Source organism: Candidatus Scalindua japonica (assembly GCF_002443295.1).
Lineage (GTDB): Bacteria > Planctomycetota > Brocadiia > Brocadiales > Scalinduaceae > Scalindua > Scalindua japonica.
The window spans coordinates 230,686-288,356 of record NZ_BAOS01000013.1; the positions used below are offsets into that span (position 1 = coordinate 230,686).

The 57,671-nt window shown below is 37.7% G+C and carries 51 protein-coding genes (1 of these 51 running past the window's edge); 27 read left to right on the forward strand and 24 right to left on the reverse strand.

Annotation, left to right across the window (positions count from 1 at the left end; translation table 11 throughout):
• Positions 1–459: 459 nt before the first annotated feature.
• Positions 460–1,530, forward strand: a complete 1,071-nt coding sequence (locus SCALIN_RS08525) for a DUF1573 domain-containing protein (RefSeq protein WP_133111775.1) — start codon at positions 460–462, stop codon at positions 1,528–1,530.
• 107 nt (positions 1,531–1,637) lie between these two features.
• Here SCALIN_RS08525 and SCALIN_RS08530 read toward each other — a convergent pair whose 3' ends face one another.
• The 5 genes from SCALIN_RS08530 to SCALIN_RS08550 all read right to left on the reverse strand — a co-directional run bounded on the left by SCALIN_RS08530 (position 1,638) and on the right by SCALIN_RS08550 (position 8,862).
• Entirely contained in the window at positions 1,638–2,243 is a 606-nt protein-coding gene (locus SCALIN_RS08530) for an Lcl C-terminal domain-containing protein (protein ID WP_096894079.1), read from the reverse strand.
• Positions 2,240–3,226, reverse strand: a complete 987-nt coding sequence (locus tag SCALIN_RS08535) for a hypothetical protein (protein ID WP_096894080.1) — start codon at positions 3,224–3,226, stop codon at positions 2,240–2,242. The genes SCALIN_RS08530 and SCALIN_RS08535 overlap by 4 nt, the downstream gene beginning before the upstream one ends.
• 267 nt (positions 3,227–3,493) lie before the next feature.
• Positions 3,494–4,294 (reverse strand): PDZ domain-containing protein, encoded by an 801-nt coding sequence (locus SCALIN_RS08540; protein WP_096894081.1) that lies wholly within the window; start codon positions 4,292–4,294, stop codon positions 3,494–3,496.
• 6 nt (positions 4,295–4,300) lie between these two features.
• Positions 4,301–6,946, reverse strand: coding sequence for a VWA domain-containing protein (locus tag SCALIN_RS08545; protein ID WP_096894082.1), 2,646 nt, complete (start codon positions 6,944–6,946; stop codon positions 4,301–4,303).
• Positions 6,943–8,862, reverse strand: coding sequence for a vWA domain-containing protein (locus tag SCALIN_RS08550; protein WP_096894083.1), 1,920 nt, complete (start codon positions 8,860–8,862; stop codon positions 6,943–6,945). The genes SCALIN_RS08545 and SCALIN_RS08550 overlap by 4 nt, the downstream gene beginning before the upstream one ends.
• 1,050 nt (positions 8,863–9,912) lie before the next feature.
• On the opposite strand from SCALIN_RS08550, the gene SCALIN_RS08555 reads away from it, so the two are divergent.
• Together SCALIN_RS08555 and SCALIN_RS08560 are read left to right on the forward strand one after the other, a co-directional pair.
• Positions 9,913–13,473 carry an AsmA-like C-terminal region-containing protein gene (locus SCALIN_RS08555; protein ID WP_133111777.1) on the forward strand — a complete coding sequence of 1,187 codons (3,561 nt, stop codon included), beginning with the start codon at positions 9,913–9,915 and terminating at the stop codon, positions 13,471–13,473.
• A gap of 19 nt (positions 13,474–13,492) precedes the next feature.
• Positions 13,493–13,888, forward strand: a complete 396-nt coding sequence (locus SCALIN_RS08560; protein ID WP_096894085.1) for a hypothetical protein — start codon at positions 13,493–13,495, stop codon at positions 13,886–13,888.
• 100 nt (positions 13,889–13,988) lie between these two features.
• Here the strand turns inward: SCALIN_RS08560 and SCALIN_RS22085 are convergent, their stop codons facing one another.
• From SCALIN_RS22085 to SCALIN_RS23875, 3 genes are all read right to left on the reverse strand, one after another.
• Positions 13,989–14,234, reverse strand: a complete 246-nt coding sequence (locus tag SCALIN_RS22085; protein WP_162532207.1) for a metallophosphoesterase family protein — start codon at positions 14,232–14,234, stop codon at positions 13,989–13,991.
• A gap of 687 nt (positions 14,235–14,921) precedes the next feature.
• The gene (locus SCALIN_RS08565; RefSeq protein WP_096894086.1) at positions 14,922–15,212 is read right to left on the reverse strand and encodes a hypothetical protein; all 291 of its coding nucleotides are present in this window, start codon (positions 15,210–15,212) and stop codon (positions 14,922–14,924) included.
• 47 nt (positions 15,213–15,259) lie between these two features.
• Positions 15,260–15,421, reverse strand: a complete 162-nt coding sequence (locus SCALIN_RS23875; protein ID WP_096894087.1) for a MarR family transcriptional regulator — start codon at positions 15,419–15,421, stop codon at positions 15,260–15,262.
• Positions 15,422–16,569: 1,148 nt separating this feature from the next.
• Here SCALIN_RS23875 and SCALIN_RS08580 point away from each other — a divergent pair.
• Both SCALIN_RS08580 and SCALIN_RS08585 read left to right on the forward strand, forming a co-directional pair.
• Positions 16,570–17,037, forward strand: coding sequence for a universal stress protein (locus tag SCALIN_RS08580; RefSeq protein ID WP_096894089.1), 468 nt, complete (start codon positions 16,570–16,572; stop codon positions 17,035–17,037).
• A 228-nt stretch (positions 17,038–17,265) separates the two neighbouring features.
• Entirely contained in the window at positions 17,266–17,475 is a 210-nt protein-coding gene (locus SCALIN_RS08585; protein WP_096894090.1) for a hypothetical protein, read from the forward strand.
• Between the two features lie 239 nt (positions 17,476–17,714).
• Here the strand turns inward: SCALIN_RS08585 and SCALIN_RS08590 are convergent, their stop codons facing one another.
• Positions 17,715–18,209 (reverse strand): cytochrome c, encoded by a 495-nt coding sequence (locus tag SCALIN_RS08590; protein WP_096894091.1) that lies wholly within the window; start codon positions 18,207–18,209, stop codon positions 17,715–17,717.
• Between the two features lie 353 nt (positions 18,210–18,562).
• On the opposite strand from SCALIN_RS08590, the gene SCALIN_RS08595 reads away from it, so the two are divergent.
• From SCALIN_RS08595 to SCALIN_RS08645, 11 genes are all read left to right on the forward strand, one after another.
• Positions 18,563–19,141, forward strand: a complete 579-nt coding sequence (locus tag SCALIN_RS08595) for an Lcl C-terminal domain-containing protein (RefSeq protein WP_096894092.1) — start codon at positions 18,563–18,565, stop codon at positions 19,139–19,141.
• A 303-nt stretch (positions 19,142–19,444) separates the two neighbouring features.
• Positions 19,445–19,879, forward strand: coding sequence for a CBS domain-containing protein (locus tag SCALIN_RS08600; RefSeq protein WP_096894093.1), 435 nt, complete (start codon positions 19,445–19,447; stop codon positions 19,877–19,879).
• A 557-nt stretch (positions 19,880–20,436) separates the two neighbouring features.
• Positions 20,437–20,805 (forward strand): response regulator transcription factor, encoded by a 369-nt coding sequence (locus SCALIN_RS08605; protein WP_096894094.1) that lies wholly within the window; start codon positions 20,437–20,439, stop codon positions 20,803–20,805.
• A 150-nt stretch (positions 20,806–20,955) separates the two neighbouring features.
• Entirely contained in the window at positions 20,956–21,408 is a 453-nt protein-coding gene (locus SCALIN_RS08610; RefSeq protein ID WP_162532223.1) for a CBS domain-containing protein, read from the forward strand.
• 124 nt (positions 21,409–21,532) lie between these two features.
• Positions 21,533–22,990, forward strand: a complete 1,458-nt coding sequence (locus SCALIN_RS08615; RefSeq protein WP_230406579.1) for an ammonium transporter — start codon at positions 21,533–21,535, stop codon at positions 22,988–22,990.
• Positions 22,950–23,282: a phosphomethylpyrimidine synthase ThiC gene (locus SCALIN_RS08620; protein ID WP_203415404.1), complete on the forward strand. Its 333-nt coding sequence runs from the start codon at positions 22,950–22,952 to the stop codon at positions 23,280–23,282. Before SCALIN_RS08615 ends, SCALIN_RS08620 begins: the two co-directional genes overlap by 41 nt.
• A 30-nt stretch (positions 23,283–23,312) precedes the next feature.
• Positions 23,313–23,537, forward strand: coding sequence for a phosphomethylpyrimidine synthase ThiC (locus tag SCALIN_RS08625; protein ID WP_304518443.1), 225 nt, complete (start codon positions 23,313–23,315; stop codon positions 23,535–23,537).
• A gap of 201 nt (positions 23,538–23,738) precedes the next feature.
• Positions 23,739–24,215, forward strand: a complete 477-nt coding sequence (locus SCALIN_RS08630) for a CBS domain-containing protein (RefSeq protein ID WP_096894098.1) — start codon at positions 23,739–23,741, stop codon at positions 24,213–24,215.
• Between the two features lie 41 nt (positions 24,216–24,256).
• Entirely contained in the window at positions 24,257–25,381 is a 1,125-nt protein-coding gene (locus tag SCALIN_RS08635; protein WP_162532224.1) for a cation:proton antiporter, read from the forward strand.
• Positions 25,382–25,615: 234 nt separating this feature from the next.
• Positions 25,616–26,152: an Lrp/AsnC family transcriptional regulator gene (locus SCALIN_RS08640; RefSeq protein WP_162532225.1), complete on the forward strand. Its 537-nt coding sequence runs from the start codon at positions 25,616–25,618 to the stop codon at positions 26,150–26,152.
• Between the two features lie 460 nt (positions 26,153–26,612).
• The gene (locus tag SCALIN_RS08645) at positions 26,613–29,021 is read left to right on the forward strand and encodes a hybrid sensor histidine kinase/response regulator (protein WP_133111779.1); all 2,409 of its coding nucleotides are present in this window, start codon (positions 26,613–26,615) and stop codon (positions 29,019–29,021) included.
• A gap of 282 nt (positions 29,022–29,303) precedes the next feature.
• Here the strand turns inward: SCALIN_RS08645 and SCALIN_RS08650 are convergent, their stop codons facing one another.
• The 9 genes from SCALIN_RS08650 to SCALIN_RS08690 form a co-directional block, all read right to left on the reverse strand.
• Positions 29,304–31,739, reverse strand: a complete 2,436-nt coding sequence (locus SCALIN_RS08650) for a hypothetical protein (protein WP_096894102.1) — start codon at positions 31,737–31,739, stop codon at positions 29,304–29,306.
• Between the two features lie 707 nt (positions 31,740–32,446).
• Positions 32,447–33,352 carry a DUF58 domain-containing protein gene (locus tag SCALIN_RS08655; protein ID WP_096894103.1) on the reverse strand — a complete coding sequence of 302 codons (906 nt, stop codon included), beginning with the start codon at positions 33,350–33,352 and terminating at the stop codon, positions 32,447–32,449.
• 236 nt (positions 33,353–33,588) lie between these two features.
• Positions 33,589–34,641 (reverse strand): AAA family ATPase, encoded by a 1,053-nt coding sequence (locus tag SCALIN_RS08660; protein WP_203415405.1) that lies wholly within the window; start codon positions 34,639–34,641, stop codon positions 33,589–33,591.
• A gap of 3 nt (positions 34,642–34,644) precedes the next feature.
• Positions 34,645–35,490, reverse strand: a complete 846-nt coding sequence (locus tag SCALIN_RS08665; RefSeq protein WP_133111781.1) for a hypothetical protein — start codon at positions 35,488–35,490, stop codon at positions 34,645–34,647.
• A complete protein-coding gene (locus SCALIN_RS08670) occupies positions 35,421–36,119 on the reverse strand; it encodes a hypothetical protein (protein WP_096894105.1) in 699 nt (232 codons plus the stop codon). Before SCALIN_RS08670 ends, SCALIN_RS08665 begins: the two co-directional genes overlap by 70 nt.
• Positions 36,067–38,349 (reverse strand): hypothetical protein, encoded by a 2,283-nt coding sequence (locus tag SCALIN_RS08675; RefSeq protein ID WP_096894106.1) that lies wholly within the window; start codon positions 38,347–38,349, stop codon positions 36,067–36,069. The genes SCALIN_RS08670 and SCALIN_RS08675 overlap by 53 nt, the downstream gene beginning before the upstream one ends.
• A 357-nt stretch (positions 38,350–38,706) precedes the next feature.
• Complete coding sequence (locus SCALIN_RS08680; protein ID WP_096894107.1) at positions 38,707–39,204, reverse strand: glycine zipper domain-containing protein; 498 nt, start codon at positions 39,202–39,204, stop codon at positions 38,707–38,709.
• Between the two features lie 176 nt (positions 39,205–39,380).
• A complete protein-coding gene (locus SCALIN_RS08685) occupies positions 39,381–40,139 on the reverse strand; it encodes an MBL fold metallo-hydrolase (protein ID WP_162532226.1) in 759 nt (252 codons plus the stop codon).
• The gene (locus SCALIN_RS08690) at positions 40,136–41,476 is read right to left on the reverse strand and encodes an MATE family efflux transporter (RefSeq protein WP_096894109.1); all 1,341 of its coding nucleotides are present in this window, start codon (positions 41,474–41,476) and stop codon (positions 40,136–40,138) included. The genes SCALIN_RS08685 and SCALIN_RS08690 overlap by 4 nt, the downstream gene beginning before the upstream one ends.
• A 235-nt stretch (positions 41,477–41,711) precedes the next feature.
• Here SCALIN_RS08690 and acpS point away from each other — a divergent pair, with 235 nt between their 5' ends.
• From acpS to SCALIN_RS08735, 9 genes are all read left to right on the forward strand, one after another.
• Positions 41,712–42,095, forward strand: a complete 384-nt coding sequence (acpS, locus tag SCALIN_RS08695; RefSeq protein ID WP_096894110.1) for a holo-ACP synthase — start codon at positions 41,712–41,714, stop codon at positions 42,093–42,095.
• A gap of 120 nt (positions 42,096–42,215) precedes the next feature.
• Positions 42,216–43,691 (forward strand): B12-binding domain-containing radical SAM protein, encoded by a 1,476-nt coding sequence (locus SCALIN_RS08700; RefSeq protein WP_096894111.1) that lies wholly within the window; start codon positions 42,216–42,218, stop codon positions 43,689–43,691.
• Between the two features lie 302 nt (positions 43,692–43,993).
• The gene (locus SCALIN_RS08705; RefSeq protein ID WP_096894112.1) at positions 43,994–45,202 is read left to right on the forward strand and encodes a beta-ketoacyl-[acyl-carrier-protein] synthase family protein; all 1,209 of its coding nucleotides are present in this window, start codon (positions 43,994–43,996) and stop codon (positions 45,200–45,202) included.
• Entirely contained in the window at positions 45,203–46,432 is a 1,230-nt protein-coding gene (locus tag SCALIN_RS08710; protein WP_096894113.1) for a beta-ketoacyl-[acyl-carrier-protein] synthase family protein, read from the forward strand.
• 141 nt (positions 46,433–46,573) lie between these two features.
• Positions 46,574–48,601, forward strand: coding sequence for an oxidoreductase (locus SCALIN_RS08715; RefSeq protein WP_096894114.1), 2,028 nt, complete (start codon positions 46,574–46,576; stop codon positions 48,599–48,601).
• Between the two features lie 104 nt (positions 48,602–48,705).
• Positions 48,706–49,530: an enoyl-CoA hydratase/isomerase family protein gene (locus SCALIN_RS08720; RefSeq protein ID WP_203415406.1), complete on the forward strand. Its 825-nt coding sequence runs from the start codon at positions 48,706–48,708 to the stop codon at positions 49,528–49,530.
• 88 nt (positions 49,531–49,618) lie between these two features.
• The gene (fabG, locus tag SCALIN_RS08725; RefSeq protein ID WP_096894116.1) at positions 49,619–50,356 is read left to right on the forward strand and encodes a 3-oxoacyl-[acyl-carrier-protein] reductase; all 738 of its coding nucleotides are present in this window, start codon (positions 49,619–49,621) and stop codon (positions 50,354–50,356) included.
• A 154-nt stretch (positions 50,357–50,510) separates the two neighbouring features.
• Positions 50,511–50,822, forward strand: coding sequence for a muconolactone Delta-isomerase (locus tag SCALIN_RS08730; protein ID WP_133111783.1), 312 nt, complete (start codon positions 50,511–50,513; stop codon positions 50,820–50,822).
• Between the two features lie 249 nt (positions 50,823–51,071).
• On the forward strand, positions 51,072–51,548 hold the full coding sequence (locus SCALIN_RS08735) for a metallophosphoesterase family protein (RefSeq protein ID WP_096894118.1): 477 nt from the start codon (positions 51,072–51,074) through the stop codon (positions 51,546–51,548).
• Positions 51,549–51,724: 176 nt separating this feature from the next.
• Here the strand turns inward: SCALIN_RS08735 and SCALIN_RS08740 are convergent, their stop codons facing one another.
• Positions 51,725–52,480 carry a tetratricopeptide repeat protein gene (locus tag SCALIN_RS08740; RefSeq protein WP_096894119.1) on the reverse strand — a complete coding sequence of 252 codons (756 nt, stop codon included), beginning with the start codon at positions 52,478–52,480 and terminating at the stop codon, positions 51,725–51,727.
• A gap of 10 nt (positions 52,481–52,490) precedes the next feature.
• Positions 52,491–53,444, reverse strand: coding sequence for an aldolase catalytic domain-containing protein (locus tag SCALIN_RS08745; RefSeq protein ID WP_096894120.1), 954 nt, complete (start codon positions 53,442–53,444; stop codon positions 52,491–52,493).
• Between the two features lie 206 nt (positions 53,445–53,650).
• On the opposite strand from SCALIN_RS08745, the gene SCALIN_RS08750 reads away from it, so the two are divergent.
• On the forward strand, positions 53,651–54,103 hold the full coding sequence (locus tag SCALIN_RS08750) for a YkgJ family cysteine cluster protein (protein ID WP_096894121.1): 453 nt from the start codon (positions 53,651–53,653) through the stop codon (positions 54,101–54,103).
• Between the two features lie 204 nt (positions 54,104–54,307).
• Here SCALIN_RS08750 and SCALIN_RS08755 read toward each other — a convergent pair whose 3' ends face one another.
• A complete protein-coding gene (locus SCALIN_RS08755; RefSeq protein ID WP_096894122.1) occupies positions 54,308–54,877 on the reverse strand; it encodes a Uma2 family endonuclease in 570 nt (189 codons plus the stop codon).
• A 498-nt stretch (positions 54,878–55,375) separates the two neighbouring features.
• On the opposite strand from SCALIN_RS08755, the gene nadD reads away from it, so the two are divergent.
• On the forward strand, positions 55,376–56,029 hold the full coding sequence (gene nadD, locus SCALIN_RS08760; RefSeq protein ID WP_096894123.1) for a nicotinate-nucleotide adenylyltransferase: 654 nt from the start codon (positions 55,376–55,378) through the stop codon (positions 56,027–56,029).
• 149 nt (positions 56,030–56,178) lie between these two features.
• Here nadD and SCALIN_RS21650 read toward each other — a convergent pair whose 3' ends face one another.
• The 3 genes in view from SCALIN_RS21650 to SCALIN_RS08770 are tightly spaced (at most 52 nt apart) and all read right to left on the reverse strand, a layout consistent with a single transcriptional unit that may run on beyond the window.
• On the reverse strand, positions 56,179–56,481 hold the full coding sequence (locus SCALIN_RS21650; protein ID WP_133111785.1) for a hypothetical protein: 303 nt from the start codon (positions 56,479–56,481) through the stop codon (positions 56,179–56,181).
• Positions 56,482–56,533: 52 nt separating this feature from the next.
• Positions 56,534–57,247: an IS1634 family transposase gene (locus tag SCALIN_RS08765; protein ID WP_096894124.1), complete on the reverse strand. Its 714-nt coding sequence runs from the start codon at positions 57,245–57,247 to the stop codon at positions 56,534–56,536.
• A gap of 7 nt (positions 57,248–57,254) precedes the next feature.
• Positions 57,255–57,671, reverse strand: partial view of an IS1634 family transposase gene (locus tag SCALIN_RS08770; protein ID WP_096894125.1) — the 3' portion only. Its footprint extends 414 nt past the window's final position; the window shows 417 of its 831 coding nt (coding positions 415–831); the start codon falls outside the window, past its right edge; its stop codon occupies positions 57,255–57,257.

Here is a 57,671-nt window from a genome sequence, read left to right on the forward strand (position 1 = left end):
ACCTAATGCATTCTTGGCACCGGCCTGACACAATAATTCTCTATAAATGTTTCAACCAACTGACTGTTCTTGTAAATAAACACACAAACAGTATGCCAAATCTATTTTACACCGCAAACTCACAAAACTCTATTTACACTAACACAATGATATAATATGACTTAAGAAGCTAAACAAAGCAGCAAAAAGTTATTCATTTGTCTTTTCTGGTATTTATTGGGTAAAGAAAATTCCCCCAGGTAATTTTATAATCCTCTTTTAAATTTGTTATAACATCTTAATTTTTAATATTTTAAGACAAGTGGAGGGGGATAGTAGCATGTGGGTAATATTCCCCCATATTTACGATATGAAAAAATTAAAGAATAACAAGTCTATTATTGTAGCTGTTTACCAAGAAAACAAATTTTAAAAACTAGCTTGTTTTGTTTTATATCATTAATTATAATTACATCCAATATGAAGAGACCATACATTACATTTTCTGCCTGCTTATTGTTTGTTCTTATGGTGCAGCTTTTCATAAATGTTGAATTGCTGCCCGCACAAAATGTTCCAAGCAACGACAAAAACAGCGATAACAGCGTTTCCAGAAAGAAGCCAAAAATCTTCTTTGAACATCCGGACTTTAATTTCGATAAAGTTTATAAAGGCAATAAGGTTGAACATGTATATAAGTTTGAAAACCGCGGTAATGACACACTGGAAATACAAAAAGTAAAACCATCCTGCGGATGCACTGCAGTAGTACTCTCTCACAATACAATTCTACCTGGTAAAACAGGAGAGATTAAGGCCACATTTAATTCAAGAAGCTACAGGGGACATGCCAGAAAAACAATAGCCGTTTTAAGTAATGATCCGGATACACCTAGTTATAAGCTAACACTTTCCGGAGAAATTATTGAAGAGATCAGTATCAAACCACAAAATATTAACTTTGGCTCTTTCCGTGTGGATAATCAATCAGACAAAACAGTCAAAGTCTCAGTGAAATCACAATCAGGCCCTGATTTTAAGATAACAAAAGCTACATCATCAAAACCATTTGTAGAGGCCACTGCGATGGAAGGGCAGAATGGAGAATATACAGTAGCTGCAACATTAAAAAATTATCATAAAATCGGGAGATTCAGTGGCAAAATATTTCTGGACACTAACAGCGACAAGCAACCAAAAGCCAGTATTATTTTTTATGGTGTAGTTGAAGGCGACCTTGTCATCAACCAGAAAAGGTTATATTTTGGAAATATTTCGGAAGGAAAAGAGATAACAAGAAGACTTTATGTTAAGATAAACGAAAATAGCATAAAAATCTTAAATACCAAAGTATCACCGGACTGTTTAAGCATTAACATTAATGAAAGATATGAACAAAATAACCCTCACTGTTTGATTGAAATAAAACTGCACAATGACGCTCCTGTTGGCAAAATAGACGGTTTACTTGAGCTTACTACCAACAGCAAAGAGCAGCCTGTTATTAATATACCCATAACAGGAGTGGTACACAAAGCTAAGAATTCTTAATCTCAGGAACATTTAAGACAGAATTGTAATTAACCATGTTTGCCAGTTCATGCCTGTCACCTTCAAGTTATTTAACATTATTATTGTTGAAAATATAAAATTGCATCTCATCTTGTTTTGCGAACCGGGCGAACAAAAAGGAGACCTACGTCTCCCCAATCAACATAACCATCGTCAAAGTATACTCGCCACATACCACCTGAACTACAACTGTCACTCGTCCAGATCCATCTCTGTTTTTTATCAAATACATCATCTATAAACAGGTTTCCATTCTTTTCGCTTGATTCCAACAGTGACGACGCCTCCTCTACGGTAGGCACTCGCCAATCGTGATGCCCGGCATATCCGCTTCTGTTCAAGCTCCTTATCCATTTCTTGATTTCCTTCCTTTTCATATAATCGTAAGAACCGGACTGATGCCACATTAAACCGGTAGTATGATCTATAACCACTTTGTTGTCTCCAATTGTCCTCACTTCATATGCATGCTGTATTGTACTGTGTCCATAAAAGCCCCATGATTTCTTACTACGTATAGCAATATTCGGCATTGACTGCACTTGAGAAACAGATAAATTCATATCTGACGAACGGAGTTCTATTTGTGGCAGCGTCTCTTCTGCTGTTGATTGTATTATCGGGACAAGTAAAGATATGAATAAAAAGGCCATGGTTTGTATGAAGAAGTACTGTCTCATGTTAGTATTCATTTCACCTCCGGATTTATTCTTGCTGCAGTATCCACGCTCAGTGTCTTGTCAGTAGCAGTATCTACCGATACAACAGCATTTCTGTCCTTTGCTTTTTCTATCAAATTAGATTTCGCCTCATCGTATTCCGCTTTAGTAATTAGATTTTCATACCGTAAAAGATTCAATTCGGGTAGTTTTTCAGCAACATTTATCTTATGCTTGCTTTTCTCTATATAGTCCTCTTCCAGCAGATATGTATAGTTTGTATCAAACCCCATTTTCTCAATACATAGTTCTGAAACAGCATCTGTGACCTCTTCCAGCTTTTTCCTCAGATATTCTGTATCTGTATATACCATGTCTACAAAATCCAGCGTACTTACTCCTATTTCAGTCCTTGCTTCTACTGTATCTCTCCATATAACCGTTCCCTCAGCTGCCGTTGTCATCTTAACATCGATCTCCATAAAAACATAAGGATCAGAAAAAATACCGGGATCCTTTATACCAAACGATAATACATCTGCCTCAAGTATCGTATCAATGCCCAATCTGACACCTATTTGTGAATAGTCTTTAACCTCTTTATCTTTTTTCTCCAGTAGTTTCCAGACAGCCTGGTCCTTCACAATACTTTTTTGAGGTACTACATGAAAATAGGAACAGAGTTGAAACTTGGTATTAAGTTTTTCACATAATACATCGCCAATGTTCAAGTCAAAAATTATCTCATTAAAGGCAACAGAGTCTTCTTCGTTCGCTGAACTCTTAGCTAACAGCATCATCAATTGCGGCAAAATGGCAGGCCCCGCAACCAACGATGAAATAAACATTTCATCGTTTCTGATATTTACTTTCATTTGCGGGCTTTCAGGATAATGTAAAATTGCCAAATTGTTTACATACCTTGAGTACTCCTTTTTATATGCCACCTTCGTAGTCTGGCAACCTGCAAACATTAACAGGCACATTAAAAGGCAAACAAAATATTTTATTAACATCAGACAAAAACCCCTTCAGTCAATAATGCTTGTCCTCATCCCCCCCCTTAGATGAAACCCTGCCCGACTTATTGGCAGTCGGAGGTTCATACGACAAGATGAAAAGCAAATTTATAGTTATCATTCATTACAAAAACGTAACCAGTCCCTGCAATAACGAGTGAAATTTAGAAAACCAGAGGTTTAATGTTCTCTCTATCCATGCCAATTTGTGCTAAACCCTCTCAAGGCACAGAAATACCAGGTCAGGTAATCATACGCTCTCTATTATTGAGGAATGCGCAGGTTCTTTCTTTTCGTCTCTAATACCGGTTCCACTCTGTTAGATTTAATATTACTCAGCTCTTCTCCTATTTCCTGTAAATTCGTCAGGATTTTATTAAGATAGTCTTCTCTGTCACTCTTTTTGTAGCAAGCTCCATAGAATTTAATGGATTTTCTGTAATTCTCCACACCTTCTTTTACCATTTTCTTTTCCATATAAAGGCTTCCAAGTCTACGATAGACAATGGCAACCTGAAGAGCGGTATCTATGGATTCCGGTCGATAGTGTAACGCATAAAAAAGATACTCTAAGGCTTCATTGTAATTTGCAATCTTTGTATCAACAGGTTTATTATTCACATGTTCTACTAATATCCTGTACCCCTTGCCTACCCAGTATATATATGGTGTCTTTGTCAGCCCCCGTGGAAGCTTAATGGGTTTAGCCACTTTTTCTTTCCAATTCTGAAGAACCGGAAGACTATAGATTTTTATTGAAACATCATATTCAATGTCCTTTCTAATGATTACCAATGACACCTCAACCTTTTTATTTTTTATCTCTTTCGAGATTTTTACATAATCCGGTAATGATCTTATTTTCTTACCTTCTATTTCAAGGATTATATCGCCACTCTTTAATCCCGCGTCAAAGCCGGGGCTTCCTGACTGTACTTCAACGATCTTTAAACCCTCCTTCTTCTCAGAAAAAATCATTCCGGAGAATATTGATTGTGCATGAACCGTTGAAATACAAGTACCCAAAGAAACGATAGTAATAAAAAACAAAATATATAATCTCATGTTATCTCAATTCCCTTGTCTATTTAATTTTCTTACTGCAATATCGATAATGAACAGAAGAAGAGCCAGGGGAATAAGAAAGCCTTCGAGTCCCTTAGAAATTATCACCTCTTGTTCTTCTACCGTTATCTCTTCCTTTAACGGATTATACTTGCCACCTGTAATCTCCGCAATATTATTAAGCTGCGAAATATTATTGTCTTTAACCGCATATTCAAGCGGTATTGTTGCTGTCTTTTCCGGCACAATCAACCCTTTAGTCTTTAAATCTATAACCTTTCCGCGTCTCACCCTTGATATTTTCAAATTATAGGTACCCGGATTAACGCCATTCAGTTCCGAGATATATCTTTTCGGAGCTACCTGTTTGAGAAGAAGCTTTTGTCCATTTTCAATATAATCCGGTGATAGTAATCTCACTTCCAACTTTGTATCATCTTTTAGTAGAGATGACGGTTCTATCTGCAAGGAGACTGTATCATCATCCGTTTTTACCTTAATATCATAATTCGCTTTAGATATATCCCGCATAGACCATCTCACTACCTGAGACCAGAACTTATTAAACATTGCCCAGTTAATCCACTTTGAAGACCATCGTGCATTTGCGTCAGACGCGTAAACAACCACCTTACCCAGCCCGTATCTCCAATTAGCCAGAATTGGGTCTGTCTTCCCCATTATGTTCGTTACGAGCGGGACTTCAACATTCTCCTTTGCTTCTGTGATTGTATGCCCTTTTAACGGAGGAAACTGTTTGTCGTAAATACCTTTCAATATCTGGCTCTCCTGGTTAATTGTCGGATAGAAATGCTCTTCATGGAAATCTGATTGTGAAACAAAATGTTCCGAGTCCTTTACTATTAACCTGGGTAACCTTATTATATCAGTTATCTGATAAAACTGTCCCTTTGTCTTCTTCGCTATATCTTCCAACAGTTTTGTATTCACGAGCCACGTCCCAAGAGCAATGGTCGAAACCGTTATATTTGCCTGCTGAAACTTACTGATCATTCTATTATAATGATAATATATTGATTTCGTGTTTCCATCAGAAAGCAAAATAACATGATTCACTTTTGAATCTGTTCTCATAATTTGGCGATAAGCGGAGTCCATGGCAGGAAAAATATCCGTTCCTCCATCCGCTTTTAACATACTCAGCTTTCTAATGATTTCTTTCTGGACTTCTTCTTTTTTCTTCAGTTCAACAATTGTATACGGTGCTGTATCAAACGCAACAATACCAAAATTGTCATTTACTTTCAGCTGTTTAATCAGTTCAATTGATGCCTTTTTGGCAAAGAGCATCTTCCTGCCCAGCATACTCCCCGATTTGTCTATAATCAAGACCAAAGAGAGCCTTGTTTTCTTCTTTTTTTTGGGCGGTTCTCCTCCAATTATCTTAACCGGAAGTATTTCTTCTATTTTAGTGCCTGAATATCCGCCTTCAGCCGTGATGTTTGCCCCGCACGTCATCACAAATCCTCCACCGTAATCTTTTACATATTTTTCTAACAACGTCATTTGTCCAGCACTGATAAAATCTCTGGACACATTAGAGAAGATTATACTATCATATTTAAGATACTCTTTTAGAGTTTTTGGTATCTGGTCCGGAGTTTTTATCTCTACGGCAATTGTTTTATCTTTCAGTGCATCAGGCAGATACATCTTCTGGTTTTTAGCGCCATTAATATACAGCAGCCTCGTTTTACCTGAAACATTAACATAAGCAAACTTACTGTTATTTTCTTTATCCAGGTCGAGTTCGTCATCTTTAATATCTAAGTCTGCTTTAAATTTTATAAATCCTTGTTCTTTACTTTGGTACGGGACCTCAAATACACTTATTCCGTTCTTAAACTCAGTGTCCCACTCTTGTAGTATACCGCCCCCTTTGTGTAGCTTTAAATTGCCTTTGACCGCTCTATCATTTCTGTTGTCAATCACAACTTTTACTTTAAACATCTCACCCTCGTTTATTTCCCTGGGAACAGCAACTTTTTTTATTAATATTTCGCCTTCTTCCCGGATATCTGGAGGAGATACAACAAAAACCTTTACATCATTACCTGTCGCCATTGTAAGCGCCTTTTCCACTTTACCCTGGTTCTCATTGCCATCTGACAGGAGAACAACAATTTTAGATGAATCTTCCGGCATAATACCAAGGGTAGCCATTAAGCCACTCGCGATATCAGTCCTATCGGTGCTGATATTTGAATCTGTAACTTTTCCGAGTATTTCCTCCAATTTCAGATCTTCCGTAAGTGTAGGTGTAATAACTTTTGATTCACCACCAAAGATTACCACTCCCTTTTTAATCTTCTCATCCAGAACACCATCTAACTCCTTTACATAGTTCCACATCCATTCTTTTCCTTCTAATGTGATACTATCAGACATATCCATCAAATACACGGCACTGATTTCACGCTTTGATTTCTCCTTTCCGCTGAATCCCCCTAACACAAGGATTACAAGCAGGAATACGAAAGAGCGTAAAAATGTAGAAAGGATGATTTTTAAAACCGATACATGACGGTAGGCAAATATTGACACAATCCAGAAAACCGGAAGTGCATACAAAAACTTTAGATAATCAGGATTAGTAAATTGATAATCAAACTCATTAAGAAAGTTTATCATACAGTACCTGCCCTTACTTTCTTATGATAGAGCAACCATTCAATAAAAAGAAAAAATGGTACAAGTAAAAGAAGATATTTACCAAATTCTGTTTTTTTATCTTTTATCAGAGCTTCGGCTTCTTTCTCTTCAAATTTAAGTTCTACGTTGTCTGTCGATTCCGGAGCAATCCTTGACTCATTTTCATCAAAGAAATTTGCCACAAACCTGGTATTAAGATTAGCATCTGAAATTTTGTATTCTCCTGTATAATCTATTTTGTTAAAGACAAAATCAGTTTCAGTAGCATCATATTTCAGTGTTTCGTTTATAGGCGTTACTATTTCAACATTTTCTGTCAAGGCATAGTTCAGCCTGTACTTCCCTCCTGTTAACAGTTTATTATGATTTTCCGACTCATACGGATTTAACCACTGGATAATATTAAGTGTCATAATAAGCATCCGTAAACCGTCAGATTTTGAAAAGTCAAAATCACTCAGATCAAAACCCAATGTTACTATCTTCCTTCCTTCATACCTACCTGCAAAGGCAATGGGAGAATCATTTAAATTATCTGAAATCTTTATTAATGGATTTGACCAATCGGGAAGTTTCATGGTAAATGCTTCCTTAATATTTAAATTATCCAGGGTATTGAGATGCATCATCACAGGATGCGTATTGTCCCAGTCGAGTATCTTTACCTGTAACACCAGGTTGTGTTCTCGGACCAGTTCATTACTGAAAGCGCTACCCTCATCTGCCTGTAAATTCGATGAGTTCAAATACGGCATTATGTACAATGAATTAATTCCGGGATTTTCTTCCGGAACAAACTTGTGAAAAATTGCGGCATCAAAATCTTTTATAAATTCCGGTTTATACTTAGATGCACTCATCCGTGTTATTATTATCCGCTTGGTACTGTTTTCTATCTTCGCAAGCTCATTCTGCAGATTATAATTATCTGAAACTAATAATATATTGATAGGTTTTATTTCATTAATTTTTGCATAAGCTGTATTATCAACTGAAAGAAAATCGTCCGTCTGTATACTGGCTTTTAAGATACCCGGGGCATTAAGATTTTGTATACTTAATCTTTTCTGGCCATTACCTGATAATTCAAATTTCTTTTCCATTATGATTTCATCATTCAAGAAAACACTCAACCCAACCGTTTTACTATCATCTGAATAATTTTCAATTGTTACATAAGCTTCTCGCTCCGTGTAATCTTTAAACATATCCTGATATACATCCAGAGACGAAATGGCAACGTTTGCAGATTTCTCTCCAAACGTAACAAATTTTATATTTCCCGACTTTAAATTGGTATAGTTTATTGAAGACGGTGATCTGTCGGTCAATACATACATCTCTCCTTTTTCTACATTTTTAAGAAATGAAACTCCCAGACTTACCCCCTCATCAAGGTTGGTTCCAGTATCTTTTGGCATTAAGTCTTTGATTACACTATTCAACCTTGCTTTATCACCCGTAAAGTTACTGATAACCCTGGAAGTATAATTTGAAGAAATAACCATCATCTTATCTGATTGACCAAGTTTACCCACCATTTTAAGTGCATACGACCTGGCCTCGTCAAAACGTGATCCATTCTCTTCAATAGTTTGCATACTTGCAGATGAGTCAATGACAACAACAACACTCTTTCCGGAAATATTAATTATGCTGGATTTAAGATATGGCTTTGCAAGAAAAAAAACAAGAAGTAGAATAAGGAGTACTTGTAACAGGAAAAGAAGGTCTACCTTAAAGACTTTACTCCGTACAGTATCTTCCTTAAGTATTCCCCATGGAATCAGACTCGGCACATGCACTACATTTTTCTTTTTATTAAAAACATAGAATAATACGACAAGTCCTATTGATGCTAAATATCCAAATGCGATTAAATTTAAAAAACCCATAAATTAGCTAATAAAATGTTTATGATCATGTTTACAGCTTGATAAAAATCATATATATTATTATAACATAATAACTTAAGGTGTATGTGTTTACAACAAATATTTACAGTCAAATGTAACATCTAAGGACATATAGGCATGCAGATATCAACAAGCCCTTCGGCGAGATGAACCTTTCTACATTGTTGTCTCGTGTTTATTAAGAAGTACAGTGTCAAACCGAAAGTAACGGTAGGGTACGGGGAAGTACACTTGCTCCCCGCATGAATGATGAGTCGCTCACCCGGATGAATCCGTTCGGACGGGGACTGGGACAAGCAAGTGGATCACTGGTTCGAGTACAGTATCTCCCATATTGCCATACAGGGAGTTATGACAAAATGAAAAGTATTTACAACCACCTTTTTGAGCTATTGTAGTAGGATTGTAGTCAAACTTTTCCAAAATCTGGACACCTGCCATTAAGCATTCTACCGCATCATAATGGCTTAACATAAAAGATACTATACAGTTATGTAATTGAAAAGAATACACTTGAAACAATTCGGATATACTATGTTACTATACAGAAATAATAAATAAGATTACTAGCCGTCATAGTGAGAAAAGTAAATTGGAAAAAAGAAAAGATCAAATAGCTTTAACTCAAGTGTTATACTTTTATAATTGTAGAAGAGTATGTCACTCACTATATTATGCCAAATGACCAGAAGGGAGATGCTCTTCATTTAGCCCTTGCATCCTGTCACCATTCTTACTTTTTGCTGAATTGGAACTGTGCCCATTTAGCGAATGTAAATAAATTTGAGCACATTCGACACATCAATACTATGCTGGGATTGTATGTTCCAATCTCAACCACACCTTATGAATTACTTTACTGGGAGGGAAAATAAGGGAAGCTACCTGATTTTGTTAACTGAAATTACTGCTGGTTAAAAATATGCTGAATAATTACCAAAAAAAATATATATAGGATTATCAGGTTTTTTATTGATTGTGCTTTTGGTCTTTCATTATCTGGGACCAACATTCGTTAACTCAGAAGGAATGAAGAAAAAGGTCCAGACCGTTATCTCACAAAAAGTAGGCGGCAAAGTGGAATATAAGACCGTTGATCTATCAATATTTCCAATCATTCATGCTGTCATTCATCAGGTAAGTATTTCCATACCGGAAAAGGGTGAGGGAACGATAAAGACGTTGAACATCATTCCGAAGATATTACCCCTTTTCATCGGTAAATTTCTCATTGACAAAATCCGGATAGAATCTCCCGATATGAAGATGGTAATGCCCCGGAGTTTTGAGCAAAGCAATGAAGCTAAGGAACCCTTCAATCTTGATACATTCAAAGATACGGTGATCGGTATGTTATCTCCTTTGACAACAGAACTACAGGAATTTCAAATTACCATCAAAGATGGAGCATTCAATCTTATTGAAGAGGCTGTAATGGTTTTTACCTTGCGTAATGTACAGGCGGAAATTGGTTGTCTTTCTCAAGAGATAAAAATCAAAATAAATGGTACATCCAGTATTTGTAAAGATATTTCGGTGATTGCGAGTTTTGGCCAGAAAGATTTGAAAGGCAAGGGAGAGGTTGAACTCAGACACTTTCAGCCGCAGACTCTTTTTGACCGTTTTTTACCGGATGCTGTTTATCGAATATCAGAACCGATTGATAAGGTGATTGTGAACCTTAAAACAGATGGGCCCAATGATTTACAGGTCGGATTAAAAGGCTCCTTACCCAATCTGACATTACGTAAGGGAGACATGCAATCAGTCATAAAATGTAAAAACATGGAGGGTTCTCTTCATTTTGAGGAAGGCAAAACGAAAATATCTCTTACAGATCTTGACCTTGATCAACCTCAGCTCAATATGATTGGAGACTTTGTTGTCGATCATGAAACGCAGCAAATCAACCTGGAGCTTACGGGTCGTGATATTGACATTCCTACGGTACGGGAAAAAGCTCTGGCTTTTGCAGGAGATAATGAGGTAGTAAAAACACTTTTTCAAATTTTGAAAGGTGGCAGATTGCCTGACATCGTAATCAGGAGTCAGGGAAGGTCATTTGGTGATCTTGGTAACATGGAAAACCTTGTCATAAAGGGTAATATTCGTGAAGGTAAAATCTTAATTCCTGGTCCTGATTTTATTTTGGAAAATGTCACGGGGGATCTGGTTGTTGAACAGGGCATCCTGGAAGGCACTAAAATTGATGCTAAACTTAAAGATGCTTTCGGCAGGGAAGGAAGAATCAGCGTCGGCCTTACCGGAAAGGATGCACCTCTTCATGTTGAAACAAAGATAACAACAGATGCCGAACAAATTCCGCCACTTCTCAAGAGATTAACTAAAAATAAAAACTTTTTAAGTGCAATCAAACGGCTAATAAACGTTAAAGGAACGGTTACCGGTACACTTGTCATCGGTGGACGTCTTGACGCAATTACCGCAAAAGTGGATATTGATAGAATCAATGTCTCTGCTCATTACGACGGGGTTCCATTCCCCTTACAGATTAATGATGGGAGGGTTCATTATGATGGGGAGAACATAAGTATGACAAACCTGGGAGGTACATTTGGCAGTTCTTTGTTTTCAGAACTTACGGCCGGGATAAGCCTTGGAGAAGATGCCAGTATAGAAATTCAATCAGGGAGGATCCTGGCTTTACTCAAAGAATTATACCCATGGGTATACTCATTTGAGAAAGTGGAAAAAGGCCTTAAAGATGTAAAAGCAGTAAGTGGTATCCTTCGGTTTTCGTCATTGAAGCTGCATGGTCCGCTTGCCATGCCGGAAAGCTGGAGTATAGAGGCAACGGGTGAGGTTGAAGATCTTATCGTGGATACAACCCTATTCCCAGAGTCAATTAAAATAGAAAAAGGAAATCTTAAAGCAGTGGAGAATAAGATCCTTTTGACAGCTGCAAAGGTAAATGCAGGAGACAGTTCATTAAGAATATCAGCAACGGTTAATCATCATATGACAGAGTTTGTCAAGGTTGATATTGGATTCGAAGGGGAAATGGGAAAGGAATCAATGAATTGGATAGAAAACCGTTTTAAGCTACCAGCAGAATTTAGTATCAGGCCGCCACTCTCCATACCAGAGGCCCATCTAACCTGGAAAAAAGATTCAGGCATATCATTTATCAGTACTCTTGTGTTTCAAGATGGCCCCGGAATTTCTTTTGATATGTTTCTGAATGCTGAAGGCTTGAAGATTAATAACATTCTTATTCAGGACGCAGAAACCAACGCTTCTTTTGCATGCGGCCTTAAAGAAGAGGTGATTGACTTTAGTTTTACCGGTAATTTGTCACATACGACTACGGATAAAATTTTCCACAATACCCCATTTTCTAAGGAGTGGATAAAGGGTGATTTCGAGGCACATATCCTGTTGGATAAACCGAAACATTCTATATTTCACGGTATACTTGAAGGGGGGGATTTCTCATTCCCCTGGATACAAAAGGTACCCTTGAACATAAACGATATTGCATTGCATGCAGATAACAAAAGTGTCATGGTAGATTCTCTCAGACTCACCTGGAAAGACAATCACCTTTCAGTAAATGGTGATGTTAATATTTCTGAAAATGGTTTTCTCTTTGATTTGGTTATGTCTGCCGATGGAATAAACTGGGATACAATCAGAAAAACCCTGGATATTGGGAATAAAAAACAAGATAAGAATGAGGATAATAAAAAAAAAGAGGAGGAGAGTGAAGAGAGCCATTTTTGGGAACTTCCCATAAAGGGTTTTCTCAGATTAGATGCGGAATCCTTCACGTTCGACCAATACACCTGGGAGCCGTTACAGGCCAAACTCTCCTTCGACCCTGATTGTATAAGCATAGAGGTTATTGATGCCAATGTATGCGGAACTTCCTGCCCCGGAGTATTGGAAGTAACCCCTCAGGATATATCATTAGATTTTCAATTACAGAGCCGTAATCAAGAATTAAGTACAACAATACAATGTTTTGGTGATAAAAACGATTTTATAACGGGTGAGCTTCACCTTGAGGCTCAGGCAATGGCACGTGGAGCAAGTAAAGAATTAGTTAAGTCGCTTAATGGAAATTTTGAAGGTACCGCAAAGAATGGAAAGATAAGCCGCTTTGGATTGTTAGCAAAGATTTTTGCCTTCCTGAATCTTACTGAGACTTTCAGGGGCAAGTTACCGGGCATTACAAAGGAAGGGTTTCCGTATAAATCCATGACTCTAAACGGAGAAATACAGAATGGTCTTTTTATGATAAATGAATACGTCTTAGACGCTCCTTCAATGCGAGTAACCAGTCATGGTTCTGTCGATATTTTTGCGAATGAATTAGATCTTGAGTTACTAATGTCTCCTTTTAAAACTGTCGATTTTATCATAAATAACATACCAATAATAAGAGGCATTTTAGGCGGCACCCTTGTCTCCATTCCTGTTAAAGTAAAAGGCGATATTGAAAACCCGATGATTTCATACTTTCCCTTTTCAGTTGTTGGCAGAAAATTGCTGAATACGACAAAGAGAGCTCTGAATACACCGGCGAATATTATAAAACCGCTCATACCAGGCAAGGGGAAAAAATGATCATCACAAGTTCTTTACTTTGGCTATTCAATCTGATGCAGTGTTTCTTGCCAATATTTTGCAAAAGAAAAGGTGGTCTATAATAAAAAGTGAGAATCCAGTATTCGTTACTTCTGATAAAGCTGGTTTGCAAAGGGAAATTAACGGACATAAAACAAAGAATAAAAACGAACAAGACGGTCTTCTATACATTTTCCCAAGACACTATACAACAGGAGGAATTAAGGGTAAGTTATTAATCTGTTATAATGAACAGAAAGAGAAGAATCTTAGGGAATTAAACTCTTTATACATAGTCTATATAAGAGATATAATGGAAGGGTTTAGATTAACACGAACTGTTGCTCTAACAAAAAATCAGAAAAAAATACTAAAATCTATTGATAAAAAACTCTTATCATGTTGTAGCGGGTAAAAACAGACAGGAATTTGGGTAACAAGGCAAGTACCTGTCTCAGGAGAAATTATTTTGTAGCTTCTGCAGGCATTTTGACAATTTCTTTAAATCCCTGATACTATACGATAAGCAAGGTCAAAAGGAAGGCCTGCTTCAAGGATTTTTTTCTAACCACTTCATGGTTGTACTCTGCTTTTTCAATATAAACTTTCTTTGTTTCCGTATCATAAATCTTGTAAGAAGCCATAGGGATAACGTCTCGTGGCTGATCAACGGAACCTGGATTGATGTAGTAACGTTGGCCTGGACTCAAGGAAATATCAAATGTTTCCAACCTCTCCACAGACTGTCGTTCTTGCAACATGAGCTTTTTATCGAATTGGTCTGTAGGGATAAAGACGGAAGCGTGCACGTCTCTTTTGTGTTTTGTATACAAATATGCCGCTGGTTTATGTGTGTACCCGGCAAATGTTATCTTTGAATTTAATATGCTGTAATTTAATAAAATAGAATTCATCACATAATATTATGTTAAACACTCTATTAATTAATTATATTGCCTTATTAATGCATATTTGTTTCATTTGGAGCCAAATATATACTGAATAGTTTGTAATAGTAACTGTGCTCATAGTTGTCAATTTTTTTTAATAAGTGTTCATGTACCCAAATTCATCAAATGCAAAATTTATCGTTTATTAATGAATGCAAGGAACTTAACTCAGGTTTTGAATGTTAGCATTGTTTTGAAGCAGTGATTAATTAATTTACATACAACAAGAGAGAGTGTGTGTGATGCTTGAAGAGAGTACCAACGGAGCATAACGACAACATTAGAAGACAAACGTAAAAATAGTTGAAAAGCGGTTGAAAAGTTACTTGCTATTGGTGATGATCTTGATTACATTAATGAACATATAAAGAAATGAAGCAAAGAAGAATACTTTGGTGTTAGATATAATTTTTGAGAGTTTTAATAAAAGGCAAAGCTCTGGAGTCACTTATTCAATTAGATGTTTGTTTCTTCAACAAAATATTTTTGTATTTACTCTTATGCGCTCATCTTCTCCAGAACATTTAAGAACATATCCTTTGATGATGATTTAATTATGCTTTCTGATGATAGAATAAAGGAGTCTTTTATCTCAACGTTATTTCCAAATTTTTCTAAGATATCCCTAAAGTACTTGTCATACTCTTTAATGTTTGTGAACGCATAGATTATAATATGAGTTATGTCTGTTTTTCGTATAGCATATGACTTTATTGCAATTGCAGGTCTAATAAGATTATCAAGTTCCTTTTTCTTATACTTTTTATATACGCCAGGTAATATCTTCATTAAAGCAATTACCTGTATGTTTATATCCAGTTTTTTATAATCCAGATTTAATTCCTGGCTTTCAATAAGCCCTTTAGCAACAAGCTTTTTATAATTTTGCTTACACCCTGTGACGTTATTTCAAGTGATTCTGATATGTCGTTATTTGTCAAATCTGGATTTTGAACAAGTAGGCTAAGCGTAAATCTTTCATTAGGGGATAGTTTCATAATGAGATAGTTATATCAGGTTAAATGTTAAAAGTTTTTTCAAATGAGCCATCATGTGAATAATTGACCAATATTTGAATTCAAGCAAAAAATGTGCCGATTACTGACGGCACGAGTAAGGCTTGGATTACCATATCATTAAGATCAGATATATTATGTTTTGATTAAAGTAGTTACGTTATGAATTGCTGTTGATATGTTACATATTTATATCGACTTAAACATTACACGAACAAGAATATAACGGTAAATAATTTGAAGAAAGCCCAATGTAAACGCTTTTTTTTCTTTAATATAGAATTGCCGCTGTTGCGCTCGAAAGTAAAAGCTGTCGGTTTTCAACCATAAGCCTGTAACAATTGGCATTTTTAGCACGAAATACGTTCTCATTATCTTCAAACTTATTAATTTTTTTAATTTTATACTATTGTTGCCATAATAAACTTTGTATTATTTTATGTTTCATATAGAAACTAAAGCAACAAACGAGCATGTATATCATGTTAGATTTTGTACAAAACAAAATAACTAGATTTGATGCTGTTGCTAATTATCGCCCGGCACAAGTGATGTATCTGTACAAATTTCGTCTTCTGCATACGTGAGGCGAAGGTTAGAGGGTCTTATTCCAAGTATGTATCTTGATTCAATACGCGCTCCCTTTGGGTTAGGATATTCCAAGGAAAAGACATTCTCATATTTTGTATCATACATAACAGTGCCGGGCCAACTCAATGACTATCGTGTCTACATATAGCTTTTAGCAATAATATACCAAGAGAAAGGGTGGAATTATGGAAGTAAAATGTACAAAATGCATGCACTCGTTTGAAGTTGAAGAAACCACGAAAAAGTATAGGTTTCCTTTTTATTTAATCTTAACAGGGACGGCTATGCTCGCTTATGAACATACAGTTAACAATCCAAGCCTCATCATCACGGCCTTGGGAGATTTTTCGGTTACTGTTGGAATTATCTGGATGATTGTTACAAGAGGGCGTGTTAATAAGCATTAATAAAAGTGCTTAAAGATAATGGTGATATCAAGTGGCCGTTTTAGAATGTAAAAAAAGAATGCACATGCAGTATATTTACATTCTGAAGAATTATTCTATTTTAGTTAAATAAAATTATTCAAGGAGAAAGATATGATTAAATTAGAAAGAATATTATTCCCTACAGACTTTTCTTCCACTGCGGAACATGCCTTAAAGTATGCACTCACTTTTGCATCTGAACACAAGGCAAAGCTGTTCGTTATGCACGTAATTCCAAATCCTGATTCCCCGGTTGTATTCGGTGAAGATGGAGAATCTGTTACTCCTCCAAGTTTTGAAAGAATGGAAGCAAAAGCAAAAAAATCAATGGAACAATTAATACCAGAGAGATATGCAAAAGAGCTAGAGATTGAAAATATTATTGTACAAGGGGGGCCGCTTAAGGAAATTCTCAAATGTGTGAAAAAATTCAATATTGACTTGCTAACAATGGCTTCACACGGTAGAAAAGGAATTTCTCACATGCTTATGGGGAGCCTGGCGGAAAAGGTTGTACAAATGGCTCCATGCCCGGTTTTAACGATAAAACATCCTGAACACGAATTTGTATTACCATGATCAGGGTCAGTCATCGCATATAAGCATTGATAGTGTTTCTTGATATTGCTACGTTTTTATTTATGCCAGGGAAGCCGCGAATTGAATACGACGGAGCAGTGTATCATGTAATGTGTCGAGGAAACAGACGGGAGGAGATTTACCGCGATGATATAGACCGTAAACTTTTTTTAAACCCTAACGGAAGTATACGCAAGGACAGGTTGAGTTATTCATACTTATGTTCTCATGAAAAACCATTATCACATTTTACTGGAAACTCCGGAAGCAAGTTTAGTAGTTGGTATGAAATGGTTTCAGGGTACGTACACACAGAGATTCAATGCCAGCGGCGGCATTTCTTTCAGGCTGGATATAGGGCATTGTTGGTGGATAATGGCACTTGTATGGTATATTCGAAGCAAACCAACCGTTAGTATTGAAAGAAAAGAACAATAGGCAAGTCTTTAGAATGTAATTTTTAATGGATCATTCAAAAAGCTTTACAACTGGGTGCACTGAATTATTAGAACACATTCCTTCGCAGTTGATTACTTGACAAATCGGATCATGTGGAATTCCACATGCCTTGCGAGAAGGCAAATCCGGTATCCTGCCATATTGAGATGATTCCGAACGAAATAGCTAACGCATGCATAAAAAGAATACATGCGCTAGCTGATACAAATGAATAACCACTATGGTACCAAGTCCAACCAGTCATCACGTGTAGTTTTATGACAGGCAAGACATGCGTTTCTGAACAAATCATCAAAACTTTCATAGGCCCCAGAAAGATCTCCCTCTTTAGACGTGGCTACCATATTTCTTGAGTTATCAAAAATTATCTGTACAAATTTTTCAAATTTCTCCTTCATGGACTTGTCAGATACTTTGAATTTCCTTCCAACCTGACCATCCTTTGGAAAGAACTCGTTCATTATGCTTCCACTGATTTCTGCGATTTTTTTGGCTTCCTTGGTAACTGTAGCAGAATCTCCTTTTAATATTGCATCCATTATTTCGGCCATATGAAGGCCTATTTGTCCCATAATTGCTCTAGTAACTACAGAACCATGCACATCAATTTCTCCTCCAAACACATTTCTATTTTTTGAAACATATGATATTGCGCTTGTTGTAATAACTAATATGCAAAGTAAAGTTATACTTATTTTTTTTATCGTCTTCATTTAACATATCTCCTTTTCTAAATAATATAGTAATAGACTATTAATCACATACATCTCATTGCATCGTTGATTTAGTCATTTCATACATTACCCCTTTCAGATTTCTGTTAAAAATATAATACGAATTCCGAATTTTTATTTTTCAACACAATTGACCTGCTCTAATAATAAACAACGCAGTAAACAACGCAGTTTCAATATTATGATATTTTTATAATATATTGTATATTGCAAGTTGACAATTGCAATAAATATTACTATTATAAACTACAAAATACATTTATATTCGTATAAAAATACTGAAAACAATACAAAGGACAAATAGTTTCAATACGAAACTATAAGGAAAGCGTATGGATATACTTACAAGAGAAAGAAAGAGTAACTATTTGGCAGCAAATACACACGCTAATCAACATAATTTGAAAACACAACGTTTAAAACTGCGTTCGTCTTACGAAAACTGTACTAAAGAGGATATAGAAAGAATACTGAAGAAATACAACTTTTTTAATCGCTTTAGAAACGAAACAAGGAATTTTTCTAACGATTTTGAATTGAAAACAATAAATAGAGATAAGGTTGTTATCGACCATACCACAAAACTGATATGGCACCAGTCGGGCTCTTTGGAAAAAATGGACTTGAATAAAGAATGGAACTGGAAAGAAAAATTAAACCAGAATGAGTACGCTGGATATTCTGATTGGCGATTACCCACTGCAGCAGAAGCAGCATCATTATTGAAGTCGAAGAATAAGAATACTGATCTATTTATCGACCCGGTATTTGATGAACAACAAAAGAGTATATGGACTTGTGATCATTATAGTGCACATAGTGTTTGGTGCGTAAACTTCTCAACAGGCTGTGTACGAAATTATAACATTTATTACGGCCATTACTCTCGTCCTGTACGTTCATTTTACTGATATGGATTTGTGATTTTACTGAGCCGCCCGTATCGAAGATCGTTTGTGATCAAATTGCATCATATATGACCTCCTGGAGAGGGTACAAGAATTTTATTATTTGATAGGTAATCTCGACTAAGTTACCCTTCGACGAGACGCCTCTTATAGTGATAAATTCTGGCATTTTGTTCAATAGACAACTATTACGGGCGGCTGAAATTTCAATGCAAAACTTAAAATTCTGAAAAACTATTAGCAACAAATGAATGTGTATTAAACCACAGAAAAAAAGTATATATAAAAAGTGAGGAAATAAATATTATGATTACTGTAAAACAGATTCTGAATGATAAGGATGGTGGGATTTTTACCGTAACACCTGAACGCACTTTGTATTATGCACTCAAAGTCATGGCAGATAAAAATATTGGAGCGCTGATTGTAGTAAAAGAAGGAAAAGCGGTTGGTATGTTTTCAGAGCGTGATTTAGTACGAAAGGCTGTAATCGACCAGAAGATATCAATGGATATGAAAGTAAATCAATTAATGACGACTATGATATGCCATGTACGCCCTGAACAAACTATAGATGAATGCACGGCATTAATGACGGAGAAACGTACACGTCATTTGCCAGTATTAGACGGAGAAAAGCTGGTTGGTATTATCAGTATTGGAGATATTTTAAAACAAACCATAGCGGAAAAAGAGTTTAAAATACAAAATCTTGAAACCTTTATTTCAGGTGGGTTTTAGAGAACATTAAAAACTATCAATGATATGAACCTTAAAAAAGAAGCTAAGAATAAAGCACCTTCTAATTATCAAGAACGTGTAATGGGGATGCCGGTGTTATGCCTGATTGTAACAGCAGCGCTGATACTTGTACCTTCATTAATACTTTTTTTAGTGATTTCCTTCAGAAAAAAAATGTCTTGGTTTTCATGATTCAATATATCAGGTTCAATCATTGAAGGTAAGGATTGAGAGGGTGTGGAGAATACTGATAAAATATCTGGTTTAATCACATAATGAAAAGATTGAGTATGCAAATCATTCTAATGATATAATCCTGTATCATTACAAACGTTTGTCAGACAGTAATGAAGGCAGTCCAACTACTCAAGCAACAGGTAAAGCTTGCAGCGGTTGTATTATGAATGCAACACTCCAAACCCGGAATGTCCTTAAAGGCGTCAACAAACTTTAACACTGTCCAAATTGCAAACGAATACTCTTCCTCAGTGAAGATGAATCAATATGAAATAAGCAGGTATGGACGCTAAGCAATTTCAACTTCAGGTTAGAAGAAAATGCAAAAGCCAAAAATTATGGTGATAGATGGTGAAAAAGAACGACGTGATGTGCTGCATATTTTTTTTTCAAGAGAAGGATATAAAGTTAAGGTTGTTGACAATGGATCTGTAGCAAAAAAAGTATTAAGAAAAGAACGCTTTGATCTGGTGTTATGCGATTGGGCTGCGCCGGAAGTATATAATTATGACGTAATACAAAACCTTAACAAGTTAAAGAAAAGACCAGGGATAGGTATAATTACATGCTGGAGCGGAAAGATCATGTCTATAAATAATGGAGACCTGGATGTCGATTTTATTGCCAGAAAGCCATTTGATCTTTCTCATTTATTAAAGCAGATAAGAGAAGTTATTAAAGCCGAGTAATATACTTCAACAAATTCACACGATTAAACGATTTCAGGTTGCTTCTATCCTTTCCAGGCCTCGAACATGCAATGCCAGAAGAAGCCAAACTTTGCTACTTCCTATTTTTTAAACATATGTAGAAAGACGATAATGAGAGTAAAAGACATAATGAAAAAGAATGTTGTAACTGTAAGTGAGGATGAAAGCCTGGATCAGCTTACTGCCAAATTTATCAAGTACAATTTTCATACCCTTCCTGTCACAGACAGTAATAGCAAGGTACTTGGAATTGTCAGCTACGAGGACCTCATGAAAATATTTCATCATGATTCTGCTCTTAAAGAGCTGAAGAAATCATCAAGTACATGCAGTACCACACAAAGTGCTGTTATGGAATATGGATTCCAAGAGGACATGGGGTCTACGGTAAGGGTTTCAGACATAATGGATACTAATGTTGTAGCAGTTAACGAAAATGCAACGCTAATCGAAGTAAGAACACTGATGCAGCGTAGTGGTCTTTCTCAGTTACCAGTAATAAAGGACAATACTCTGGTAGGATTTATTACCCTATTTGACATAATAATTTCAATTTTTAAGGTGATGAATATTATTAAATGAATAAATCTGCAAAGCGGTCAATCAAAACCAAAATTCCTACCTAAGGGCTCAACATGGTAGTAAACTAATGAGAGATGAATATATACTGTTCGTATAAGAAAACACAAGGAAAGGAAAATGAAGTATGAATGGCAATAAGCCAAGGTGGTTGAGTATTGTATATTTTATTATGTGTGTATCATGTCTGGTATATTTCGGCGCCAGACTAGTTATAGCGGGTGACCCAAGTGGTACCCTAAACTATGGGTCCGATGGCAGCATTGAGAGGCTAGGCTATTCTATAAATTTCACATGGACACTTGTTGCCGCATTTCTGGTGTTTTCAATGCAAGCAGGCTTTGCAATGCTTGGTGGATTTTTACAGACTAAAAATATGCTGGGATACATAGCACACTGTTTTATAGATGGAACTCTCGGTGCAATCGTCTTCTGGGTCGTTGGTTTTGCCCTTATGTTTGGTGGCTCCGAAGCTGCACCAGGACTTGAAAAAGGCAATGCCTTTATAGGATTTAGCGGATTCTTCCTCTCTTCCGGAAGCTATGATGTAGAAACGGTTATGCTCTGGCTCTTCCAGATGGTATTTGCCACCAAAGCAGTTACCATTATTGCAGGCGCTGTGGCAGAACGGATGAAGTTTGTTCCTTATTTAATCTACAGCACTTGTGTCTGCGGAGCAATCTATCCTATATACGGACATTGGATCTGGGGTGGAGGGTGGCTAAGTTCTTTACCCTATGGTGCTGGCTGTGTGGATTTTGCGGGAGCAGCAGTTATTCATACTGTGGGAGGAATGCTTGCTCTGACAGGCGCCTGGGTTCTCGGCCCAAGAATGAATAAATTCAACCCTGATGGCTCGTCAAATGCCATCCCGGGACACAACATTAATTTAGTAGTTCTCGGCACACTATTTCTGGCATTTGGATGGTTCGCTTTTAATGCGGGCAGTACACTTGGCGCAACAGATCTCAGGATTTCAGTTATAGCTACTAATACATTTCTGGGAGCTGCTGCTGGTGCAACTATAGTAATATTTGTATCATATATAATCTTCGAGTTTGCTGATATTGGCCTTGCCTGTAACGGTGCGCTTGCTGGTTTGGTGGGTGTAACTGGCGCATGCGCATATATTCCTCCATGGGCTGCCATAGCGATTGGTGTTGTGTCGGGAATGATTATGTGGGGCACTGTAATATTTGTAGAAACAAAACTGAAAGTTGATGATCCTCTTGGTGCAGTTGCTGTACATGGTGCAAATGGTATATGGGGAATGATTGCGGTTGGGATATTTGCTGACGGTACGTATGGCGGCATAAGAGGTTGTATTACAGGTTCTATTGAACAGCTTAAAGCCCAGCTTATCGGTGTTCTGGTTGCTATGGCCTGGGGGTTAAGTACTGGAGCATTAATATTCTGGCTACTCAAGATAACCATGGGCCTGCGTGTCTCTGAACTGGTTGAACACGAAGGCGTTGACATACATTTACATGGCTCTCCGTGTTATCCAGCGCAAGATGAAATTACACCACTATTTGGCACGGCTGATGAAGAAGAGACCGCTCACAGAGATAGGGGCATATTGTAAAGAGCCTTTAGCAAAAAAGGTTGCTGAGAAAGCCGGTGCTGATACCCTGATGGAGCTTTCTACCGGTGGTGACTTAGGTGAGATAAGGCGAAGGGTTCTTGACTCAATCAGTTTAACGGTTGGGACTGTGCCTCTTTACCAGGTAGCAATGGAGACTATTGAAAAGAAAGGTTCTGTTGTAAAGATGGAGTCTGATTTTCTTTTTGAGATTATTGAGCGGCAGGCACAGGATGGAATCGGCTTTATGGCTATTCACTGTGGTATAAATATGATTACGTTGGAGATATGGTGAAACTTAAGGATAAAGTAAAAAACCCAGGATTTGAAAATGGGAATTGCCAGGAGAGACCTTGACTGGAAAACCCAGTTTGAAACTGCTATCACTTCAGAAAAAACTGAGGAGATCAGGAAAAACAGGCCGCCTATCGAAGATGAGACATGCACAATGTGCAGCTCGGTCTTCTCGTTAAAAGGTGTGATGGAATATTATGAAGATGACCTGAAGGATAGCAGAAAAAAAAACTACTCTGCAGCTTTACAAATTTAAGAATTGTGTATTAGTAAGTGGATAAATTCAAGAGATCCAAAGAATTATTATGTTGGTATATAATTTATATTTGACGAACGAGAGAGTCATAATGAGTAGAATTGACGCTGAAATGACACAATTTTTCAATAAGAGGTGTCAGTGGTTGAAAGGAGTTCTCACATGGTTTTTTATTAATAGCAACATATATAAAGGGCAAAAATGTTTGTAAAAGATGTAATGAGTATAGATGTCATAACTATACGTAAAAATGAAAACTTGATCCAGCTTATAGCCAAATTTCGAAAGTATAATTTCCATACTCTACCTGTCATTGACAATGAGAAAAAAGTTTTAGGGGTTGTCAGTTCAGAGGACATTATGAAGGTATGCCTTCCTCATAATCCTGTGCTGGATAAATTACTCAAATCTACGCATCTATACAATACAGAGGAAGAAGATATATTAGAAATGGACCTTCCTGAGGAGCTGGGAACTACGGTAACGGTTTCGGACATAATGAATGTCAATGTGGTAACTATTGAAGATAGTGAAACAATAGCCGATGCAAGAAAACTGATGAAGCTCCACAATATCCAGAGAGTACCAGCAGTAACAAGAGGCAGGGAACTTGTAGGGTTTATCACCCTCTTTGATATAATAATTGCGCTTTTCAAGGAAAGGAACATTATTGAATGAATACAATCCTCTGCCTGGGAATTGTGCTGGTTGGAGCACTTGTGGCAGAAAAGATTATCAGCTATCTTAAAATCCCAGCCATAACGTCATATATACTCCTTGGTATTCTCCTTGGCCCCTTTGCCTTAAATGTGACCGGTGAAGGCCTGATCGCATCTTCTGAACTCTTTTCTAACATAGTGCTTGGATTTATAGCATTTCATATTGGTAAAAACTTTTCTATCGAAAACTTCAAAAGGATAGGGAAGGTGGTTTTATTCGTATCAATTGCGGTAACCGTTGCAACGTTGATTTGTGTAACATTGGGCATATATTACGTGGCACACCAGCCATTTCATATCTCTCTTCTGTTTGGAGCAATATCTACAGCAACTGCACCTGCAACAACAATGATGGTAATAAGACAGTACAGGGCAAGAGGCCTGTTTACTGATGTATTACTTGGTACTGTAGCTATTGATGATGCCTGGGGGATAATAATCTTTTCTGTATCTCTTGCTATAGCACAGGTTCTTCAGATTGGCCAATTTTCTGAATGGATTATTATGGCAGTAACTGTAAAGGCTGCGGGTAAAATATTTCTTTCTGTAATACTGGGTTCGATTATAGCCATTATTGCCTCAAAAATTTCAATTTATTTAAAGAGAAGAGAAGACGTGTTGACCTTCATACTTGGAGCTATACTCATAAATACTGGAGTTGCCTTATACTTCCATTTATCACCCCTTCTCTCAAACATGTTTTTTGGTACAGTGTTAGTAAATATTGGAAAGACCCCTTTCAGGTTTTTTGATACAGTGAATAGTGTCGACTGGCCACTTTATGTCATGTTTTATGTACTTGCAGGTGCGAATCTAAATATAGGATTGCTTAGTTCCCTGGGGCTGATTGGTTCCGTTTATATAATTTCAAGGATTGTTGGAAGGATTGCGGGCGCTTACACCGGAGCTATTATAGCAGGAACAGAACAAAGTATAAGGAAGTATATGGGGCTTGCCCTTATGGCACAGGCAGGGGTAGCCATCGGACTTGCCATAATGGCAAGGACGAACCTTCCTAAAACAGGTGGAACCATACTTAACACCATTATTGCTACAACTGTAATCTACGAAATTTTGGGGCCAATAGCCACACGCTATTCCCTTTCAAAGGCTGGAGATATTTAAAACTTACCTTTTAATATTCAAAATATAACACTACTATCTACTTTCAGCCTGCAACATTTTCCGTACTTATATGGAAGCTCTTAACCAAAATAAAGTTCGCATAAACCAGTTTTCAATACTATAATTAAATCCTGTGTTTGGAGTGATTTCATTTGCTACATTTATAGGGAAATAACATGTTAGTAAGTTTTTCAACAAGTAATGAAATCCGCACAAAAAAATGAAAATAGCGTCATGAAAAAGCTCACAAAGAATGAAAAACATGTACTAAAGTTACTGACTGAAGATCCGTCATCCACAAATCAGGAGATTTCTGGAAAGCTTGATTTAACACCTCAGGGTGTCGGCAAAATAAGAAAACAGCTCTTTGAGAAGAAGTATATAAGAACCGAGGAGCTGCACCTGGATTATGAAAAATTAGGTATTGACATTCATGCAATTACCATGATAAAGATATTGCCCAGTGTGTTCAAGAAGTTTAAAAATAATGAATTGGATAAGGTTTTAAAACCAATAAACGCTATCAGATCTTATGCAATACCGGAAACTGACATAACTCACATTATAATCTATGCATTTAGGAATATTAAGGAATATGAGACGTATTTCAGAAATATCCTGGATGAGTTTGGGGATTATGTGGAAATCAAGCATACCTTTGTCCTTTCATCAGGAAGCATTATCAAATCTTCAGCAAAGCTAATGTTTCTCGATGTGCTAAACGGACTAATAAACGATAATGCAACCAAAACAATTGAGTCTAATACATGAGTATACAGGTTCTTTGGCAGGAAGAAAAATCATTTTATAAACTATAATTTTTCAATTTTTTTTTCATCACTAATACTCTTTTTATATATGTCCATCCTTTTACCTCTGGATTTCTGAACAACATCCTTGATAAGACCTCCAGTACACAAAAGAGCTCTAAGCCTCCAGCTATTCTTGGCGGTTACAACACAGTTTTTTAGTTGATAAATTTAATTTATTAACTAATCTATAGATATTATTCTTTTTCATTGGTGAATAGGAATAATGAGATGGAGGACATAAGTTGCCGCCTATGATTTCCACTTTTTCGTTTCTGAAAATCACAATACACAAAGTCAAAACAAAGTAAAGAGGCGTTTTACCTACTTTTAAAAATCTAATAAAATATGGATTTTGCGAGTAACAAACAGATAATATTAGTAATCCATAGAAAATATTCAAACAAAAGGATTTAATTTTTTTGAAAATAAACTTTAATCAATTGTCGATAGCTAACATAATCAAACTATCGAAACACATTAAAGAAAAATGCATAAACTTCTCATCTTTTGAAGAAGTAGCGCAAGAGCTAATGAAAACACTCTACAATTCTTTTGTTACTGAAGATGGCATGAGTCCCTTCGTGTTAGCCAGGTTTTTTAAATCATGCGATTATGAGGGGCTCCCAGAGGATATAAGAAATTATATTCATATTAAAGACCCGAAAGGAAATTTAAAGTTAAACAACAAATATTTAACGCTCTTAGGTTCATTTGGAAAGTTAGACAATTGGAAATACCGAGATCTTTCCGAGAATTTCAAGGCATTTCCTTTTAATGAATATATGCTGGACAAAACCCCTATGTTATCCGCAGCCTTCGAAGAAATTGGACTGAAACCTGCTCATCTGAAACAGACAGACAAAAGCATCCTCATAAAAGACTACCATAGGCAGTACGGAATATTTTGTGTTGAGAACGCGAATGGCAGTAAACTGATCCCAAAGCAGGCAGAATTTGTCAGGCCGTATTCTGTGAAGTCTGTATTCGGTTTTGGTGGAATTTATTCTACCTCCAACGTATATGCTGTTATTATTTTTTCCAGAGAAAAGTTAAGCAGAAAGGATGCACAATTATTTCTTAGCCTTAATCCTGCTATAAAACAGATAACTCTGGCACATGAAGTAACAGGAAATATTTTTAAAACTGATAGCAAAAATACAAACGTTTCAATTGATAACTTTTCTGATGAAATGCCAACGGTTCAAATGAAAGCTTATAATAAAACTATTTCTCCTCGACATAAAGGAATTATTGAAAAAGAAATGGCGCTAACATACAGCATTGAACTGGAAATGACAAATGAGTACCTTTTAGGTATGTCTGAAGAATTAAAAGAATCACATGAAAAATTTCGAAGCCTTGTAGAAAATACCACTGACTGGATTTGGGAGACCGACGAACATAATCGGTATACCTATGCCAGCCCTCAAGTACATCAACTCCTTGGTTATGAACCGGGTGAGGTGATCGGAATAACTCCTTTTGATATAATGACATTAGAGGATCAGCAGAGCGTTAGAAAGCAGTTCATTGAAATTACCGAACGACAGGAGTCGTTTTCCGGATTGGAGAATCATAACCTGCACAAGGACGGTCATACCGTGATACTGGAAACCAGTGGAGTTCCCATAATCAGTCCTGATGGCTCATTCAAGGGATACCGAGGAATTGATCGTGACATCACGGAACGCAAGAAAACAGAGCAGGCACTAATACAGTCAGAAAAGTTAAAAGCCATGGGAGTAATGACCTCTGGAATCAGCCATGAGTTTAATAACATCCTTGCAGTAATTAAGGGCTTTTCACTTTTGTTAAAACAAAAATATGAAGATCACAAAGAAATATACGATAAAATTGAAGTTATTCTACAAAGTGTCACTGATGGTACTAAAATTGTTGACAGGATGCAAAGTTTTACAATGAATAAAACGGATGGAACTACATTTACGCCTTTAGATGTGAGAAAATTAATTGAACAAGTAATCGAATTATCAAAGCCCAGATGGAAGACTATTTCCGAGGCCCACGGAATAACGTATTATATAGACAAGAAAGGTATGAAAAGTGTATCAAATATCTGTGGGGATAGTACAGAATTGAGACAAGTAATACTAAATATCATTAATAACTCTCTTGATGCAATGCCTGAAGGTGGTCATCTATCCTTTAGCACATGGAATGAGGAACGTAATGTATGTTTCAGCATTTCAGATACCGGAGAAGGTATGTACGATGACATAAGAAAGAATATATTTGACCCTTTTCTCACGACTAAGATGCCGATAGGAGCAGGGTTAGGTATGAGTATCTGCTATGGTATCATAAAAAGACATGGTGGTGAAATAGATGTTGAAAGTGAAGTAGGAGTGGGTACCACAGTTACAACACGATTGCCGATAAGCAAGGAGGATTGCGATTTTGTTACAAGGCCAGAACAACAACACGAGCCAGGAGTAATGAATTTACGTATCCTGGTTATAGATGACGAACAGACAGTATGTGAATTGCTAAGCGAATTTCTCTCTCAAGAGGGCCAAAACGTTAAGAGCGTTTCCAGTGGTAAAGAGGCAATCAAATTATTAAAAAGTGAAAGCTTTGATATAGTGCTCTGTGACCTGGTCATGCCAGAGGTTAGCGGTAGAGAAGTAATAAGAATGCTAGACACACTAAATAAAAGGCCTAAGGTTGGACTAATCACTGGCTGGTCGGAAGAAAAAGAAATCTTTTCTATGGAAGACATGAAAGTAGATTTTGTTGTCAAGAAACCTTTTGATCTTTCAGAGTTAACTAAATGTATAAATATTGCATTTGATGCGGATAGTAAATAATAATAAAAACATATCCAGATTGGCAGGAACTCATCGCAGAGAATAGGCTATTTCTAAAAAATACAGTAGACTAAATCAAAAAATATAAAGAAGTGTTTCGCCTGCTTTTACAACCAAATAAAATTTAGGTTTTTTATTCTTCCTCCTAACTCTATGGTATTTGAATATGAAATTTTGATAACTATTCTGCTGCGTTATCAGTATTCTTACCTTTATTATTTCTGAATATAATACAACATGGGAAATTAATTTCTGTAAGGTTTGGGTTGTGTATTTTTATACTCAGAAATTAAACTGAATTCCACCAGTAATGTTGATCGCCACATCATTATCTCCGTAAACATACCTTAAATCCTGGTTAGTCTTATAGATCGTCCCGGACGCGTTGACGTTAAATTTTTCCGTAAGTTTATAACTTGCTTCCATATTGACCTCAAACCCTAATGTATTACCAAGATTATTCGGTACGCCTAACGCCCCCAGAATCGCCTCAAGGGAATCAGTTTCTCTCCACCAGAATTGTGTAAAGTTTGTATCTAAAGAAAGTCTATCAAATGGTTTTGTATCTAAACCAATATTGACAGCTACTGCACCGGGATTAACATAGTTAGAATTAGCATCTGTGTCTCTGAGTGAAGTGTAAGGGCTATCATGCCTCATAAAAGTACGGCCACCCAGTGCTCCCAGGGAGACGCGATCATCTATCATAAAACCTTTAGAACCCCAGACATCCACATGATCAGAGATTGCATCGAACCCTGTTGCGTCACCGTCGAAAGGATCACTATCACCTGAGACATAAAATACTCCGGTATGAGGAGTAATCTTTCCATTCAGCATTGGATACGAAACGTCAATGTAACCGGCAAATGCTCTTACATTTTGATCTCTCAACGGTATGGCCCCTACCAATGAGACATTATCCTGGTTTCCAAACACTCCATAAAGCCCTGTAAGCAGATTTACTCGACCTATTGGTCCATATGTGGTAAAACCAACGTAAAACGCTTCTACGTCTTCTTCCCTGCCAACACGTCCGCGCCCATGATCACCCTCTTCGTCAATATTAAAATGTATCGATGGTTTTACTACTGTTTTACCGATATTAAATTGAAGGTGTGCAATATAAACTTGCTGATCACGAAAACTAGATATCTGGTTAAAATCAGAAAGCAGGTCATTTTCCAGTCTGTTAGTACCGTAAAGGCTCCAGTCAATTCCTTTGTAAGAACCGGTAACGCGCACACCCAGGTCAGTATCATGATATATAGAGCCAATAAGATCAGATTTGTAGTCCTGTATGCCCGCCCTTATGTTTATATTGAACTTCTTGTTGACGGCAACTTCGAGCCATGACTCTTCAAGTGCAAAATCAGTTTCTTCATCATCATCTTCTCTTCTATAATAATTGTCTTCAAGTGGAACGCTTCCCCTGTCAAGAAGTGCATGACCACCGACCGCCAGGTGTAACTTCCATCGGTCAGGATCAAAAAGCTCTCCGCGTACAATGGCTTTACCCTCGTAAAATCCCTGTTGTCGTCTTGCGGCACTTGTATCGTTACTGGTCTCATCATTAAAATCGTAGTTGTCTCTCATTTCACCCCAGATATCAACAGATCCGGAATATTTATAATATAACCCTTTAAATATCCCTTTCCCTTTTTTTGCATCTTTATCTATTATTGTCATCAGGTACTGATCAAACAAATGTGTTGAAAGACCGTACTTGTCAATATTCTTTAGTAGCACGGGGGCCCTTGTGTACATACGGTCAACAATATGCTCCCATTCTGTCGAATTTAATTCGCTTATTTTTTTAACGATTCTATCTTCCGTATGACAGTCCAGACAATGATTCTTTATTAACAAATTTCCTGTTTCAGGGTCCAGGTTCTTTGTTAATTCTTTTGTATCTACTTCTAAGGGTTCTAATTCCTGGTTACTATGAGAAAGGAAGTTACAAACTGCAACCATTTCGTCACGAGACAGAGTGTTTTTAATTTTTTGATCCATTATAATATGGCTTGACAATAACTTAAGCCAATCATTAGTTCCTCTTTTTGGTGAATACGCAATTCTATTAATATTATGACATTTAGTGCAGAAAGAATTAACAATCTGTCTGGGATTGAACTCATCAGAAAAAGCTTCTTCTATTAATTCATCCATATTAAGTTTATCTTCAGTATCTTTCACACTCTCTGCAATGTCATCTGGTATTTGAGTATGAACATTTGATAAATATTCTGCCGCTTTATCCGTATCCGTATCTTTAAGAAGACCAGGCCCTTTTAGTTTCATTCTGGATAGAATACCTTGCCACTCTTCCACACTCAACAAACCTGCTTTCTGTTGAATTCTCTCTCCGGTATGACACATAAGACATTTGTTCTTAACAAGAAACTCTTTCATGGCAGGATTAAATCCATTTGTTAACTTATCTATATCCACAGGAGCTGGTTTCAGCTCTTTACGATTGGTTTGAAGCCATTCAATTACTGCGACCATCTCTTCTTTAGTAATAAATTTATCTTTTCGATTGGCAAACGAAATGATCTGTACCCAATGACGCACATCTCTATCTGGTGAATATACAATTCTGTTAATGTTGTGACATTTAGTACAGGCCCTCTCTATTATGCGTTTTGCGTCTATCTTATCTTTTCCTGTGTCTGTCTCTTCCGTTGCATTAGCAATTCCCGTAATAACAAGTCCCACAAAAAAATAACAATCAACCCAATTATCCAGCTATTATTTGTCTTGTTCAACAGTAACTTCTCCTTGATCAATTAAATGTTATTTCTAAATTTTTTTTCACAACTTTGTACCGTTTCATATATATTAAAAAAAGCCAACACTATCAGAGCCCTCTCTCTACGAGAACAAATTGAAAAGTGTCGGCTTACTCCTCAACGTTTCCTTTTATTGAAGAAACCCTTGCGCAGTCTTCCCTCACCACTTTGAATATATCAGTATTTAGTTGAAACTATATTTTTTCTGTAATAAAAATACGAACAGAATTTCTGGATTGTTCCTTGTAAAAATTACTAGAATTTAAAACAAAATAAGCCGAAATCATTCTGTCCTCTTCTCAAAGAGCTTCAAAGAATGATTTCGGCTTACTTTGTAACAACTCTTTAAAACGTAAAGAATTCTTACTTAAGTCTTCCTCATATTTTAGAAAATTATAATTTAAAAAAATATAAAAATCAAATATTTTTTTTACAGGATGGCTTTTGAACATAATTCAGGAAAACATATAGACAGGTTTAAGTCAAAATGGATCATCCCGGAAATGGCAAATTATTATCAATGGGTAACACAAAGGAACAAGCGGAAGTCAGCATTGTTGTCTTACCTTGTAATCATTAGAACCACGCTTCCGCAGCATTAAATTCATTGACGATAACATATGGCGTTTCTTTTTATCTGATGAACCCGATCCTCGGTAGTTCGCGCAGGATGAAATCTTCAAATTTGATGTTAGTTTTAGCTAGCGAATAAATAATTCTGTTTATACTGCAGAAACGTTTCAGCTGTTGAATATGATCTTCCATAGCAGCTTTATATTTTTTGCGGTTTGCTTCTGAAAAGTTGATATTCATTTTTTTGTTTGTTTCAACATCTATCACCTGATTTTTGTTTCCCTTACCAAAAGGGTCCAGTTCCGTTTCTCCCAGGATTTGTATAACCTTAATGTCAAAATTCTTAAACCTTAAGTAATTGAGCGCCCTTGTATAGACTTCCGGCTTCATCATGAAATCAGATATAACAACGACAGTACCTCTCCTCCCTTTTACATCGTAAATATACTTTGAAATATAATCAACAAAATCTAACTCACCTCGTGGTATAACTTTTTTTAAAAAATCCGCTATCACAAATATATTCTCTTTCTGCTGGAAGAAAGGAGTTCTGTCTTTAGAAATCTTATCCGTGTTAACCATTGTTGCCAGCCTCACACTATTCTTGCTTGATAACGCAATATAGCTCAGAGCGATTACAAGATCTTTCGCATAATCAAATTTCTTGTCTTCTTCAGGATAAAGCATAGACCTGCTTACATCAAATAATACATGAACGGACAATTCCTCTTCTTCCTTGAAGGTCTTTATTAACAACTTGTCAAGACGTCCATAAATATTCCAATCAATATACCTGAAATCATCTCCGGGCATATATTCCTGATAGTCGGCAAATTCGATACTGGTACCTTTCTTATTTGCCGCCTCATAATTACCCTTCCTCACCCCACCATAGGTTTTCTTACACTCTATACAAAGGGAATCAAGCTTTTTCAGGAATTTAGCATCAAAAATGTTTCCAAGCATGTTATTGGCCTCATTACTCTTACGAAAAAAACTTTGTAGATTAATCTTAAATTACTAATCCTTACACAATTACAAACTAAATTAAAGGATTCAGGAATCATGGAATTCCGGTATTTAGTATTTAAGTATATGGTTTATTGCTAATGCTTCTGGTTATCTGACTCTTATTGTTTTTTTATTTTCTCCTTGCTCTTAACAGTTCTGAGTAAGAATACTTATTGTTCCCTTTCGCTAATCTATTTTTCTAACTTTTCCAGTATCTTTTCTATTATATGATGGGAATTTACATTGTCCGCATCCGCCTCAAAATTCAAAAGCATCCTGTGGTTCAGCGCTGATGCGGCTACCTTCTTTACATCCCCTTCGTATATATTTGGTCTGCCGTCTAAAAGCGCGTTTGCCTTCGCTGCTAAAGCTACAGCCTGAGCGCCACGCGGGCCTGCTCCATAGGTAACATATCTCCCTACGAGATCTACAATACTGCCCCCCTCAGTAACAGGATTACGTGTCTCTTTGTTGTCAGGATGAGTCGCTAATATAATACCGGTAATATAGTCTTCCATTTCTGATGAAACCAAAACTTCACGGACCAGCTTTCTCATTTCTGCAACTCTTTCGACAGCTAAGTCAGGGTTCAAGACAGGTTGTATAGTATAGCTTTCATTGATAGTTGTCTGTCTCAGAATTTTTTTAAGCTCATCAGCCTTTGGAAAAGAAATGTGTAATCTGAAGAAAAACCTGTCCATCTGCGCTTCCGGCAGGGTGTACGTACCCTCCATTTCAATAGGATTCTGGGTCGCCATAACAAAGAATGGTTCTCTCAATCTATGTGACTTTCCCGCAACCGTTACCTGTCTTTCCTCCATGGCTTCCAGCATGGCTGATTGTGTTTTTGGTGTTGCGCGGTTAATCTCATCCGCAAGCAATACATTAGTAAACAGAGGTCCCTGGGTGAATTCAAACTCTTTTCTACCATCACCCCTTTCCACAACTATCTGAGTACCTGTTATGTCTGCAGGCATCAAATCAGGTGTAAACTGTATTCTCTTAAAATCAAATCCGAGTGCTTTGCTCAAAGACTTAACAAGAAGTGTTTTCCCCAAACCTGGTACACCTTCAAGAAGAACATGACCAGTTGCAAAAAAAGCTATTAACATCTTTTCTACAATATCCCTGTTCCCTACTATAACCTTACCAATCTCCTCAGTTATACTATCAAAATCTTTTTTAAACCTATCAATTTCTTTTTTTATATCACTAACTTCTTCTCTCCCGTCTGTCTTCTGCACTTTTTACTCCTTATCAGTATGGATCTTTTTGATAATATCCTCATATTCCAATGGTATTGAAGTTTTCCTTATCGCGTCATCTTCCGCCTGCTCTTTACTTCGTTCTACAGTATCGTCATAACCCACAGTGGGAAGAAGTTTTCTTCTTTTTTTAGTAGAAGATTTTCCCTTGCTGGTAGATACCGTTTCTCTCATTGACCCAAGTTCATCTTGTTCCCCCTCTATTTTCATATTTATATTTTCCGCATTAGTTGGTAACTCAATTCTCTCGGGCTCTGCGGAATACAACTTTTCTCCAGGCTTGTCTCCAGCAAGCGCTGTTTTTTGATCAACACCTCTCTTTTCCTCTCTCGGCAACTCTTTCCTCTTATTCTGGTTTTCTTTATTATGCAGGTCGCTTTGTTCTTCCAGGTTGCCCCCACTTTCCATGCCCGCACTGACATCCAGTCCCATTTCCTTTTGCAGAACTGAAATCTGATCGAACAACCCATCCATCTGGTCCTTAATTTCATTCTTTAATTCAGAACTACTTCGCGCTCCACCTTTCCTACCTCCACCATTACCATGCTTTTGCTCTGCCTGTTTCTGCATTGTATTACCGAAACCTTCAGCAGAATCACCTTGCCCCATATTACCACCTTCGCCAGCTATTTGTGAAGATGCTTTCTCACCGGGTTCACTACCTTGGCCATCTTCAGAATCTTTTCCATATTGTTGCTGGCGAGCGCTCTTTGAACCTCCCGATTCTGTACCTGATTCTTTCCCTTCACCATCAGCAGTCATAGCGCCGCCGGCGCTTTGAGAACTTCCTTGACTACCCTTGCTCTTTTGAGCAGACTGTTCAGACACTTCCGTTCCTGATCCCGTCTCTTTGTCCTGGCCACCGGATGCAAGCTCTTTACCTCCAGTATCCTGAGCTTCCCCCTTGCCTTCCTGACCCTTTTGAGCAGACTGTTCAGACCCTTCTGTTCCTGATCCCGTCTCTTTATCCTGACCACCGGATGCAAGCTCTTTACCTCCAGTATCCTGAGCTTCCCCCTTACCTTCCTGACCCTTTTGAGCAGACTGTTCAGACCCTTGCGTTCCTGATCCCGTCTCTTTGTCCTGGCCACCGGATGCAAGCTCTTTACCTCCGGCATCCTGAGCTTCCCCCTTACCTTCCTGACCCTTTTGAGCAGATTGTTCAGACCCTTGCGTTCCTGATCCCGGCTCTTTGTCCTGGCCACCGGATGCAAGCTCTTTACCTCCAGCATCCTGAGCTTCCCCCTTGCCTTCCTGACCCTTTTGAGCAGACTGTTCAGACCCTTGCGTTCCTGATCCCGTCTCTTTGTCCTGGCCACCGGATGCAAGCTCTTTACCTCCGGCATCCTGAGCTTCCCCCTTACCTTCCTGACCCTTTTGAGCAGACTGTTCAGACCCTTCCGTTCATGATCCCGGCTCTTTGCCCTGACCTGATGCAAGCTCTTTACCTCCGGCATCCTGAGCTTCCCCCTTACCTTCCTGACCCTTTTGAGCAGACTGTTCAGACCCTTCCGTTCCTGATCCCGTCTCTTTGTCCTGGCCACCGGATGCAAGCTCTTTACCTCCGGCATCCTGAGCTTCCCCCTTACCTTCCTGACCCTTTTGAGCAGACTGTTCAGACCCTTGCGTTCCTGATCCCGGCTCTCTGCCCTGACCTGATGCAAGCTCTTTACCAGAAGACCCCTGAGTTTCTCCCTGTCCCTCTTGTGATGTCTGTCCACCACTTGTTGATTTGCTATTCTTTTCTTCTGGACCAGAACCCTCTTGTTGCTGTCCTTGTGCTAATTGTTCCTTACTGCCCCCACTAGAGCCTTGTTGCTGAGAATCTGAATTCTCTTCTTTACCACTTCCGGAAGAGGAGGATTCTCCTCTTGTTCCTTTTTCACCACTTGCCGTTTGTGCATCTGACATTTCCTGTTGTTTACCCTGTCCATTATCTAATGAACCTGGCTTCTGTTCCTTCTGACTCTGACTCCCTTTTGAATTGTCAATTCCTGTGCCAGACTCAGAATCTTTACCGGATTCGGTCTCAGAACTACTTGCTATTTGTGAATCACTTTGCCCCCCCTGTGTTTTTTGTTCAGCACCATCCATTGGTTTGTCATCAGCTTTGCCTGTATCAGAAGCGTCTCTCTCCTGTTGCTGTTGCTGCCCTTGCGCAGATTTATCATCGCTATTCTGACTTGAACTCTGATCTTGCCTCTCTGATGCGCCCTTTTGATCTGAATCCGACTGTGCAGGTCCGGATGTGCTGGTTTGAGATGATCCCTTTCCTGATTCACCCTGTTTTTGTTCCTGCTTAGATGACGAAGAAGAAGACTCCTCTTGTTTACTCTCACTTGATTTGCTCTGTGAAGAGTCTGACTGTGACTGGTCTGTATCTTCTCCATCCATCGGAATATCCGGTAAAGGAGTGTTATTATTGTTACTTGGCGGCATAAAAAGTTTCAGGAGTTTCTGCAATATTTTAGACTCGGGTAACTTAAACTTTTGCTCTTTCTTTTCCTTTTCTGTCTGTTTCTCCTCAGGAGACTTTTCTTCAGGGTCCTGTGTGTCCGCATCTCCTTCTTTTTTATCTTCCTGTTGCTCATCCTTCTCTGTTTTTGCAGACTGTTCCGTTTTCTCTTCTTTTTCGTTACCTTCCAGCTCTTCTGTTTCCGCAGGACTGGACATTTCTTTAGACACAGAGGAGTCTGCAGATCCCTCTTTCTTCTCTTCTGATTTTTCCTTTTCTTCTCCAGTTACCTGTTGAGGTTTTTCTTCTTTTCCACCACTTTCCTGCTCTTTTTTTTCAGATGGTACAGGTTTCTTATCTTCCGGTTTTGACTTGCCTTCAAGTTGGTCCAATTGAGAATTAATACTATTTAATAAATCAGATATTTTATCTTGCAAAGAATCTGATTTTTTCTGCTTATGTTGTACACCTTCTGGAGTTTCAGATACTTGTTTTTCTTTATCACCAACATCAGGTTTCTTTGTCTGTAACTGTGCTTCAGTTTTTTCTTCCTGACTTTTTCCAGGTTCTTTAGTTCCCTGTTCCTGATGGGTTTCCACTGTTTTTTCTTCCTCCTTTATTTTTTCTTCTTTTTCAGAAACAGCCCCACTCTCTTCAGTCGTTTTAATAGAAGACTCTTTTACGTCTGAAGCCAATTTATCTAGTTCTTCGGATGAATTATAAGGTAGGAACAGGAAAATCAGGAGTAATATTAATACTGCTATTAAATATTTTGTTGATCTCGGAAATTTATGTGGTATGAACTTTTTTATACTTTTATCATCAAGCTTGCTATTGATTTCATCAACAAGCAGGCTGAGAAATTTGTTGTTTTCATTCTGTTCGGCATATTCCAGACCGGTAACAAGACGTTCCTTAAAACCCATCTTCTTGTCCAGTATACTTGCAGCGTCAGATTTCCCCATCCATCCGTAAACTACAACAACCAGACTCACAACAAAATATATTGAAAATAAAGAGAGTAGAATAGTAAGAGTATACGGAGGTATATTGACAAATTTCCGGGCTAATAATGTAATAAGAGCCACAGTCAGCCCGATTGTCAGAACGAAAAAAAATATCCGTTCGCATCTGAAGATATTAAATCTGAAACGTGCCTTCTCCAGTTTTTGCTCTATCTGGTTTTTATAAGAAGCCTTAAGCGTATTGTCAACTGTTTGATCAGCTGGCATGATATCCTTCCTGTAAAATCTTTAATACTGATATACCAAACAATTCTCATTATTTGTTTTAGATATTTTATGCATTTTTTCACAAAATCTGTAATATTACCAGCTAAAAAGTTATCAATAAAAAGAGTTCTTTCTGAGCCATAAGAATGGTACATCTGTAAGGAATTGTAGACTACATTATGAAATGTATGACAACTTACTCCAGATAGCTGCAAAGCCAGCTAGACAATGGTAGGACTTTAACTGTTCGTTCACAGGTAAAAAAAATGTGTGTTTAATTCAAAACTTTAATACAAAATCAATTCAATAATTCCATCTTTATCCTTTACAAGGATAAAAATGGAATTAATCAAGATTTTATTCGTAGTGTTCGGGAATCCAGACTTTTTCTTCGTATTCCTGCCAGTAACCGGAAGGTACATTTCTATCTTGATAGTGTCCTTCAATCCTTCTATCCCCTTCTAAACGCTCTTCAACCCAGACTCTCTCTTTTTTGGATGTATCGACCCATTTTCTCTTCTTTACATATTCGTAATGGCCGTCTATTTTATTTAAACCCTTACCGGAACCTGATTGCTTTTCCAGTTCAAGCTGTCTCTTTAGATCCGCTTTCTCAGCCGCTTCTCTTTTTTTATCCATATTATCACCAACCAGTGCTCCACCCACCGCACCAGCTCCCGCGCCTATGGCCGCACCCATTGCCGCATTACCGGTCAGAGCACCGATACCTGCTCCCAGAGCTGCTCCAATTCCTGCGCCTGCTCCTGCTCCTTTCTGGGTCGTCGTCATACAGCCGCTCGTTAAGACTGAAATTGCAGCAACACACACTACGGCAATAATCATTTTCTTATACATTCCTATCTCTCCTATTAAAAGAATTTAACTCGCTGTCTCCTCAACAAGTCTATATTCATACTACATTAAAGTGTATTATTTTGTTCCTTTTGATACTATCAGAAGGCTATTATCTTGTCAATATGTTTTACAACTACTACTTCCATATAGAGTTATAACTTATTGCTTAACAAAAATCACACCTCAACTGACAAACCGTCATACGCTAATCTTATTCCTTCCGGTAGAATATTATTTGTCTCTTCGTGCTCTATTTCGTGTGCTATATGCGTAAAAAATGTATGTTTTGGTTTTAACGTAGATACTACATTTATGGCTTGTTCAATACTGAAATGTTTTTCATGAGGAATATTTCTGAGAGCGGCAATAATGAGTAGATCAAGCCCCTTCAGTTTCTCCTCAGAATCCTTAGGTATCTGGCTTACATCAGTAACATATGCAAATTTATCAAATCTATATGCAGTTACTCTATCCTGCCCGTGCATTACATCAACAGGAATAACTTCATTACCGGAAATATTAAGTTTCCCATTAATCGGTATAAGAGTAACTTTTGGCTTGCTGCCATTTGAAGATACTTCTCTGAATGCGTATGAGAACATTCTGTACACATTATCTAATGTTTCCACGGACCCGTACACCGGAATATTATCTTTCCGCTTTCTATTAAAGTGTCTCAGGTCATCAAACCCCAGAATATGGTCTGCGTGCGAATGTGTTAACAACACAGCATCCAACCTTTTTACACCGTTTTTCAAACACTGTATACGTAACTCGGTTGCCGCATCTATAAGTATATTATATTCTCCTTCCGATATAACTATCGAGGAACGGGTCCTGGAATTTTTTGGATTGTCAGAGGTACAGACACGACACTCACACCCTACCATAGGCACACCGTATGATGTTCCTGTACCGAGAAACGTAATCTTCATATCTTTATTGCACTCCACCTCCCTTTTCTGGAGAGTATGTATACGGCAACAGCACGAAGTATCCAATCGAGCGCTGCGCCGAACCAGATGCCGGCAAGCCCCCATTCTAACACAATTCCAAAGAGATAAGCAACGGGCAAGTGAAAACATAATGTTCCCACTATTGTAACAATCATGGGGCTAAATGTGTCTCCGGCACCACGTAAGCCACCGGCGTATACCATATAAATCGCAAGAGCCGGCTGTTCTATCGCAGCGATCATCACACAATAAGTGCTGAGAGCCAGGACATCCTGCTCCGGATGAAAAACATTTGCCATTGGCCTGGCAAATGCCAGGAAAATAAACGAGAAGAACCCCATTAATACCAGTGCAATCTGACAATTTTTCTTCATACTTAACTTTGCCAGGTCCGGTTTATTAGCGCCAAGACTTTGCCCCACAATCGTGGTGGTAGCGACTCCTAATGCAAAACCCGGCATAAATGAAATGGCCTCTATCCTAATGGCAATCTGGTGTGCAGCAAGTGAAACCGTACCTAACATTGCAACTATTTTAATAAAAAAGAGATAACCCAACTGGGTCAGTGAAGCATCTAACGTTGCGGGAAATGAAATCCTCAAAATTCTTTTAATAATAGACATGTTTACATCAACAATATGTTTAACGCCAATTGTTAAAATACTCCTCCTGCTCAGAAGTCGGTACATAATCAGTAAAGCGCCAGTTGTATAAGCTATTGATGTCGCCCATGCTGCCCCGGCTACCTCCATACGCGGAAAGAACCATATACCGAATATAAGGAGCCAGTTAAATAATATGTTTACACAGTTTGTTACAAGTGTAATAAACATGGGTGTCCTCGTATCTCCGGCTCCCCTGAAAACTGATGTCCCGGTCAGGATAATCAACCGGAAAATAAAGAAACTCAGGACTATCTTAAGATATTGCGACCCGAGAAAGACCACATTTTCCTCAGCGCTCATCAAGACAAGAATATTATCGGCGAAGTAAAATATGAAAGGGCTGACGGTACAGCCAAAAACAAGTGTAATGAGAAGAGACTGACCCGCTACTTTCCTCGCCTCATCTTTCTGATTTGCACCAAAATCTCTCGCCACAAGCGCCGTAGTTCCGACATTAAGGGCAGTAAATACCATTGCAACAATAAAGCCCAACGCACCTGCCAACCCGACTGCAGCAACAGGAACAGTACCTAACCTGCCTACCATGATAATATCTACGATGAAGACTGCCAGGTGCAAGACATTCTCCAACGCTACAGGGAGCGCTAATCTGATTATATTTTTATTTAGCTCCTTTTTTGTTAACTCCATAAGGTCTTATTCAAATTGAAATTAAGGTTGACAACAACCAATACAACCATTAGAATTTTCTACTAAATTTATACTTGAATTGTCAGATGATATTAGAAAATAAATACTTATGCAAAGTAATTTCATAAAGATTCCTGCCTTATTCACTTTTTCTGAATATACCATCCTTTTCAATACAATAGAGTACTTGATTTTGTGTTATTTATTAGAAATTTCTCAGATTAAAAGGTTGTAAATGTATACAGGCATAGATATTATTGAAATTAAAAGGATAGAAAAACTCTTTGGATCACACAAAAATTTTATAAAAAGAGTTTATACCTCTGATGAAGTCGAATATTGTCAGTCCAGAAAAAACTGTTTTCAACATTTTGCAGTACGTTTTGCGTCAAAAGAAGCTGTTCTCAAGGCCTTTGGAACAGGCTTGAGAGACAGATTGAAGTGGACTGATATTGAGACGCTGAATGACGAGTTGGGAAAACCTTACGTAAATCTATATGGCAGAGCTAAAGAACTTGCATCTGAGAAGAAAATCGGCGAGATTTCTGTCTCATTATCACATTGTAAAGAGTATGCCGTTGCACATGCACTATTAATACCTGGTGAATCTCAGGAATAAAAAAAATGAAAACCTCTCTTTCGACAGGAGTCCAACGCTGGAATCCTCTCGAAAGAGAGGCTAGTCATGTTTGTTATAACAAATGACAGCTATATTAGTTAGCTAGTGAAAGGTGCTAATTTGAAAAAAATAATTCTTATAAATCCTCATCCTATAGGTAACGTAGGCGAGGAAAACGTTTCAGTACTAAACCAAATGCCCGTGAACCTGGGATATCTGAAGGCATTAACACCCGATGACTGGGAAGTAGATATAATAGATGAAACCCAGGAGCTGGCGGTAGATGAAAAAGGTGAAAATGTCTGTTTCGATAAAACAAATGTCGTCCTGGTTGGAATAACGTCCGTCAGCTATCAGGCAAACAGGGCATACCAGATCGCCACCGCATGCAAAAAGAATGGAATTCCCGTAATAATGGGTGGAGTACATGCTACAAGTTATCCTGAAGAGGCGGCCCAATACGTTGACTCTGTAGTAATAAGAGAAGCAGTTCCGATATGGGAAGAGATAATCTCTGATTTTGAAAATAACGAACTTAAACCGACTTATGATGGCGGCCTGACCCCTATGGAAACATATAAGGGGCTACTACCAGATAGAAAGTTTTTGACTGACAAGTACAAATATCGGTACTCTGGCATTATTACAACTGCCGGCTGTCCGTTTAGCTGCGAGTTCTGTTCAGTTCCACAGTTCCAGGGAAGAAAGTACAGAGAAAGGCCAATAGATGATGTTCTGAATGAGCTTGAAGCGATAAAGGGGCAGTATAGAGGCCTCATACTTACAGATGAAAATTTCTACGGTCATAGTAAGAAATCTTACGAAAGGGTCAGAAACCTTTTTAAGGGGATGGTTGATAGAAAAATTTATCAGAACTGGTTCGGGTTTACTTCGTTGAATATTTATCAGGATGACGAAACACTGGAATATATGGCAAAGAGCGGATGTGTAGGTGTACTCATTGGTATTGAATCTATAAATGAAGACGCGTTAAAATCGATGAACAAGGGAGTTAACCTCCGCATAACAATTGAAAAATACAGGGAAGCGGTAGCAAATATAAGGAAGCATGGACTTGCTGTCTGGGGGACCATGGTCTTTGGAAACGACAATGATACACCTGATACATTTAAAGATGTCGTTGATTTTATATTAGATGCAAAGATCGACATAATGACCTGTGGCTTATTGTGTCCATTTATCAATACACCGTTACAAAAAAGGCTTGATGATGATAACAGGTTGTTCAGGACCAACTTCCCGGAAGACTGGATCTATTATACATCGCACCATTTAACCTATGTTTTGTCTAAGCTCACACTTCAGGAATTTATTGATGGCATAGAGTACGTTTACAACAATATATATTCGACCGATGTAATAAGAAAAAAATTCAGAGAAGCAAAAGATGAACTCAACAACCTGAATGCCGCAATGTTCGCGTTCAGAGTTAATCTTGACTGGCAGGAGGTTTATAAACATCTGTTAGAAAACCTGAGAGAACTGCAGGCTTCAGGAGATTATGAGAGAGCCGTGGAACGGTACGAATCTCAGAAGGCCAAAACAAACCCGGACATGGCAGATATGAAGACGTGAAATTGTTGATTAGCGTTATTAGACTTCGGCTCCTCCCATTGTGACGTCGCTTTGAGCGTTCATCGGGACTTGATCCCGAACGGAGTCGAAGGATGAATATTGTCGCTTGGTAGTATAGTTTGTTTCTTAAAATTAAAAAACCAAAGAATAAATCCCCACTCCCCGGACAAACTGCGCTGAGGACTTTACTCCACTTTTGCGAAGAGAGAATAAGGGGGATTTACTTTTTGTGATAATGTGGTCAGAATAGTTTGAGTACTGAAGAATCATGTATTTTCTGAATTTTTCCAAAGGATATTAAAATGCCGAGAGTTGTTGTTACCGGTTTAGGATTAGTCATTGCCAATGGTATTGGTGTTACAAATGCATGGAATGCACTCATGAACGGTAAAGACGGCACGGCGGCATTAACATCTTTCGACACATCAAAATACAAAGTTCATCGTGCGTGTGAAGTAAAAAATTTCAGAATTGACACTGTTTTTGAAAACGAAACCACGGCAAACACGATACATAAGTACACATACACTGCCGCAAAAGAAGCATTGATAGATAGTGGATTGAGTGATTTAGCAGGGTACAACAGAGAAAAATTTGGTATCGCTATCGGAACTTTAGCCGGAGAACTACCTCCATTTGAACACCTGTTGCGCAATGCACCTGAAGACAAAGCCAACGGCTTTGATATGGGTGTTGCACTAACGTATCCGCCATCTTCTATCACCACACTACTCTCAGAAGATTTTGGTTTTGAAGGGCCTAATATGGTATCACTTAATGCCTGTTCTTCCGGCAACCATGCTATCGCCTGGGCTTTAGACCTTTTATATGAAGGAAAAGTTGATGTAATGCTGGTAGGTGGAGGTGAGCTTATCCCGCAAACAGAGTTTACACATTTTCATAATCTGAAAGCGCTGGCGCCTGAAAAATGCCAGCCATTTGATAAAGAGAGAAAAGGTCTGATAATTGGAGAAGGCTCGGGAATAATGGTATTGGAAACACTTGATTTCGCATCAAAAAGAAACGCTCAAATTTATGCTGAATTGAAGGGATATGGTATGAGCTGTGACGGACATCATATGACAGCACCCCATCCCGAAGGAGCGGGCGCAAAAGTGGCTATGTCAAATGCACTTTCCATGGCCAATATGTCTTACAAGGATGTAGACTACATCAATGCGCATGGAACAGGAACACCATTAAATGACAGAATGGAGACAATGGCAATAAAATCAATTTTTAAGGAACGGGCAAATGAAATAGCAGTCAGCTCTATAAAATCTATGATAGGCCACACAATGGGTGCGGCAAGCGCTATAGAATCTGTCGTCAGCTGCCTGGCAATTAAAAATAACGCAATTCCACCTACCACACACTATGAAACACCTGATCCAGAGTGTGATCTGGACTATGTACCGAATGAGGGACGCGAAACAGAAGTTAACTGTGTTATAAATAACTCCTTCGCCTTTGGTGGGAACAATGTCACGAATATTTTCAGTAGATTATAGATGAATAAAAAAGCAGTAATTACCGGTATTGGAATTGTATCTCCCTTGGGTATTGGACATCAGGATTTCTGGAACAATCTTGTTTCCGGCAATTCCGCAATAGCGCCGATGGAATGCCTTGATCTTTCAAGGTATGAATGTAAAAACGGAGCTGAAGTTAAAGGTTTAAACCCGGAAGAATATTTAGGTCGTAAAGGTTTAAGATATCTAAATAAAGGAACAAAGTTTCTTGGTTCCAGCGCTAAGCTGGCAGTAGATGACGCAAATCTTGAAATAGATGAAGAGTTGGCAAACCATACCGGAATTCTCATTGGTTCTTCCCTCGGAAATTTCTCACAGACAACCGATTACTTTCATGATATAATCAGGAAAGGCCCGGCGGAACTTTCACCCATGCAGAGCTACGATGTAGCCCTCAACTCTTCCATTAACTACGTATCTGTCTTCTTCAAGATGAAGAGTTTCGCAAGGACTATCTCGTCCGGCTTTACGTCGGGTACAGACGCAATTGGTAATGCCGTTAAACTTATTCAGAATGGGAAAGCAAAGGTAATTATTACCGGTGGAGTTGAACAGATCTCATTAGATTTATACATGATATTTTATATGAGGAAAATGCTGGCTGGATCAAGTAATATTGGAAATGAGATCAGCATGCCTTTCGATAAAAGAAGAGACGGTTTTATTATGAGTGAAGGCAGCTATGTATTTGTGATGGAAGAGTATGATCACGCAGTAAGTCGCAGGGCAAAGATATATGGTGAAGTTTCAGGCTTTGGAAGTCTCTTTTCAGGCAGCAGAAAAAGCGACAATGAAAAAAGAGTTAAGAAAGCCCGGAACACGATGAAATTGTGTATCGAGGATGCAGGGGTTTCTACGAATGATATAGATTTGATTAATGCGAACGGAAATTCAGGCAAGCAGTCAGACCTCATAGAAGCAAAGGCGATCATTGGATTATTTGGAGAGAAAGGAGAAGAAATCCCTGTGCACACCGTTAAATCGACATTAGGAGAAAGTTACGGTGCATCTGGTGCAGCACAGACAGCATCTGCCTTATTATCCATAAACAATGGCCTGATACCTGCTACCATTAATTGTGAAGAAAAAGACCCTGAATGCAATTTGAATGTAGTTAAAGAAAAACTTGAAAAAGATGTAAATACAGTGCTTATAAACTCATTTGATCTATCAGGCAATAATTCATGCCTGGTTGTTAAGAAAGCATAGCATTGTCATTCCTGCTTTCCAGTCCCCGCCAGAATGCAAGTCGGACTGGTGAACGATTCATCCGGACAGGCAAACAGCCTTTATTGTAATACGGCTCGTTTCGGAAACAAGCCCTACAATTTACAAACAATCTAATACATTATGAACAAATTATTCGAACCAATAAATATCGGCAGCTTAGAAGTCAAAAACCGGATCGCCATGTCAGCTATGGATCTTGGCTTTACCTCAGACGGTTCAATAAACAAACGTTTTATAGATTTCTATGTAGAAAGGGCCCGTGGCGGAGTGGGTTTGATTGTAGTAGGCGGATGCTATCCGGAAATGACTGGCAAGGTATGGAAGAGCATAATTGGCCTGGATAAGGATGAATATATACCCGGTTTAAAAAAACTAACCGATAGGATACACAAACATGATACTATGGTTGCGGCACAAATACTTCATGGTGGGAGAAGTGCGTCTTCATTTTTCTCAAAGACTCACCCTGTATCACCATCAAGCCTGTCACACGTCAACATAAAACAGAAACCACATGTCCTGACCATCCCTGAAATAAAGAAGGTAATAGATGGTTATGTTGCTGCAACAATAAGAGTAAAAAAGGGTGGGTTTGACGCGGTTGAGATTCATGGTGGTATGGGTTACCTTATCAACCAGTTTCTCTCTAAAGCTACGAATAAGAGAAAGGACAGATATGGCGGTAGTCTCAAAAACCGCATTAGGTTTGCGAAAGAGATTATTGAGGCCATAAAGAAAAAAGCCGGAAAGAGGTATCCAGTAATCTTTCGGATGTCAGGTGCAGATTTTGTAGACGAAGGCCTCCAGATAGATGAGAGCATTGAGATAGCGAAAGAGTTGGAAAAAGCTGGTGTGGATGCGTTTAATGTTTCCCCCGGCTGGCATGAAAGCCGCACTCCAATCATGCTTATGGCCATACCCAGAATGGCTTATATCTTTCTGTCTGAAAAGATTAAGGATCACGTAAACGTACCGGTTATAGGATCAGTGAGGATAAATGACCTGGCCCTGGCCGAAAAAGTTATAGACAACAATCGTGCAGATATTGTTTCAATAGGAAGGCCATTAATTGCTGACCCTGAATTACCAAAAAAATATAAGAAGAGACTATTTGATGATATCAGAAAATGTATCGCCTGTAATCAGGGATGTTTTGACTCTTTATTAAATTTCAAATCGGTCAGTTGCTTATATAATGTCAGAGCTGGTAAAGAGAGTAAATCCAAGGTCAGGAAAGCGAAAAAGAGAAAAAAAGTAATGGTTATTGGTGGTGGACCGGGAGGTATGGAGGCAGCAAGGATTGCAGCGTTAAGAGGACATGACGTACATCTGTTTGAAAAAACAGATACGCTTGGTGGTCAATTGAAATATGCTTATATCCCTCCGGGTAGAGAAGAGATAGAGAATGTTGTCACATTCCTGGCAAACCAGATAAGAAAACTAGATGTAAACATAGAGCTTTCTACAAAAGTAGATACAAAAACGATTAATAATCTGAAGCCCGATGTTGTAGTCGTAGCGACAGGTGGAAGCCCTCTTATTCCGAAAATTTCCGGTGTTAAAGAGAAAAATGTTGTTGTGGCCGAGGATGTATTTGATAATAAGGTAAAGGTTGGTGAAGACGTCGTCATCATTGGAGGAGGTACAATCGGCTGTGAAATTGCACTACACACCGCAAAGATGGGTGCAATGGAACCGGAAGTCGCCTGCTTCCTTTTGAAGAACAGAGTTATAAATGGGGAAGAGGCCGTAGAACTCACGTCAAAGGGAAAACGAAACATCACCATCCTGGAAATGAAAAATAAAATAGGAGGAAGATTCGGTATTTCAACAAGATGGGTTATCTTAAAACAGGTAGAAGATGCCGGTATCAAAAGTATAACAGGGATCAAAGTAAAGAATATATCGACTAAATCTAAACAAAAAAAAGAGAAAGATAAAGTCTGCGTAACTTTTGAACAAGAAAGTAAAGATACTAAGATTTTTGCGGATACGGTTATCATTGCCGCAGGATACAAATCCAATCAGGATATCACAAAAAAACTAAATGGTAAGATTGATGAATTATATAAAATAGGCGATTGTGTAGAGGTGAGAACTGCACTCGAAGCAATCCATGAAGGGTTTGAAGTTGGATTGAAGATTTAACATAATAGCAGCATGGGTGGTATGGGAAAAACTTGTTTGTCCGTGTAATGCATTGATAATTTTCACATTTAACACTGCAAAGAGTAATAGGGATTTAAAAAAATATGAAAGATATTCGAATGAACCGTGGTGATAACTCTGGTTATGACCATCTGGGATTTGAAGAGATAGAGGCTGATAACGGCAAGACAATCGGGGTAATTTACCTTAACAAACCTGATAGGAACTCTCTGGGTTCCTGGCTACTTGACGCTATATATGATAAGATGGACCAGTACGAAAACAATGAGAAAGTTGGCGCCATTATTATTGCCAGTAAGTTAAGAGGTGTATTCTGTGACGGTGTAGATCGCGAAGAGTTATTCGGATCATGGATTTCAGATCTGGTAGCAAAGAAAGACTACGAAAGATTCCATCGCTCCTACGAGATGCTTGTAGAAATGGAAAATTGCCAGAAACCGGTTATTGCCGCAATTAATGGAATTGCAATAGGAGCCGGGATTGAACTTGCAATGCTATGTGACTTGCGTATCGCATCAGAACGTGCATTCTTTAATTTACCGGAAGCCAAACCGCAACTTGGCATTATTCCCGCACTGGGAACAACACAACGTTTACCTCGATTAATTGGTCACGCGCGAGCAAAAGAGATGTTGTTTCTTGGTAATATGGTCCGAGCAAAAACTGCTCTGGAATGGGGTCTGGTCAATCAGGTAGTACCACACAATGAGCTTTTAAAGAAAGCGATAGATATGGCAAAGGTGCTGTTAGAAAGAGAGACTGGAGTACTCATAGAAATGAAAAAATGTGTCAACTTTGCTGGTGAGAATGATATTACAAAAGGCCTGGAATACGAGGTCGGTATATTTGCTGATATGATGCGGTCTAAGCTGTCGGCAAAGAATACCGCTCCCTTCCAAACTACTTAGTCAGACGGAAAGGCACAAAGTGAGCAATGCATAAACTTAAATGCAAAATATGATTTTTTATTAATAATAATTTCCTGGAGGTGATACTATGAGTAACAAGACGGCAATAGTAACAGGCGGTACAAGAGGTATAGGTAAAGCAATCACACTTGAACTGGCAAAAAGTGGTTACAATGTCGCCTTCAACTATAGCAAAAGTGATGACCTGGCAAAAGAACTTGTAAAAGAGATAGAAGGACTCGGAGTCAAGGCCATGGCAAAGAAGGCAGATGTATCGAACTTTGAAAGTGCTAAAACAATGGTTAAAGAAGTTAAGGATGAATTCGGCCAGATCGATATTCTTGTCAACAACGCTGGAATAACAAGGGACAAACTCCTCGCCCTGATGAAAGAGGACGACTGGGATGATGTAATAAACATTAATCTGAAGAGTGTCTATAACTTCTCCAAGGCGGTAATTATGACCATGATCAAACAGAAGAGCGGAAACATACTCAATATAACCTCTGTCAGCGGTATTGCGGGTGTTGCGGGCCAGGCCAATTACTCTGCTTCCAAAGCAGGAATGATAGGCTTCACAAAAGCCCTTGCAAAAGAAGTTGGTAAGGCAAAAATTAATGTTAACGCCATTGCATGCGGGTTCGTAGAAACAGACATGACCTCTGAACTTCCTGAAGAGTACAAGCAGAAGATGATAGATATGACTGCCCTGAAGCGATTCGGTACAACTGATGATGTCGCAAAAACAGCAATGTTCATGCTTTCAGATGGTGCAAAATATATTACAGGCCAGGTATTGTCTATCGATGGTGGGTTGGCGTTATAATTTAAACAGGTAGCTATTTCTTGAACTAAACTCAGCTTTTACAGAATTAACAACAATAATTTGTTTAATAAAATCCTTGTAATCTTTGTTTATCTGTGTCTAAAATCAAAATTTCCCTGTGGTTACAAAAAGGCAGAAAGGAGTTTATACAAAAATGCTCTTCTTACTTAAAGTTCAAATACAAAAAATACCCGATATGCCGGTAAAGGATTTTCTGGGATTTGTAGTCAAGGAGTGGGAATATTTTATCAGGATGAGAAAAAGGGGCAGGATCCTTGCCGGTGGGAAACTGGCAGGAAGCAGAGGCGCCGCGGCTATTATTGAAGTCGATTCGAACGAAGATCTTGACCAACTCGTAACCAACCTGCCGCTCTTCCCATTTTTCACAGACATAGAGATAACCCCACTAGTGCCTACTGACAAGGCTTTACTTGATGTCAAACGAATCCATTCACTTATGAAGTAATGAGACAACATTGACGTTACGGGTTGCATGTTGCGAGTTAAGAGATTTTATTTAATACACCAGGGTGTAAAACACCAAAGCCGAGTATAGCGCATAGCGCAATTCTCGGAAAATTATAAAGTGACTGGCACCTATGTAAAAGTGCCCTGTATGATACCAATATTCCTTGTAGGTCAGGTTTCTATACTTGAAGTAATCCTGAAATTCCAAAAGTCAATTTGTAATGGTTATATATACAATGAGAACTAGATGAAACGTACATTTGATTATAAGATAGGAGTAATCTCAGACACACATGGCCTCGTTAGACAAAGCGTCGTTAAATCATTTAATGACGTTGATTTGATTGTACACGCTGGAGATATAGGGACACATGAGGCACTTGACACTCTAAAGACTATTGCCAATGTGTATCCGGTCCGAGGAAATGTAGATGGTGGTACATGGAGTAAAACGCTGCCTTTTACCGAAGTGGTACAAGTGGGTGAAATATATTTATATCTCCTTCACAATCTGGATTCACTTGATCTGGACCCTGCGGCAGCAGGATTTCAAGTGGTCATCAGCGGCCATTCGCATATACCTAAAATAGAGAAGCAAAACGATATCCTCTTTATTAACCCAGGAAGTGCCGGTCCAAGACGATTTGACTTCCCGATATCTATTGCATTTTTGTATATACAAGGAAGCTCAGTAGAAGTAGAGATAGTAGAGTTAAAAGAATAAAAAAATTTATTTTTCTTAATTGGACGATGCAATCTGGATTATCGGTATGGATAAAAGCCTGGTTAAGGTTGTTAAAGAATGTGGGGGTGGAGTTTAAATAACGAGTTAAACAAAAAGAAGATGTAGTCGCTTAAAGTGAACGTTTGTCTCTACTCTGGTTAAACTGAACTTGATGTCTATGTCTTTTGTTTTACCTCCAATATTTTCAAAACCTTCTTTGCTTCTTCTCTTGCTTCTTCGAAAGAATTGGGGAAATAATCTACAAGCTTATGAAAATATTGATTCATATGTTCAAAATCCTTTGCTACTTCATCCTCAGTAAATTCGAGTACTTTTTTATAATAATCTATTGCAGTAGTATATTCACTTTTCCGATCATACATTTCACCTAATGCCAGGTAGAGAAGAGGGTTATTTGGTGCAAGCTCAATCCCTCTGTTTAATAGTTCTTTCGCCTTGTCATATTCTTTCTTTTCCCCATACATAAAACTAATGATACCGAGAACATATATATCTTTGTCATTTAACTCCAATGCCTTCAAATAATAATCTTTAGCTTTACTAAATGAAGCAGCAGCAGATGATTTCATAAATAAGCCCATCATTTGCTGCATCATAGCATTTTTTATATAAGCATCTCCGCTAACAATATAGTTTCTATAATCTTTCGGAAAACGTTCAACAAGCTGGTCAATAAGATCAAGATTACCACTATTAAATATTATATTAATAATCTCTTCATGATTGCGTTCATAATCCATTGCTTCAATGCAACAAATTGTCTTAGATTCGCAATGCTCATATTCATCTTGATCCAGAATCAGCTTCTCCAGATTATTCAACGCTCTTGTTTGAGCACATCCCATTAATGAAACTAAAATAGTTATAATGCCCGCTACAGTTCCAAATTTTGATAAATAGTTTTTCATCATTAACACATTATCAATCGTTAGTAGATTCCAGTAAAAAGTCGTAACAGTTATCTCTGATTTCAGGATTTGCTCGGTGCTTCATTGCGTCACGAGGATGTTGGTTAAGGTGACCGCTGATTCCATAAATATCATTGAATCCCCACTCAATTTCATCACGCAACGGCACCATGGTCTCCTGTATCATCTTATATATTGGCCTCACATCAAACTTCGGATTCTTCAGAAAATTAAGCAAGAGCTCGATATTACAGTTTCCTGCTCCACGACCGATACCGTTTATAGTCGCATCAAGTAAGTTTACACCATCTATAATCGCTTGCTGGGTATTTGAAAAAGCCAGTTGCTGGTTATTGTGGGCATGAAACCCGAGTTCCTTATCAGGCGCATGCTCCTTATAAAGCTGCAGATAGCTGGTTACCTGTTCTGAATAGAAAGCCCCAAAGCTATCCACCAGATAGAGGTAGTCAACCTCTTTTGCTCCATTTACCTGTTGCAGAGCTTCAATCAGATCAGTCTCGATAGCGGCAGAAGACGCCATAAGGTTAATAGTTGTCTGATAGCCAAGGTCTTTACTTCGTTTTACCAGATCCAGCCCTTTATCGACATCCGTAACATAGCAGGCTGTACGCACCATCCCGACAACACTCTGTTCTGCGGGAAGTAGTGCGGAAATATTTACTCTATCCACATCATACATCACCGCTACGACAGGAGGGTTCTCGCACTCATGGGAGTCAACGATATTTTTGATATCATCTTCATCACAGAAGTTCCATTTGCCGTATTTTTCCCGAGTATATTCATCACTCACACAAAGTTTTTTACCAATCTCCATGATATCGATACCACTATCACAGGCCGCGCGATAAGCCGCCTTAACAAAATCATCTTTGAAATTGTAATTGTTTATAAGCCCTCCATCTCTGACAGTACAATCTAAAACCTTAATTTTTTCTCGAAACATCTTCTCTGCTCCCGGTATAATACCTTATATCTGCAACTGAAAAATATAAACTTTACATAATAACGTAAACGGACATAAAAAAACAAGTGAGAAATAGATGCATATCACCTATTCAGTAATATTTAATTTGTATTTTATAGAACTCATGATAATATCTTGACTATAAAAAGAGAGAATATAATATAGCAAAGTTGTTGTTTTAAGTCATGAATAACTCGAATATAAAGAAAAGTAACAGTGCAAAAGGACAAAAAAACCTATGGCACAAAGACGGATTAAGATTTGAATGTCAAAGATGCGGTAGTTGTTGCAGAGGAGAGCCTGGTGTAGTATGGATGACGAAAAGAGAGGCGAAAAACATCTCTGTATCCCTGGGTATTTCAACCGATTTATTTGCCAAAAACTATTTAAGACTGATTAATGGCCGAATCAGCCTGCTTGAACATAGTAACGGTGACTGTGTCATGTATGATAATGGATGCAGCATTTACGAAACCAGACCACGCCAATGCAGAACTTTTCCGTTCTGGAGTTCAAATCTGAAAAACAAAACTGAATGGAAAGAGCAGAAGAAGACGTGTCCCGGAATTGACAAGGGAAAGCTACATACAGTTGAAGAGATAGCAAGCCGTTTAAAACCTGAGTTGAACGATTTATGATTTTTAACATCTGCCCATATCTTTAGTTCTATAGCTTTTGTTTATAGTTTCCAAATTTATAGGAACTCACGGACGGAAGAATAGGAGAAGTTACTATCAGAGGTTTATCATGATCCTAACTTCCAAATAATAAACAGCCAAGTAGCTTTTCTTTTTCCTTTAATGCTTTCTCTTAAATCAAGAAAATAGATTTCAGCAGTCAGTTCATTTCCATGAAGCAAAAATATTTTCGAGGTTCATTGTAAAGCCATGGAGTAACACTGATTCAAATATTTCATTTTTTGTAAAGCTCTTCGCAGGGACAAATGCTGTTTCTTTCAATGTGTATAAATCTATCGTTCTTTCTACAGGATCAACTATCCAGTACTCTTTAACTCCGTATTTTGCGTAGATCTTTTTCTTCTTAACAAAATCTTTGTACGCTGTCGCCTCAGAAAGTATTTCAATGGTAAGATCAGGTGCTCCCTGTATATTCTTTTCAGCAATAATACCAAGCCTGTTTATTGCAATAAAGAAAATATCTGGCTGAAGAAGATTTGTATCGTCAAAATAGACGTCAAGTGGAGCATTAAAAACGTATCCCAGCTTTTTTTTTTCTACAAATTTTTCCAGTTCAAACCCTATCTTTCTTGAAATCCATTGATGATAAGTTACCGGCGAAGGGTTCATGATTAATTCTCCTTCAATAAGTTCATACCTTTTGTCACCAGGAGTAGTTAAATAGTCCTTATAGGTATATACTTTTTTTTCTTTATCTTCTAACAAGGTTCTCATTTTACTTTCCTATTCTGGTGTTTGATGAATTTATTATGTTTTGAAAATAACTGTTTGTGGATAAGTATGTCCATGTCATTACCTCCTTGCAACAATCACCTTATGTTAAATATCTCGTCTACATATCAAAAGGTGTTATTACGTTAATACCTGTAATAATAAATTTGAGAGTAAACTTGTGCAATAGTAAAGTCAACATTAAAATGGTTGGAAAATAGCTAAAGAGTATGGTGTGTTTGTCTTATCTATTTTTTTCTGGATAATAGAAAGATTTGTATTATTATAACCAGCCTGGATTAGTCTCTATAAATAAGATTTTAGATTTACGAATTACAATTTGGGATTTATTTTTAAACTTACTTCTATAATCGTAATCTTTTGAAGAACTTATTTTGGTTTGCCAAAAGTTGGTCAATAATTTTTTTTAAAAGTTTACATTTTTTCTGTGCAGACCCATCAGCTAATACCTTAATAGAAACCATAAAGGATTCATGAAATTTGAGTACAAATATCAATATTTCTGTTTCGTCATACGAAAAAAGAATCGGGATACTTGGAGGCACCTTCAACCCGATACATATGGGGCATTTGATTATGGCAGAAGAGGTTTGCCAACATCACCATTTATCGAAAATCCTTTTTATACCCACATACACCCCTCCACATAAACAGGTAAATGATTTAGCTGATACGCACCATCGTTATGAAATGATCAAAGCTGCCATTAGCGGGGAAAGCGATTTTGAAGTATCCGATATAGAAATTATGCGTAAAGGTAAGTCATATACCATAGATACAGTACGAGAAATCCTGGAGCAATACGGTAATGAGAGCGAAATCTTCCTCATTATGGGTGCGGACTCATTAAACGAACTGGAATTGTGGAAAAACATCAAAAAGCTTTCTCAACTTTGTCACTTTGTAGTTGTAAACAGACCCGGGTTTAACACAGAAGTTTCCGCCAGACTTGTAGAGATTATTGGCAATGACAATATATCCGACATGGAAAGATTGAGAATAGAGATGGATCCTGTTGGAGTATCATCTACGGAGATAAGAAAAAGAGTAAATGATGAAGTTGGGATTAATGGTCTTGTGCCTGAATGCGTTGAAGCATATATAAGAGATCATGCCTTATACACACACATCTGAATGTTGTTCAATTAATTTATACAAAAATAAACATTTAACAACAACTTGACTAAGCAAATTAGTCCTTTTATAATTCTTGATTATGACTATAGTTTCAATGCATTAAGCAAAAGTACTTTTATTATTTTTCTGAATTTATTTTAAAATCTTCATTTCTCAGCACTTACATAGGCACTAGATTCCTGATCAAGTCCGGAAAGACAATTCTCGGATAGCCAGAGAAGCTCCTCCTTACATAATAAGTGTAATTGTTTATAACATCCTATGAATCGTATTTTCCGTTTCTGGTGGTTTCCCCTTGTTTTACAGCTGATGACGCTTGCAGCGTTCTTACTACTGATTGTTGGTGGTGTTGTCGCGAACACTGATGACATGGCATTTGCCAAGGTCCTACGTAACACTAACTTTGCAAACCTGATCGTCTGGTCGTACTGGTGGCCGGTAATTATCATCTCAGCAATTTTTTTAGGAAGAGTCTGGTGTATCCTAAATTGGAGAAAAAAGTTAATAACTATGCAATGTGTCTTCCTGGATGCCGAAAGCATCAAAAATAATTTTTTGTCTTTTGGATAATTCGCTGAGAATCGGATCGTTTTTCTCTATGTGAGTGATTTTTAATTTTTTGAGTTCAGCAAATAATTCTTTTACTGTGTATTTGTTAAATAACTTCTTTTCCTTCATAACTCTTGATGCTTCTGCATAGATAATCAACGCAACAAATTTTATAAATAAACGGCCATCGACATTATATTGACTATGTGCTCGCAACCTATCTCCATTCATTTCATTTTTGTATATATCAAACATTTTTTCAACCTGATCTTTTTGGCGATAAAGATTTAATACTTCCGCTTTGTCCATTTGTTGTTTGTTTGTTATTAACACAAAGCTTCCCATTTTATAAATAAACGATTTTATCTTTTTTGCATTTTTTTCTATCCGCAATGTCGTTTTATTCCATTTAAAATAATCTCTGTATTTTTCTGGAATATTTAACTTTCTATATTTCAGGTATTCCTTAAGCACTTTAAAACTTTTATCCTTAAACTTCTCCTCGTATTCGAATAATACTGAGAAAAAATTATGTTTTTGTTCTACTTCAGATTTTTCATTGAAAAAAATATGTGCGTCAAATTCGTTTCCATCAAATTCAAAAGGTCTTTGCTGGTAATGCAGTATCTCTTCATTGAATTTAAAGGCACTGGAAAGATCTGACAATAATCGTTTATTTTTTTTTTATTAAAGTCTTTACTTTTTTTAAGCTAAAAGGCAGTGGCTGAACAAAGGACACTTTGCTTTTGCTGTTATTCATTTCCAATACATTTGCTTTACTAAAGAAACCTCTATCCAGCACAAACAAAATGTCTTTTAGCTTGAATACTTTCAAATACTCAACGCAGTTCTTTAAGGTAGTAACATCTACAATACTTCCAGGGTATAAATTGTAATAAATGGGTAAAGAGTGATTGTGGCAAAATGTTACTCCCATATTTAATTGAGGTAGATTCTCTTTATCACGATTGTAACCCCATTCTATAAAATCAACGTTTGTAGAGTAGCTGGAAATAGAAGTTATATCGTAAAATATCCCGTTGATTGGCTTTAAATGTTCTATCCATTTTTGAACAAACTCTACCCTTTG

Bases quoted from the DNA above. Each gene is read 5' to 3' on its own strand.
- SCALIN_RS08745 (WP_096894120.1), bottom strand. From the start codon at position 53,444: ATGTTTCGAGAAAAAATTAAGGTTTTAGATTGTACTGTCAGAGATGGA.
- fabG (WP_096894116.1), top strand. From the start codon at position 49,619: ATGAGTAACAAGACGGCAATAGTAACAGGCGGTACAAGAGGTATAGGT.
- SCALIN_RS08610 (WP_162532223.1), top strand. From the start codon at position 20,956: ATGAAAAAGAATGTTGTAACTGTAAGTGAGGATGAAAGCCTGGATCAG.
- SCALIN_RS08525 (WP_133111775.1), top strand. From the start codon at position 460: ATGAAGAGACCATACATTACATTTTCTGCCTGCTTATTGTTTGTTCTT.
- SCALIN_RS08620 (WP_203415404.1), top strand. From the start codon at position 22,950: ATGAAGAAGAGACCGCTCACAGAGATAGGGGCATATTGTAAAGAGCCT.
- SCALIN_RS08690 (WP_096894109.1), bottom strand. From the start codon at position 41,476: ATGGAGTTAACAAAAAAGGAGCTAAATAAAAATATAATCAGATTAGCG.
- SCALIN_RS08715 (WP_096894114.1), top strand. From the start codon at position 46,574: ATGAACAAATTATTCGAACCAATAAATATCGGCAGCTTAGAAGTCAAA.
- SCALIN_RS08750 (WP_096894121.1), top strand. From the start codon at position 53,651: ATGAATAACTCGAATATAAAGAAAAGTAACAGTGCAAAAGGACAAAAA.
- SCALIN_RS08535 (WP_096894080.1), bottom strand. From the start codon at position 3,226: ATGTTAATAAAATATTTTGTTTGCCTTTTAATGTGCCTGTTAATGTTT.
- SCALIN_RS08670 (WP_096894105.1), bottom strand. From the start codon at position 36,119: ATGCCGGAGGTAAAGAGCTTGCATCAGGTCAGGGCAAAGAGCCGGGAT.
- SCALIN_RS08735 (WP_096894118.1), top strand. From the start codon at position 51,072: ATGAAACGTACATTTGATTATAAGATAGGAGTAATCTCAGACACACAT.
- SCALIN_RS08730 (WP_133111783.1), top strand. From the start codon at position 50,511: ATGCTCTTCTTACTTAAAGTTCAAATACAAAAAATACCCGATATGCCG.
- SCALIN_RS08605 (WP_096894094.1), top strand. From the start codon at position 20,437: ATGCAAAAGCCAAAAATTATGGTGATAGATGGTGAAAAAGAACGACGT.
- SCALIN_RS08585 (WP_096894090.1), top strand. From the start codon at position 17,266: ATGAAAAACCATTATCACATTTTACTGGAAACTCCGGAAGCAAGTTTA.
- SCALIN_RS08685 (WP_162532226.1), bottom strand. From the start codon at position 40,139: ATGAAGATTACGTTTCTCGGTACAGGAACATCATACGGTGTGCCTATG.
- SCALIN_RS23875 (WP_096894087.1), bottom strand. From the start codon at position 15,421: ATGAAACTATCCCCTAATGAAAGATTTACGCTTAGCCTACTTGTTCAA.
- SCALIN_RS08530 (WP_096894079.1), bottom strand. From the start codon at position 2,243: ATGAATACTAACATGAGACAGTACTTCTTCATACAAACCATGGCCTTT.
- SCALIN_RS08710 (WP_096894113.1), top strand. From the start codon at position 45,203: ATGAATAAAAAAGCAGTAATTACCGGTATTGGAATTGTATCTCCCTTG.
- SCALIN_RS08705 (WP_096894112.1), top strand. From the start codon at position 43,994: ATGCCGAGAGTTGTTGTTACCGGTTTAGGATTAGTCATTGCCAATGGT.
- SCALIN_RS08680 (WP_096894107.1), bottom strand. From the start codon at position 39,204: ATGTATAAGAAAATGATTATTGCCGTAGTGTGTGTTGCTGCAATTTCA.
- SCALIN_RS08550 (WP_096894083.1), bottom strand. From the start codon at position 8,862: ATGGGTTTTTTAAATTTAATCGCATTTGGATATTTAGCATCAATAGGA.
- SCALIN_RS08595 (WP_096894092.1), top strand. From the start codon at position 18,563: ATGGATATACTTACAAGAGAAAGAAAGAGTAACTATTTGGCAGCAAAT.
- SCALIN_RS08740 (WP_096894119.1), bottom strand. From the start codon at position 52,480: ATGATGAAAAACTATTTATCAAAATTTGGAACTGTAGCGGGCATTATA.
- SCALIN_RS08655 (WP_096894103.1), bottom strand. From the start codon at position 33,352: ATGCTTGGAAACATTTTTGATGCTAAATTCCTGAAAAAGCTTGATTCC.
- SCALIN_RS08755 (WP_096894122.1), bottom strand. From the start codon at position 54,877: ATGAGAACCTTGTTAGAAGATAAAGAAAAAAAAGTATATACCTATAAG.
- SCALIN_RS08540 (WP_096894081.1), bottom strand. From the start codon at position 4,294: ATGAGATTATATATTTTGTTTTTTATTACTATCGTTTCTTTGGGTACT.
- acpS (WP_096894110.1), top strand. From the start codon at position 41,712: ATGTATACAGGCATAGATATTATTGAAATTAAAAGGATAGAAAAACTC.
- SCALIN_RS08615 (WP_230406579.1), top strand. From the start codon at position 21,533: ATGAATGGCAATAAGCCAAGGTGGTTGAGTATTGTATATTTTATTATG.
- SCALIN_RS08640 (WP_162532225.1), top strand. From the start codon at position 25,616: ATGAAAAAGCTCACAAAGAATGAAAAACATGTACTAAAGTTACTGACT.
- SCALIN_RS08630 (WP_096894098.1), top strand. From the start codon at position 23,739: ATGTTTGTAAAAGATGTAATGAGTATAGATGTCATAACTATACGTAAA.
- SCALIN_RS08580 (WP_096894089.1), top strand. From the start codon at position 16,570: ATGATTAAATTAGAAAGAATATTATTCCCTACAGACTTTTCTTCCACT.
- SCALIN_RS08600 (WP_096894093.1), top strand. From the start codon at position 19,445: ATGATTACTGTAAAACAGATTCTGAATGATAAGGATGGTGGGATTTTT.
- SCALIN_RS08675 (WP_096894106.1), bottom strand. From the start codon at position 38,349: ATGCCAGCTGATCAAACAGTTGACAATACGCTTAAGGCTTCTTATAAA.
- SCALIN_RS21650 (WP_133111785.1), bottom strand. From the start codon at position 56,481: ATGATAATTACCGGCCACCAGTACGACCAGACGATCAGGTTTGCAAAG.
- SCALIN_RS22085 (WP_162532207.1), bottom strand. From the start codon at position 14,234: ATGTTGCAAGAACGACAGTCTGTGGAGAGGTTGGAAACATTTGATATT.
- SCALIN_RS08555 (WP_133111777.1), top strand. From the start codon at position 9,913: ATGAAGAAAAAGGTCCAGACCGTTATCTCACAAAAAGTAGGCGGCAAA.
- SCALIN_RS08565 (WP_096894086.1), bottom strand. From the start codon at position 15,212: ATGAAGATATTACCTGGCGTATATAAAAAGTATAAGAAAAAGGAACTT.
- SCALIN_RS08720 (WP_203415406.1), top strand. From the start codon at position 48,706: ATGAAAGATATTCGAATGAACCGTGGTGATAACTCTGGTTATGACCAT.
- SCALIN_RS08545 (WP_096894082.1), bottom strand. From the start codon at position 6,946: ATGATAAACTTTCTTAATGAGTTTGATTATCAATTTACTAATCCTGAT.
- SCALIN_RS08590 (WP_096894091.1), bottom strand. From the start codon at position 18,209: ATGAAGACGATAAAAAAAATAAGTATAACTTTACTTTGCATATTAGTT.